Annotated in this window: 46 protein-coding genes and 1 pseudogene (1 of these 47 running past the window's edge); 17 read left to right on the top strand and 30 right to left on the bottom strand. The window is 69.9% G+C overall.

Translation table 11 applies throughout. The features are described 5' to 3' along the window. Both OG878_RS11175 and OG878_RS11180 read right to left on the bottom strand, forming a co-directional pair. A protein-coding gene (locus OG878_RS11175) for a CobW family GTP-binding protein (RefSeq protein ID WP_328886640.1) crosses the window boundary here: on the bottom strand, positions 1-849 show its 5' portion. 264 nt of this gene lie to the left of the window's left edge; 849 of the gene's 1113 nt are visible here — the first part of the coding sequence; the start codon lies at positions 847-849; its stop codon lies beyond the left edge, outside the window. A 22-nt stretch (positions 850-871) separates the two neighbouring features. Next, positions 872-2020, bottom strand: a complete 1149-nt coding sequence (locus OG878_RS11180) for a citrate synthase/methylcitrate synthase (RefSeq protein ID WP_328886641.1) — start codon at positions 2018-2020, stop codon at positions 872-874. A 109-nt stretch (positions 2021-2129) separates the two neighbouring features. Between OG878_RS11180 and OG878_RS11185 the strand changes: the two genes are divergently transcribed. After that, positions 2130-3452, top strand: a complete 1323-nt coding sequence (locus OG878_RS11185; RefSeq protein ID WP_328886642.1) for a citrate synthase — start codon at positions 2130-2132, stop codon at positions 3450-3452. Positions 3453-3481: 29 nt separating this feature from the next. Here OG878_RS11185 and OG878_RS11190 read toward each other — a convergent pair whose 3' ends face one another. Next, positions 3482-4501, bottom strand: coding sequence for a LacI family DNA-binding transcriptional regulator (locus tag OG878_RS11190; protein WP_277328793.1), 1020 nt, complete (start codon positions 4499-4501; stop codon positions 3482-3484). Positions 4502-4597: 96 nt separating this feature from the next. On the opposite strand from OG878_RS11190, the gene OG878_RS11195 reads away from it, so the two are divergent. Both OG878_RS11195 and OG878_RS11200 read left to right on the top strand, forming a co-directional pair. Further along, complete coding sequence (locus tag OG878_RS11195; RefSeq protein ID WP_328886643.1) at positions 4598-6268, top strand: sensor histidine kinase; 1671 nt, start codon at positions 4598-4600, stop codon at positions 6266-6268. Then, on the top strand, positions 6265-6942 hold the full coding sequence (locus tag OG878_RS11200; protein ID WP_328886644.1) for a DUF7342 family protein: 678 nt from the start codon (positions 6265-6267) through the stop codon (positions 6940-6942). Before OG878_RS11195 ends, OG878_RS11200 begins: the two co-directional genes overlap by 4 nt. Before the next feature lie 49 nt (positions 6943-6991). Here OG878_RS11200 and OG878_RS11205 read toward each other — a convergent pair whose 3' ends face one another. The 6 genes from OG878_RS11205 to OG878_RS11230 all read right to left on the bottom strand — a co-directional run bounded on the left by OG878_RS11205 (position 6992) and on the right by OG878_RS11230 (position 13758). Beyond that, complete coding sequence (locus tag OG878_RS11205) at positions 6992-8584, bottom strand: solute symporter family protein (RefSeq protein WP_328886645.1); 1593 nt, start codon at positions 8582-8584, stop codon at positions 6992-6994. Beyond that, a complete protein-coding gene (locus OG878_RS11210) occupies positions 8581-9057 on the bottom strand; it encodes a DUF485 domain-containing protein (protein WP_328886646.1) in 477 nt (158 codons plus the stop codon). The genes OG878_RS11205 and OG878_RS11210 overlap by 4 nt, the downstream gene beginning before the upstream one ends. A 98-nt stretch (positions 9058-9155) precedes the next feature. Then, positions 9156-9836: a response regulator transcription factor gene (locus tag OG878_RS11215; RefSeq protein WP_328886647.1), complete on the bottom strand. Its 681-nt coding sequence runs from the start codon at positions 9834-9836 to the stop codon at positions 9156-9158. After that, positions 9833-10996, bottom strand: coding sequence for a sensor histidine kinase (locus OG878_RS11220; protein WP_328886648.1), 1164 nt, complete (start codon positions 10994-10996; stop codon positions 9833-9835). Before OG878_RS11220 ends, OG878_RS11215 begins: the two co-directional genes overlap by 4 nt. Next, positions 10993-11505 (bottom strand): DUF1453 domain-containing protein, encoded by a 513-nt coding sequence (locus OG878_RS11225; protein ID WP_328886649.1) that lies wholly within the window; start codon positions 11503-11505, stop codon positions 10993-10995. Before OG878_RS11225 ends, OG878_RS11220 begins: the two co-directional genes overlap by 4 nt. A 132-nt stretch (positions 11506-11637) precedes the next feature. Continuing rightward, positions 11638-13758 (bottom strand): DNA gyrase/topoisomerase IV subunit B, encoded by a 2121-nt coding sequence (locus OG878_RS11230; protein WP_328886650.1) that lies wholly within the window; start codon positions 13756-13758, stop codon positions 11638-11640. A gap of 435 nt (positions 13759-14193) precedes the next feature. On the opposite strand from OG878_RS11230, the gene OG878_RS11235 reads away from it, so the two are divergent. Further along, positions 14194-14427: a DUF7455 domain-containing protein gene (locus OG878_RS11235; RefSeq protein ID WP_328886651.1), complete on the top strand. Its 234-nt coding sequence runs from the start codon at positions 14194-14196 to the stop codon at positions 14425-14427. A gap of 108 nt (positions 14428-14535) precedes the next feature. Here OG878_RS11235 and OG878_RS11240 read toward each other — a convergent pair whose 3' ends face one another. The 6 genes from OG878_RS11240 to OG878_RS11265 all read right to left on the bottom strand — a co-directional run bounded on the left by OG878_RS11240 (position 14536) and on the right by OG878_RS11265 (position 22726). Continuing rightward, on the bottom strand, positions 14536-15366 hold the full coding sequence (locus tag OG878_RS11240; RefSeq protein ID WP_328886652.1) for a S1 family peptidase: 831 nt from the start codon (positions 15364-15366) through the stop codon (positions 14536-14538). Between the two features lie 130 nt (positions 15367-15496). Next, entirely contained in the window at positions 15497-17047 is a 1551-nt protein-coding gene (locus OG878_RS11245) for an RNA polymerase sigma factor (RefSeq protein ID WP_328886653.1), read from the bottom strand. 323 nt (positions 17048-17370) lie between these two features. Beyond that, entirely contained in the window at positions 17371-18237 is an 867-nt protein-coding gene (locus OG878_RS11250; RefSeq protein ID WP_328891206.1) for a FadR/GntR family transcriptional regulator, read from the bottom strand. A 179-nt stretch (positions 18238-18416) separates the two neighbouring features. Then, positions 18417-20213 (bottom strand): ABC transporter ATP-binding protein, encoded by a 1797-nt coding sequence (locus tag OG878_RS11255; RefSeq protein ID WP_328886654.1) that lies wholly within the window; start codon positions 20211-20213, stop codon positions 18417-18419. A gap of 111 nt (positions 20214-20324) precedes the next feature. After that, a complete protein-coding gene (locus OG878_RS11260) occupies positions 20325-21089 on the bottom strand; it encodes an NUDIX hydrolase (protein WP_328886655.1) in 765 nt (254 codons plus the stop codon). Between the two features lie 335 nt (positions 21090-21424). Continuing rightward, entirely contained in the window at positions 21425-22726 is a 1302-nt protein-coding gene (locus OG878_RS11265; RefSeq protein ID WP_328886656.1) for a DUF4192 domain-containing protein, read from the bottom strand. 483 nt (positions 22727-23209) lie between these two features. On the opposite strand from OG878_RS11265, the gene OG878_RS11270 reads away from it, so the two are divergent. From OG878_RS11270 to OG878_RS11300, 7 genes are all read left to right on the top strand, one after another. Then, positions 23210-24385, top strand: a complete 1176-nt coding sequence (locus OG878_RS11270) for an NAD(P)/FAD-dependent oxidoreductase (RefSeq protein ID WP_328886657.1) — start codon at positions 23210-23212, stop codon at positions 24383-24385. Next, positions 24382-24681: a (2Fe-2S)-binding protein gene (locus OG878_RS11275; protein ID WP_328886658.1), complete on the top strand. Its 300-nt coding sequence runs from the start codon at positions 24382-24384 to the stop codon at positions 24679-24681. Before OG878_RS11270 ends, OG878_RS11275 begins: the two co-directional genes overlap by 4 nt. Then, positions 24674-26095 (top strand): NAD(P)/FAD-dependent oxidoreductase, encoded by a 1422-nt coding sequence (locus OG878_RS11280; protein WP_328886659.1) that lies wholly within the window; start codon positions 24674-24676, stop codon positions 26093-26095. Before OG878_RS11275 ends, OG878_RS11280 begins: the two co-directional genes overlap by 8 nt. 102 nt (positions 26096-26197) lie before the next feature. Continuing rightward, on the top strand, positions 26198-27097 hold the full coding sequence (locus OG878_RS11285; protein WP_328886660.1) for a dihydrodipicolinate synthase family protein: 900 nt from the start codon (positions 26198-26200) through the stop codon (positions 27095-27097). Between the two features lie 179 nt (positions 27098-27276). After that, complete coding sequence (locus OG878_RS11290) at positions 27277-28278, top strand: proline racemase family protein (protein WP_328886661.1); 1002 nt, start codon at positions 27277-27279, stop codon at positions 28276-28278. Positions 28279-28347: 69 nt separating this feature from the next. Beyond that, entirely contained in the window at positions 28348-28902 is a 555-nt protein-coding gene (locus OG878_RS11295; RefSeq protein WP_328886662.1) for an aldehyde dehydrogenase family protein, read from the top strand. A gap of 76 nt (positions 28903-28978) precedes the next feature. Continuing rightward, entirely contained in the window at positions 28979-29698 is a 720-nt protein-coding gene (locus OG878_RS11300; protein WP_328886663.1) for a GntR family transcriptional regulator, read from the top strand. Positions 29699-29835: 137 nt separating this feature from the next. Here OG878_RS11300 and OG878_RS11305 read toward each other — a convergent pair whose 3' ends face one another. Continuing rightward, positions 29836-31995, bottom strand: coding sequence for a RecQ family ATP-dependent DNA helicase (locus OG878_RS11305; RefSeq protein WP_328886664.1), 2160 nt, complete (start codon positions 31993-31995; stop codon positions 29836-29838). A gap of 214 nt (positions 31996-32209) precedes the next feature. On the opposite strand from OG878_RS11305, the pseudogene OG878_RS11310 reads away from it, so the two are divergent. Both OG878_RS11310 and OG878_RS11315 read left to right on the top strand, forming a co-directional pair. Next, positions 32210-32428 (top strand): annotated as a pseudogene (locus OG878_RS11310) (hypothetical protein); the annotation flags it as partial. 217 nt (positions 32429-32645) lie between these two features. After that, positions 32646-33281: a hypothetical protein gene (locus tag OG878_RS11315; protein ID WP_328886665.1), complete on the top strand. Its 636-nt coding sequence runs from the start codon at positions 32646-32648 to the stop codon at positions 33279-33281. Positions 33282-33347: 66 nt separating this feature from the next. Here the strand turns inward: OG878_RS11315 and OG878_RS11320 are convergent, their stop codons facing one another. From OG878_RS11320 to OG878_RS11330, 3 genes are all read right to left on the bottom strand, one after another. Next, positions 33348-33968 carry a hypothetical protein gene (locus OG878_RS11320; protein WP_328886666.1) on the bottom strand — a complete coding sequence of 207 codons (621 nt, stop codon included), beginning with the start codon at positions 33966-33968 and terminating at the stop codon, positions 33348-33350. A 60-nt stretch (positions 33969-34028) separates the two neighbouring features. Continuing rightward, positions 34029-34739: a ribonuclease HII gene (locus tag OG878_RS11325; RefSeq protein WP_328886667.1), complete on the bottom strand. Its 711-nt coding sequence runs from the start codon at positions 34737-34739 to the stop codon at positions 34029-34031. A 116-nt stretch (positions 34740-34855) separates the two neighbouring features. Further along, positions 34856-35482, bottom strand: a complete 627-nt coding sequence (locus tag OG878_RS11330) for a TetR/AcrR family transcriptional regulator (RefSeq protein WP_328886668.1) — start codon at positions 35480-35482, stop codon at positions 34856-34858. 234 nt (positions 35483-35716) lie between these two features. On the opposite strand from OG878_RS11330, the gene OG878_RS11335 reads away from it, so the two are divergent. After that, positions 35717-37270 carry an MFS transporter gene (locus tag OG878_RS11335; protein WP_328886669.1) on the top strand — a complete coding sequence of 518 codons (1554 nt, stop codon included), beginning with the start codon at positions 35717-35719 and terminating at the stop codon, positions 37268-37270. 126 nt (positions 37271-37396) lie between these two features. On the opposite strand, the gene OG878_RS11340 is transcribed toward OG878_RS11335, so the two are convergent. The 4 genes from OG878_RS11340 to OG878_RS11355 form a co-directional block, all read right to left on the bottom strand. Further along, positions 37397-39067: a DUF4153 domain-containing protein gene (locus OG878_RS11340; protein WP_328886670.1), complete on the bottom strand. Its 1671-nt coding sequence runs from the start codon at positions 39065-39067 to the stop codon at positions 37397-37399. Between the two features lie 181 nt (positions 39068-39248). Next, positions 39249-40160 (bottom strand): ADP-ribosylglycohydrolase family protein, encoded by a 912-nt coding sequence (locus OG878_RS11345; protein WP_328886671.1) that lies wholly within the window; start codon positions 40158-40160, stop codon positions 39249-39251. A 12-nt stretch (positions 40161-40172) separates the two neighbouring features. Further along, a complete protein-coding gene (locus OG878_RS11350) occupies positions 40173-40832 on the bottom strand; it encodes a histidine phosphatase family protein (protein ID WP_328886672.1) in 660 nt (219 codons plus the stop codon). A gap of 114 nt (positions 40833-40946) precedes the next feature. Further along, a complete protein-coding gene (locus OG878_RS11355) occupies positions 40947-41552 on the bottom strand; it encodes a YdbC family protein (protein ID WP_328886673.1) in 606 nt (201 codons plus the stop codon). Between the two features lie 441 nt (positions 41553-41993). Here OG878_RS11355 and OG878_RS11360 point away from each other — a divergent pair, with 441 nt between their 5' ends. After that, entirely contained in the window at positions 41994-42530 is a 537-nt protein-coding gene (locus OG878_RS11360; RefSeq protein WP_328886674.1) for a TerD family protein, read from the top strand. Positions 42531-42693: 163 nt separating this feature from the next. On the opposite strand, the gene OG878_RS11365 is transcribed toward OG878_RS11360, so the two are convergent. Next, the gene (locus OG878_RS11365; RefSeq protein ID WP_328886675.1) at positions 42694-45597 is read right to left on the bottom strand and encodes a vitamin B12-dependent ribonucleotide reductase; all 2904 of its coding nucleotides are present in this window, start codon (positions 45595-45597) and stop codon (positions 42694-42696) included. A gap of 160 nt (positions 45598-45757) precedes the next feature. Then, complete coding sequence (nrdR, locus tag OG878_RS11370; protein ID WP_277328761.1) at positions 45758-46270, bottom strand: transcriptional regulator NrdR; 513 nt, start codon at positions 46268-46270, stop codon at positions 45758-45760. 542 nt (positions 46271-46812) lie between these two features. Between nrdR and lexA the strand changes: the two genes are divergently transcribed. Then, positions 46813-47607 carry a transcriptional repressor LexA gene (gene lexA, locus OG878_RS11375; protein ID WP_093898912.1) on the top strand — a complete coding sequence of 265 codons (795 nt, stop codon included), beginning with the start codon at positions 46813-46815 and terminating at the stop codon, positions 47605-47607. Between the two features lie 137 nt (positions 47608-47744). Here the strand turns inward: lexA and OG878_RS11380 are convergent, their stop codons facing one another. The 5 genes from OG878_RS11380 to OG878_RS11400 are packed head-to-tail and all read right to left on the bottom strand — an operon-like array spanning position 47745 to position 55973. Next, positions 47745-49715, bottom strand: coding sequence for an ATP-dependent DNA helicase (locus OG878_RS11380; RefSeq protein WP_328886676.1), 1971 nt, complete (start codon positions 49713-49715; stop codon positions 47745-47747). Positions 49716-49753: 38 nt separating this feature from the next. Continuing rightward, positions 49754-51685 (bottom strand): IucA/IucC family protein, encoded by a 1932-nt coding sequence (locus tag OG878_RS11385; RefSeq protein WP_328886677.1) that lies wholly within the window; start codon positions 51683-51685, stop codon positions 49754-49756. A 60-nt stretch (positions 51686-51745) separates the two neighbouring features. Continuing rightward, positions 51746-52618, bottom strand: coding sequence for a GNAT family N-acetyltransferase (locus tag OG878_RS11390; RefSeq protein WP_328886678.1), 873 nt, complete (start codon positions 52616-52618; stop codon positions 51746-51748). A gap of 45 nt (positions 52619-52663) precedes the next feature. Further along, positions 52664-54553, bottom strand: a complete 1890-nt coding sequence (locus OG878_RS11395) for an IucA/IucC family protein (RefSeq protein ID WP_328886679.1) — start codon at positions 54551-54553, stop codon at positions 52664-52666. 28 nt (positions 54554-54581) lie between these two features. Further along, positions 54582-55973, bottom strand: a complete 1392-nt coding sequence (locus OG878_RS11400; RefSeq protein ID WP_328886680.1) for a diaminobutyrate--2-oxoglutarate transaminase family protein — start codon at positions 55971-55973, stop codon at positions 54582-54584. A 330-nt stretch (positions 55974-56303) separates the two neighbouring features. Here OG878_RS11400 and OG878_RS11405 point away from each other — a divergent pair, with 330 nt between their 5' ends. Continuing rightward, positions 56304-57527 carry a trypsin-like serine peptidase gene (locus OG878_RS11405; protein ID WP_328886681.1) on the top strand — a complete coding sequence of 408 codons (1224 nt, stop codon included), beginning with the start codon at positions 56304-56306 and terminating at the stop codon, positions 57525-57527. Positions 57528-57671 lie beyond the last annotated feature (144 nt).

Here is a 57671-nt window from a genome sequence, read left to right on the forward strand (position 1 = left end):
GCGGTCGCCCGCACCGAAGTCGACGAACCCCTTGATCCGGTAGAGGCCCTCGGGCCGGGAGTCGAGGAAGTCCATCAGCCGACGGGGGTCCATGGGCACGTCGGAGGTGAAGGAGACACTCTCGTACGCCGCGTGCAGATGGCCCCCGTGCGCCTCGGCGCCCTCCTCCGCCCCCTCCTCCAGCAGGAGGTCCTCGAAGGTGAGCTGGCGCATCCGTTCGTCGCCGTCGGGCCGCAGCGCCGGATCGAAGAGCAGCTCCGGGTCGATGCGCCCGTACGTGGCGGAGATGACGGCCGCCCCGCTGCCGGTTGCCGCGACGGCCTTCCGGATGCGGCTGTGTTCCTCGTCGTCGATGCGGTCGGTCTTGTTCAGCACGACGAGATCGGCGACACCGAGATGGCGGTCGGTCTCGGGATGACGCTCCCGGGTGGCGTCGAACTCGGCGGCGTCGACGACCTCGACCAGTCCCCCGTACACGATGTGCGGATTGTCGCTGGCCAGCAGCATCCGTACGAGCTCCTGGGGTTCGGCGAGTCCACTCGCCTCGATGACGATCACATCGAGGCGGGCGGCCGGCCGGGTCAGCGTCTCCAGGAAGGTGTCGAGTTCACTCGCGTCGACGGCGCAGCACAGGCATCCGTTGCCCAGCGAGACGGTCGAGCCGACCTGCCCCGAGACCGTCATGGCGTCGATCTCGATGGAGCCGAAATCGTTGACGATCACGCCGATCCTGTTCCCCGCACGGTGGCGCAGGAGGTGGTTGAGCAGCGTCGTCTTGCCGGATCCCAGGAACCCCGCCAGGACGATGACGGGGATCCGCTGCCTGCGGGGCGGGGACGACGGGTTCAACGGGGGTCCTCCTCGGGGGACGTCAGGGCGCCGGGACCGGCTGCGGCGTGGGCGGACCGACGTACCGGGCCGCCGGGCGGATGATCTTGGAGTCGTCCGCCTGCTCCAGGATATTGGCGCTCCAGCCGACCACCCGCGCCGCACAGAAGGTCGGGGTGAACATCTCCCGCGGCAGCCCGCACAGCTCCATGACGACCCCGGCGTAGAACTCCACGTTGGTGTGCAGCTCACGACCCGGCTTGAGCTCGGCGAGGATCGCCTCCACCCGGCGTTCCACCTCGACGGCGAAGTCGACGAGCGGACCACCGAAGCTCTGGGCGATCCCGCGCAGCATGCGCGAGCGCGGGTCCTCGGTGCGGTAGACGGGGTGACCGAAGCCCATGATCCGCTCGCCCGCCAGCACCCGCCCGCGGATCCAGCCGTCGATGCGGTCGGGGGTGCCGATCGCGTCCAGGGTGTCGAGCGCCCGGCTGGGCGCTCCGCCGTGCAACGGCCCGGAGAGTGCGCCGACGGACGCCACCAGGCAGGCGGCGATGTCCGCGCCGGTGGAGGCGACGACCCGGCCGGTGAAGGTCGAGGCGTTGAAGCCGTGGTCGACGGTGGAGATCAGATACTGCTCGACGGCCCTGACGCGCGCGGGGTCCGCCTCCGAACCGGTGAGCATGTAGAGGTAGTTGGCGGCGTACGGCAGATCGTCGCGCGGCTCGACCGGCTCGAGACCCCGGCCGAGCCGGTACAGGGCGGTCAGCACGGTGGGGACGGCGGCGCAGGCGGCCAGCGCGTCGCCGCGGCGCCGGTCGCCGTCGATGTCGTACACCGGGCGGAATCCGAGCAGCGACAGGGCGGTGCGCAGCCCGGCGAGGGGGCCGGAGACGGCGCCCGCACGGGCTATGGCCGGCAGGGCGTCCCTCACCTCCGGGGGCAGTCGGCGCAGGGCGGCGGTGCGGGCGGCGAAGTCGGCACGGGCGGCCGGGCCGGGCAGTTCGCCACGGAACATCAGGTACCAGACGTCCTCGAAGCTGCGGGTCTGCGCAAGATCGATCGCCGAGTACTGCCGGTAGTGGTAGAAACCCTCGCGCCCTCGGACGTCGCCGAGGGCGGTGTCCGTGACGACGACACCGGCGAGGCCTCGGGGCACCTCGAGCGGGGTTCCGCTGGTCAGGGTCGGCATGTCTTCCTCCGCGAATTTCTGTTCAACCGAATCAGCATTGATTTGAATGTCTATGATTGACTTCAATCCTGTCAATGTTGATTGAATCAATATGGATACGGTGAGCAGCATGAAGGATCAAGCAGCACCCGACGACCGCGCCGGAGCGAGTGCCGAGCGGCTCACCACGCGCGAGACGGCCGAGCGCCTCGGGGTGAAGCCGGAGACGGTGTACGCGTACGTCAGCCGGGGTCAGCTGAGCAGCCGGCGCGCTCCCGGCGGCCGCGGCAGTACGTTCGACGCCGCCGAGGTCGATGCGCTGGTCCGGCGTACGGGACGCAGAGATCCCTCCCCCGCCACCGGTGACCTGGTATTCCGTACCGGCATCACGCTGATCGAGAGCGACCGGTACTACTTCCGCGGGGTCGACGCGACCGAACTGGCCACCCACTTCGCCTACGAGGAGGTCGCCGAATGGCTGTGGACCGGCGAGCTCCGCCCCGGCCTGCGCTTCACCGCGCCCGCCGAGGCGCTGGCCGCGGCGCGCCGGGCCGTCGGGGCACTGCCCGCACACAGCGGGTCGACGGACCGGCTGCGGGTCGCACTCGTCGCCGCGGCGGCCGCCGATCCGCTGCGCTTCGACCTCTCGCGCGAGACCGTGCTCGGCAGTGCACGAAGCCTGATCCCGACCCTGGTCGGCGCGCTGCCGACGGTTGCCGGTGCGCCCCCGGCGGCCGATGGCGAGGCCGCTTCGCACCCGGCCGGACTCGCGCACCGGCTGTGGCCGAAACTCGCCGCGCGACCGGCCGACGAGGCCTCGCTCGCCGTGCTGGACACGGCTCTCGGTCTGCTGATCGACCACGATCTGGCCGCGTCGACCCTGGCCGCTCGGGTCGCCGCATCCGCCCGCGCCCATCCGTACGCGGTGATCTCCGCAGGCCTCGGCGTCCTGGAGGGCCCCCTGCACGGCGCCGCGAGCAGCCTGGCCCACCGGATGCTGACCGACGTCCTGGAGCGGGGCGGTGCGGCCCCGGTGGTCGCGGACCACCTCCGCACCGGCCGCCAGGTGCCGGGGCTCGGGCACCGGCTCTACACCGCCGAGGACCCACGCGCCCGCACACTGTTCGCCCTGCTCGCGGAGGTCCCGCAGGCGGCGCCCGCACTCGCCGCGGCACGGGACGTGGTCGCCACGGCCGCCCGCCACACCCCGTTGCACGCCAACGTCGACCTGGCGCTGGCCGTGCTCTCCGTCGCCTCCGGCATGGACGCGGAGGCGGGTGAAACGGTGTTCGCGGTGTCCCGTACGGCGGGCTGGATCGCCCATGCGCTGGAGGAGTACGACGAACGTCCGCTGCGGATGCGTCCCAGTGGCCAGTACGGGGGCCCGCGCCCGCCTCAGCCGTTGCCCACCCCGGGATCAGCCACCACCACACACGGACAGGGGCTGCAATAGGCGGATCATGAGACGCAAAATATCGACGTTCAGGGGGAAACGTCTCTCGGGGGCTGCGCGGTGGACCCCCGCACCACCAGTTCCGGCTCGAAGAGCAGCTCGTCCGACGGCACGGTACGGCCCCCGATCTGCAGGGAGAGCAGCTCGACGGCGGCGCGCCCCATGGCCTCGATCGGCTGGCGGACCGTGGTCAGCGGCGGCTCGGTGCAGTTCATGAAGGCCGAGTCGTCGTAACCGACGACCGAGACGTCGGCCGGCACGGAGAGCCCACGGCGGCGGGCCGCGCGCACGGCTCCCAGAGCGAGCGGGTCACTGGCGCAGATGATGCCGGTGACACCCCGGTCCAGCAGACGCATGGCGGCGGCCTGTCCCCCCTCCAGCGAGAACATGGCCCGCGCCACCCACTCCTCCGGCACGGTAGTGCCGGCCTCCTTGGCCAGCGCGCGGGCGGCGGCCAGCTTGCGCTGCGAGGGCACATGGTCGGAGGGGCCGAGCACCAGGCCGATGCGCTCGTGGCCGAGCGAGACGAGATGGCGCCAGGCCTGCTCGACGGCGACGGAGTCGTCGCAGGAGACACCGGGGAAGCCGAGGTGGGCAATGGCCGCGTTGATCAGGACCACCGGGATCTTGCGGTCGGCCAGCACCTGGTAGTGGTCATGTGCGGCGTCGGCCTGGTGGTAGAGCCCGCCCGCGAAGACCACACCCGACACCTGCTGCTGCAGAAGCAGCTCCACATAGTCGGCCTCGGAGACGCCGCCCTTGGTCTGGGTGCACAGCACGGAGGTCAGTCCCTGCTGCGCCAGCGCACCACCGACGACCTCGGCGAAGGCCGGGAAGATCGGGTTCTGCAGCTCGGGCAGGACCAGACCGACCAGTCGCGCCCGCTCGCCCCGCAGCTGGGTCGGCCGCTCGTAACCGAGGACGTCGAGCGCGGACAGCACAGCCTTCCGGGTGGCGTCGGAGACGCCGGGCTTGCCGTTGAGCACCCGGCTGACCGTGGCCTCGCTGACTCCCACCTTCCGGGCCACCTGAGCAAGTCGTCGCGTCATGAGCGCAAGATTAGCGCAAAAAACGCAAGTGGATTGCGTGGAGGGGGAAACAGGAAGAATTTCGGAAAGCACCGGTATGCGCTCTACCTTCATACGATGAGCGCCCCACCGCCCACCCCCCGGAGGCCGCGACGGCTCGGCTGGCCGCAGCGGGTCTTCTCCCAGGTGCTGCTGATCCAGCTCGCCATCGCCACCGGCGTCACCGTACTCGCCACCGGCCTGTTTCTGGCACCCCTCAGCGCACAACTCGACGACGAGGCGATGCACCGTGCACTCGCCATCGCACAGAGCGCGGCGGCCCAGCCTCAGATCACCGCGTCACTGCTCACCACCGCTCCCGCCGCCGGCGGGCCCGTGCAGTCGGCCGCCGAGCGGATCCGGCGGTCCACCGGTGCGGAGTACGTCGTCGTCATGGACCGGCGTGGGGTCCGCTGGTCGCACCCCGACACCGGGCGGATCGGCAAGGTCGTCTCCACCGACCCCAGTGAGGCGCTCGCGGGTGACGAGGTCGTGGAGATCGACAGCGGCACGCTCGGCCGCTCGGCCCGCGGCAAGGTACCGCTCCGCGACGGGTCGGGCCACATCGTCGGCGCGGTCTCGGTCGGTATCGCGTACGACAGTGTCCGCGCCCGGCTCCTCGCGGCGATCCCCGGACTGCTCGCCTACGCGGGCGGGGCGCTGGCGGTCGGGGCACTCGCCGCCTGGCTGATCTCCCGCCGTATCCAGCGGCAGACTCATGACCTGGCCTTCTCCGACATCTCGGCGCTGCTGGCCGAGCGCGAGGCGATGCTGCACAGCATCCGGGAAGGGGTCGTCGCCCTCGACCGGACGGGACGCATCCGGCTCCTCAACGACGAGGCGCAGCGACTGCTCGGGCTCGGCCCCGATGCCGCGGGCCGACCGCTCGACGAGGTCCTCGGCCCGGGCCGGACCACGGATGTGCTGACGGGCCGGGTGGTGGGCGACGACCTGCTCACCGTACGGGGCAGCCGCGTGCTGCTGGCCAACCGGATGCCGACCGCCGACGGCGGTGCGGTCGCCACTCTCCGCGACCGCACCGAACTGGAGCACCTCGGCCGCGAACTCGACTCCACCCGTGGTCTGATCGACGCCCTGCGCGCCCAGGACCACGAACACGCCAACCGGCTGCACACCCTCCTGGGACTGCTGGATCTGGAGATGCACGAGGACGCGATGGAGTTCGTCACGGAGGTGGTAGGCGGCCACCGGGCCACCGCCGAGCAGGTCACCGAGAAGGTCCATGACCCGCTGCTCGCAGCCCTGCTGGTGGGCAAGGCGACGGTCGCGGCGGAGCGCGGCGTCGCACTGCGCATGGCGTCCGGCACACTCCTCCCGGACCGGCTGGTGGACGCACGCGGGCTCGTCACGGTCGTCGGCAATCTCGTCGACAACGCCCTGGACGCGGCGGCCGGATCGAACGGCGCCGTGATCGAGGTGGAGCTGCGGACGGACGGCCGTACGGTGGTGCTGCGGGTCCGCGACAGCGGCCCCGGTGTCCCTCCCGAACAGCACGAATCGATCTTCACGGAGGGCTGGTCGACCAAGGAGCTCCCGGCGCACGGCAAACGTGGTCTGGGACTCGCCCTGGTGCGGCGGCTGGCCGAACGGCAGGGCGGCAGCGCCACGGTCGACTCGGCTCCGGAGGGCGGCGCCGAATTCACCGTCGTACTGCCGGAGGCCCTCACCGAACCGAATCCGACGGCAGCAGCCCGTCCGGAGCCGAGCATCGTGGGAGAAGTCCAGTGATCGACGTCCTGGTCGTCGACGACGACATCCGGGTCGCGCGGGTCAACGCGGCCTACGTCGCCAGGGTGCCCGGCTTCCAGGTGGCCGCGCAGGCGCACAGCGCCGCCGAGGCCCTCTCCGCGGTCGAGTCACAGCACGTCGACCTCATCCTGCTGGACCACTACATGCCCGACCGCAACGGCCTGGCCGTGGTCCGTGAACTGCGCAGGCTCGGCCACCGTACCGACGTGATCATGGTGACGGCGGCGCGCGACGTCGCCACCGTCCAGGAGGCCATGCGTCACGGCGCACTCCAGTACGTGGTGAAGCCGTTCAGGTACGCCGGGCTGCGTACCAAGCTGGAGGCGTACGCGGCGCTGCACCGCACCCTGTCGGGCGGCGGCGAGGCCGAACAGGGTGACGTCGACCGGCTCTTCGGCGCCCTGTGGGCAGCGGACGAACCCGGTCTGCCCAAGGGCCACTCGCCGACCACGGCGGAGCTGGTCCGCCGGGCGCTCCGCGACGCCGAGGGGCCACTCTCCGCGCAGGAGATCGCGGAGAGCGCCGGAATGAGCCGGCAGACGGCCCAGCGCTATCTGAAGCTGCTGGAGCGGACCGGCCGGGTGCGGCTGACGCTGCGGTACGGCGAGACAGGCCGCCCGGAACACCGGTACACCTGGGCCGCCGGCGCGTAAGACACGTCCCGCCGCACCCGGGGCCATCGAAGACCCGGGACACGTCCCGCTACACAGCACCGGCCCCGGTGAGCGCCCGGACCTCGGTCTCCGCGTGTTTGGCGGCGTCCGGTGGTTCGGCCGTGGTGACCGTGCCGATCCAGCCGGCCAGGAAGCCGAGCGGGATGGAGACCAGGCCCGGGTTCTCCAGCGGGAAGACCTGGAGGTCCACACCCGGAAAGAGCGAGCTCGGGCTGCCGGAGACGACCGGTGAGAGCAGCACCAGCAGCACGGCGGGGATCAGCCCGCCGTAGACCGACCAGACCGCGCCGCGCGTGGTGAAGTCCCGCCAGAACAGCGAGTAGAGCAGCACCGGCAGATTGGCCGAGGCGGCGACGGCGAAGGCGAGTCCCACCAGGAACGCCACGTTCAGGTTCTGGGCGACGAGGCCGAGCGCGATGGCGGCCACCCCGATCGCGGCCGCGGCGACCCGGGCCACGGCGACCTCGCTGTGCTGCTTGCGCCCCGGACGTCTGAGCGAGGCGTAGAGATCGTGGGCCACGGATGCGGACGAGGCGAGCGTGATCCCGGCGACGACGGCAAGGATGGTCGCGAAGGCCACGGCGGCGACCACGGCGAACAGGATCGTCCCTCCGGTGGAGCCTTCGCCGCCGCCGAGCACCATCGCCAGCAGCGGAACGGCCGTGTTCCCGGCCGGGCTCGACGCGCGTACGTCAGCCGACCCGACCAGAGCCGCCGCTCCGAAGCCGAGCACGATCGTCATCAGGTAGAAGCCGCCGATGAGTCCGATGGACCAGACGACCGAGCGGCGGGCGGCGCGGGCGGTGGGCACGGTGTAGAAGCGGGACAGGATGTGCGGCAGGCCCGCCGTGCCGAGCACCAGGGCGAGACCCAGGCTGATGAAGTCGAAGCGCGCGGTCCAGCTCCCGCCGTATCTGAGACCGGGCGCGAGGAACTTCGCCCCGTGACCGCTCCGTTCGGCCGCGGAGTTGAGCAGAGCGTTGACGTTGCCGTGGAAGTGGACCAGGACGAGCACGGTGAGCACGGTCGCGCCCGCCATCAGCAGGACTGCCTTGACGATCTGGATCCAGGTCGTGGCGCGCATCCCGCCGAGGGACACGTAGATCACCATGAGCGCACCGACCCCGATGACGGTCCAGGAGCGGGCGGCCCCGCTCGTACCACCGAGAAGCAGGGCGACCAGGCTGCCCGCGCCCACCATCTGCGCGACCAGATAGAGCACCGAGACGGTGACCGAGGAGGTGCCCGCCGCGATCCGCACCGGGCGTTCCGCCATCCGCGCCGCCACCACATCGGCGAGGGTGAACCGGCCGCAGTTGCGGACGAGTTCGGCGACGAGCAGCAGGACGACGAGCCAGGCGACCAGGAAGCCGACCGAATAGAGCATGCCGTCGTAGCCGAAGAGGGCGATCAGGCCGGAGATGCCGAGGAAGGATGCGGCCGACATGTAGTCGCCGGCGATAGCGAATCCGTTCTCCATGGGGGAGAAGAGCCGGCCGCCCGCGTAGAACTCCTCCGCCGAGCCGTGCCGGTTGCGGCTCACCCAGGTGGTGATGGCGAGCGTCACGACGATGAACGCGCTGAACAGCAGCATGGCCAGGGTCTGGTGGTTCCCGTTCAACGCACGATCCCCCGCGTCTTTTCCTGAGTGTCCCAGCGCAGATCGAGCGCGGCCCGGTCCCTGCGCAGCCGTGCATGTCGTGCGTACGCCCCGGTGAGCAGGAACGTCGTGAGGAACTGTCCGAGCCCCGCGACCATCGCCACATTGACGGCACCGGCCACCGGACGGCCCATCAGCCCGGGTGCGGTGATCGCCGCGACGACATAGGCGAGGTACCAGACGAGGAAGGCGAGGGTGGCGGGCACGACGAACCGCCGGTACCGGCGGCGCACTTCCTGGAAGGCATCGCTGCGCTGCACCTCCAGATAGACGTCGGCTGCGCTGTGGCCGCGCGGCGGGGCCGCCGGGCCGGGCGGCCCGGCGGGAACGAAGCCCCCCGTACCGTCCAGCTCGCCCCATCCGGAGGCCAGCGCGTCGTACCACGGGTCGTCGAGTCGCGTCGCCGCGGCCTCGCGCCCTGCTTCCTTCTCCACCGAACAACTCCCCTGGTCCACGGACCACTTCGGCCGCGTACTCAAGAATGGGCAGATCGGGAAGATCCCGGGCACTTCATTTGGCCCACTTCACCTCATCAGGTGAAGGATGTCCCGGGCGGGTGTGCGAGACCCCGAACGTACGCATAGCGCACAGCTTGTGCCCTGTCGCGCAGTCCGGCCTTGGCGAAGAGATTGTTGATGTGGCTTTTCACGGTGGCCTGCGAGATGTGCAGCGCGCGGGCGATCTCCGGATTCGACAGTCCGTCGGCGATCAGGACGAGCACTTCCGCCTCACGCGGCGTGAGGCCGTCGGGCAGCAGGGGCTCGCCGGCCCGCGGTCCGGCCGGCGCGGGTGCCGTGGTGACCCGCTCCAGCAACCGCCGCTGCACCGTGGGCGAGAATCCGGCCTCGCCCGACAGCACCGCCTGGATCGCCCGCGCGATCTCCTCGCCCCCGGCGTCCTTGGTGAGATATCCGCGGGCACCCGCCTGCAGCGCGGGGAAGAGCGAGTCGTCCTCCGCGAACGTCGTGAGAACCACCACCTGGGTGTTCGGATACTCCGCGCGGATCCGCCGCGTCGCCTCCACTCCGTCGCAGCGCGGCATGCGGAGGTCCATCAGGACCACGTCCGGGGCCTTCTCGGCGACGAGCGCAACGGCCTCTTCCCCGTCCTTCGCCGATCCCACCACCTCGATTCCGGGCAGCAGTCCCAACAGCATCACGATTCCCTCGCGCACCACCGACTGATCGTCGGCGACCACGACCCGCGCGCTCACGCGGGTACCCGCAGACTCACCACGAAGCCCTCCTCACCCGGTCCGGCCTCCAGCGTCCCGCCGAGCAGTTCGGCGCGTTCCCGCATCCCCAGCAGACCGTAGCCGGAGCCACTGACAGCGAGCTCGTCCACGGACCGGCAGCCACCGCGGTCCCTGACCTCCAGGGCTACCTCGTCCGGCAGATACTCGAGCCGCACGAGGACAGCGGCACCCGGCGCGTGCTTGCGCACATTGGTCAGCGCTTCCTGCGCCACCCGCCGGACCGCCTGCGAGGCCTCGGCCGTCAGCGGGCGCTGCTTCCCGGTGACGGTCACCTCCCCCGGCTCCGCAGTCACCAGCTGTCTCAGGTACTCCTCCACCGGGGTGACCTCCCCGCGCAGGGCGGAGAGCGCCTGCCGCGTCTCTGCGAGCCCCTCGCGCGCCATGGAACGTGCCGCCACCACCCGCTCCAGCACCTGGTCCCGGAACTCCCCCGAAGGTTCCCTCTCGATGAGCAGACGGGCCGCCTCCAGATGCACCAACTGCGCGGAGAGGCTGTGCGCGAGCACGTCATGGATCTCGCGGGCGATCCTGGAGCGCTCGCCCAGCGCCGCCGATTCCGCTTCGGCCACCCTGGCGGCCCGCTCCTGCGCAAGGAGCCGCTGGGCGCTGCCGCGGGCCTCGGCATCCAGCCGGAGCACGTACCCCGCAAGGCAGAGCCCCGCCGTGGTCACCGCCGTCGTCACCCACCCCTCGGTGTTGACCGCGGCGTACGCGGCGAGCGCGACGGCGGTGGCGGGAACACCCGCCGAGAGCGGCAGGCGCTCCATGGCCGTGACCGCACAGCCGCACCACAGAACCACGGCGGGCACATAGGCACCGGCCTCCTGCGCCCCGAAGGCCGCCGCCATCAGCAGCGCCAGGAGCCCCAGCGACGGCCACAGCCGGTGCTCCAGGCTGGTCCGGAAGAACGCCCACCCCGCGCAGGCGCATGCGGCCACGCCCAGCAGGCCGACCGCAATCTCCCACGGGCCGAACCTGCCGCTGGAGAAGGTGCCCCAGAGCATGAGAGTCAGCAGGCCGACGCGGACGGACCAGGCGACGGCCGCCCGGGGCCGGGTACGGCCACGGGCCGAGAGAGCCTCCCGGGACGGCCAGCTCGTCCAGGCAGCGCGTGTCACACACGTTCCTTCCACGGCGACGACGGCATGCCGTCGGCAGCACCACCGTACGCGGGAGCCACCTGCCGGGCCCGCCAGGTCGTCACGCCACCGCGCACCAGCAGGGTCAGCGCAAGAGCGGCCATCAGGGCGCCGGGGCCCTGATGTATGCCCATCAGGCGAGCCGCCCCGTACAAGGAGGCTCGCAGCACCAGACCCCCCGTCCAGACGAGGACCGTCGCCTTGGTGCCCCTGCTCCACAGCGAGCCGTCCGGCTCGCGCCACAGCCGGACCGTCCAGCCCCAGCCGGCGCCGGTGACCAGCCCCACCACCAGTTCGACGCCGAGGGCCGCGGCGGACAGTGCCTCGCGGTGCGGGTCGGTCAGTCCGGGCTCGCGCAGGGACATGAAAAGCAGGATCCCCGGCAGAATCCACCAGCGCCGGTCGTCGGAGAGCCGCCGTGCCGAACACTGACGGACCACGACGAAAACGACGACAGCAACGATCACCAGGGCGTTGAGCCCGGACATGGGTGCCTCCGAAGTGCGGGAAGGATCATCGCCTTCGACGCTACGGAGCGGGCCGGGCCAGGGGATCGGCTCAGGGGTTGATCCCGGGTGGAGCCGCTGTCTGCACCCACGGGTGGAGACAGCGGCTGCCGGTCATGCGTCGATGCGGGAGCGGTCCAGCGTGGCCGCCGAACTGGTGATGAACTCCTTGCGGGGTGCCACCTCGTTGCCCATCAGCAGATCGAAGACCTGCTCGGACGATTCCAGGTCGCCGATGTTGATCCGCCGCAACGTGCGGTGGCGCGGATCCATCGTGGTCTCGGCCAGCTGATCGGCGTCCATCTCACCGAGGCCCTTGTAGCGCTGGATCGAGTCCTTGTACCGGACGTTCTTGCGCTGCAGCTCCAGCAGCGTCTGGCGCAGCTCGCCGTCCGAGTACGTGTAGATGTACTTGTCCTGGCCCTTCTTGGGCTGGACCAGCTCGATCCGGTGCAACGGGGGCACCGCGGCGAAGACGCGTCCCGCCTCGACCATGGGCCGCATGTACCGCTGGAAGAGCGTGAGCAGCAGAATGCGGATGTGCGCGCCGTCGACATCGGCGTCCACCAGCAGGACGATCTTGCCGTAGCGGGCGGCGTCGATGTCGAAGGTCCGCCCGGACCCGGCCCCTATGACCTGGATGATCGCGCCGCACTCGGCGTTCTTCAGCATGTCCGAGACGGATGCCTTCTGGACATTGAGGATCTTGCCCCGGATCGGCAGCAGTGCCTGGAACTCGCTGTTCCGCGCCAGCTTCGCCGTGCCGAGCGCGGAGTCTCCCTCCACGATGAAGAGCTCACTGCGCTCGACGTCGTCGCTGCGGCAGTCCGCGAGCTTGGCAGGCAGCGAGGAGGACTCCAGCGCTGTCTTGCGGCGCTGTGCGTCCTTGTGCTGACGGGCCGCGATACGGGTCCGCGCGGCTGCCACCGCCTTGTCCAGGACCGCTCTGGCCTGCGCCTTGGCATCACGCTTGGTGGAGGTCAGGAAGGCCTTGAGCTCCTTGGCCACGACATTTGCGACGATCCGGTTGGCCGCCGAGGTGCCCAGCACCTCCTTGGTCTGGCCCTCGAACTGCGGTTCCGCCAGCCGTACGGTGACGACCGCGGTGAGTCCCTCGAGGGCGTCGTCCTTGACGATGTCGTCCTCTGCGACGCGCAGCAGTTTCGCGGAACGCAGCACCTCGTTGACCGTCCTGGTCACGGATCGTTCGAATCCGGTCACATGGGTGCCGCCCTTGGGGGTGGCGATGATGTTGACGAACGACTTGAGGTTGGTGTCGTACCCGGTGCCCCATCGCATGGCGATGTCGACGACGAGCTCACGGGTGACCTCGGTCGCCGTCATGTGACCGCGCTCGTCCAGGACCGGCACGGTCTCCTTGAAAGTGCCCTGCCCGGACAGCCTCAGCACGTCGCACACGGCCTTGTCCTGCGCCAGGTAATCGCAGAACTCGCTGATCCCGCCGTCGAAGCGGAACGTCTCCTCGGTCTTGCCCTCACCCTCGAGACCGCGCTCGTCGCGAACGACGATCGTGAGGCCGGGGACGAGGAACGCCGTCTGCCGCGCCCGCTGGTAGAGCGTCTCGAGGCTGAGCTTGGCGTCCTTGAGGAAGATCTGCCGGTCCGCCCAGTACCGCACCCGGGTGCCGGTGCGCACCTTCGGCACCCGCTTCCCCTTGCGCAGGCCATTGGCCGGGTCGAACGGGCTATCCGGCCCCTGTTCGGTGAAAATGCCCGGAACGCCGCGCCGGAAGCTGATCGAGTGGGTCGCACTGTTGCGGTCGACCTCGACGTCGAGCCGGGCCGAGAGCGCGTTGACGACGGAGGCGCCGACGCCGTGCAGACCGCCGGACGCGGCGTACGAGCCACCGCCGAACTTGCCGCCGGCGTGCAGCTTGGTCATCACGACTTCGACGCCGGACAGGCCGGTCTTGGGCTCCACGTCGACAGGGATGCCGCGGCCGTTGTCCCGGACCTCGACGGAGTTGTCGTCGTGGAGGATGACCTCGATGTGATCGCAGTAGCCGCCGAGAGCCTCGTCGACCGAGTTGTCGATGATCTCCCAGAGGCAGTGCATGAGGCCGCGGCTGTCGGTCGACCCGATGTACATACCGGGGCGCTTGCGCACCGCTTCGAGCCCCTCGAGTACGAGAAGGTGCCGCGCGGTGTAGTTGGAGCCGTCCCGGTCTGCTCCGGTCAGCAGCGCAGTGGACGGCACGGACGTATCGGCGGTCACGCGGTTCGCTCCTCGCTGAATTTCACATGGGGCCCGAGTGGGTAGCGGGCTCGGCTTCGGTAGCCGCTGAGAGCCTACCGAGGCCTGGTAGAGCGGTTGTAACGCCACCCTCGGGGAATGCTTACAGTAGTCCAGCCTCGCATACGCGTTCGATCCCTCGATGGAGTGACGCGCACATCACGTTCCCTTCGAGGCATGAACCATTTAGGCTCCGGGCACGTCCTCATGAACAAACCGGCAAGCCGGCCGGAGGGACCGACCAAGACAAGCAACGCGAAACCGTAGCGCTCCGCAATACGGCACATTCGCCGCCAACCGGCAACAGACAGCCATTTTGAGAAGAAGTTTCGAAGAAAAGCCACGAGCGGGAACGTTTTCGGCCTGGTTGGATGTTGACCCTGGTACGACAGCTCGTCGAGCTAGAGAAGAGGCGACGTGACTACTGTTCTGACCCCCGCGAGCCCGCTGACCGCAGCAGACCGCTGTGACCGTTGCGGCGCCCAGGCCTATCTGCGCGTCGTCCTGATCAGCGGCGGTGAACTGCTCTTCTGCGCCCACCACGGGCGCAAGTTCGAGCCGGAACTCAAGAAGATCGCCGCGGAAATACAGGATGAGTCGGACCGGCTGACGGCCGTACAGGCCCATGCCGCCGAAGAGGAACAACACTGATACCTCACATCCACGACGAGCCGAGGGCCGGTTCCTGAGCGGCCGACGGGCGGCTTCCCCTTTGCGAAGGGGAAGCCGCCCGTTCTCGTACCTACGGAGCGGTTCCGGTCAGTCACTGCCTGCCATCCATCCGATGGCGGCGGCGATCCTCGTGTAGACACCGGGACTGCCCGCGGCCCCGCAGCCGTGGCCCCAGGACACCAGCCCGATGAGCCGCCCCCGAGCCACCAGCGGGCCTCCGCTGTCGCCCTGGCACGCGTCGTGCCCGCCCTGCGATTCACCGGCGCAGAGCATCGACGAGGCGTCGTACGTGCCGTCCGCGCCTCCCGGGTAGGCCAGCTCGCACGTACGGTCCGGCAGTACGCTCACCTGGGTGGATCGCAGTGACGTCGCGTAGTCGCCGTTTCCCGTGACATCCCCCCATCCGTAGACCACCGCCCGGGCACCTGGCTCGTAGCCCGGGTCGTCCGTCGTGGCCATCGGAATCACGCTCCGGTCGGGGAGCGCGTCGGCCAGCGTGAGCACCGCCAGATCGCCGACATTGGTCGTGGGGTCGTACGCCGGGTTGGTCCATGTCCCCTTCACCGTGATCTCACGGCCTCCGGTCCCGGTCAGCTTGTCCCGTCCGGCGATGATCCGCAGATCGCGCATCTGGCTCGAGTCGGCGCCGAGCGCCTCCGGAGTCAGGCAGTGCGCGGCAGTCAGCGCCTTCGTCGGCGCCACCATCACGGCGCCGCAGAATTGACCCGCACGGGTACCCCCGAAACGGTCACGGCTGGACAGCGCCACGACCCAGGGGCTGTCCTTGACATGGGCGGGCTGCCCGCCGATGACAATGCTGTCCGCCGCCGCCGGAACCGGGTCTCCGAGCGGTATCGAGACCGCAGCGGCGGCAAGGGCAAGCGCCCCGGTCACGGCGCGGACGACAGTACGGGACATGCGCACTCCTGACTCTGTGATGGATCATGCCCACTCAGAGTCATCCAGCCTGCGGGCGGCCGCACCCGCACGCAGACCGAGGGCCCGGCTCCTCCCGGAACCGGGCCCTCGGTCTGTGTACTCCGGCGACCTAGTCGAGGTAGTCGCGCAGCACCTGCGAACGCGACGGGTGACGCAGCTTCGACATGGTCTTCGACTCGATCTGACGGATGCGCTCGCGCGTGACGCCGTAGACCTTGCCGATCTCGTCGAGGGTCTTCGGCTGGCCGTCGGTGAGACCGAAGCGCATCGACACCACGCCCGCCTCACGCTCGGAGAGGGTGTCGAGCACCGAGTGCAGCTGCTCCTGGAGGAGCGTGAAGCTGACCGCGTCGGCCGGCACGACCGCCTCGGAGTCCTCGATCAGGTCACCGAACTCGCTGTCCCCGTCCTCACCCAGCGGGGTGTGGAGGGAGATCGGCTCACGGCCGTACTTCTGGACCTCGATGACCTTCTCGGGGGTCATGTCGAGTTCCTTGGCCAGCTCCTCCGGGGTGGGCTCGCGGCCCAGGTCCTGGAGCATCTGGCGCTGCACGCGCGCAAGCTTGTTGATGACCTCGACCATGTGCACCGGGATACGGATGGTGCGGGCCTGGTCGGCCATGGCGCGGGTGATCGCCTGACGGATCCACCAGGTGGCATACGTGGAGAACTTGTAGCCCTTGGTGTAGTCGAACTTCTCGACCGCGCGGATCAGACCGAGGTTGCCCTCCTGGATCAGGTCCAGGAAGAGCATGCCGCGACCGGTGTAGCGCTTGGCGAGGGAGACCACGAGGCGGAGGTTGGCCTCCAGCAGGTGGTTCTTGGCGCGGCGGCCGTCCTCGGCGATGATCTCCAGCTCACGCTTGAGCTTCGGCGCGAGCTTGTCGGAGTTCGCCAGCTTGTCCTCGGCGAACAGACCCGCCTCGATGCGCTTGGCGAGCTCGACCTCCTGCTCGGCGTTGAGGAGGGGAACCTTGCCGATCTGCTTCAGGTAGTCCTTGACCGGGTCGGCCGTGGCACCGGCGACGGCGACCTGCTGCGCGGGCGCGTCGTCCTCGTCGTCGTCGGAGAGGACGAAGCCCTTGTTCTCGCCCTCGCCCTCCTCTTCGTCGCCCTTGCCGACCTGTACTTCCTCGGTCGCCTCGTCGCCGTCGAGCAGCTCGTCGGCGTCCTTCTTGCCGGACTTCTTCGTTGCAGTCTTCTTGGCCGCCGTCTTCTTCACGGCGGTCTTCTTGGCAGCCGTCTTCTTGGCTGCCGCCTTCTTCGCAGGGCTGGCCGCGGCAGCGTCGTCGGCCACCACGTCCACGGTCTCGGCCGACGGGGCGGCGGTGGCCGCGACGGTCCTCGTCACGGTCGTCTTGGCCGCGACGGTCTTGGTGGCGGTGCGCTTGACCGGGCTCTTCGCTGCGACGCTCTTGCGGGCGCGCTTAGGCGACTCCGCGGCACTGACCATCAGCGTCACACCCTCTTCCTCGAGGATCTGGTTGAGGCTGCGCAGAACATTCTTCCACTGGGTTGGCGGAATCTGGTCAGCCTCGAAGGCCCGACGCACGTCATCGCCGGCGATCTGCCCATCAGCCTTTCCCCGCTCGATGAGCGCCATCACAGACTCTGACTCGGCGATCTCCGGCGGGAGCGTACGGGATGTGCTGGCCGACACGAACAACCTCTCGGAACGATGGAAACGGCTTCCGGCCCGGCCCCGAAAGGGGCTGGACCGACGACCGTCGGGCTGGGAATGTACCGACGGCGCGGGCTTCGCCTCAGAACTGCACAGCGTGCCTCATGGCTGCTGTATTCCTTCCGCTGCGGTCACCTCTTAGGTCATCGCACTGTCTCGAGGAGTGTTACGCCCAATCCGCGTGGCCCGAGTCACACCTCATTTGCGACGAACATGACCAGGAACGACATCTCTCCACAATTGTGCCGCCGGACCGCGAGGGTCCGGCGACACGTGGTCCGTACACCCTGGCTGCGTCGCGCTCAGTGCTCGCGCGGCGCGGGAACCACTCGCTCCACGTCCGGGTGGACGACGAGAAGTTGACGCATGGCCGCCTCGGCCCCTGTCGCGTCGCCGCTCGCGAGAGCCTCGACGATCCGTGCGTGGTGGCCGATGGACACATCATTGGGTCGGTCGCAGGCCGTGATCGGCCCACCCGAGACCTGCAGTGCAGCGGAAACAATTCCGGAGAGATGTTCAAGCATGCGATTGCCGGCGGCCTGGATGAGCAGTGAGTGGAACTCCGCATCGGCCCGCGAGCACGTGGTCCCGTCACCCTGGGCGACCGCGTGCCCCATGATCTCGACCATGTCAGCAAGGCGCTGCTGGATGTCCTCACGGCCGTGACCGGCGGCCAGGCGCACAGCGAGCGGTTCGATCGTCCAGCGGAGCTCCCCCAGCTCGCGGCGCTGGTCCTCGCGCTGCGGTCCGAAGGCCCGCCATTCGATGATGTCGGGATCCAGCAGATTCCAGTCACTGACCGGGCGGACCCGGGTACCCACATTCGGCCGGGCGCTGACCAGGCCTTTGGCTTCAAGAACGCGCAGCGACTCGCGGACAACGGTGCGGGAGACCTCGAAACGCTGGCCGATCTCCTCCGGCACGAGCGGACGGTCCGCGCCCAGGTCGCCGGAGACGATCATCTGACCGAGCTGCTGAACGAGTTGGCCATGGAGGCCTCGGCCCCGGCTGGCCGAGCCCCGTCGGCTCACCCGGCCGAGTTCGGCATCGGTGCCGCCCCAGGAACGAACGGCGGCACGCTCGCCGGCCGGCGCCTCCGTATAGGGGTAGCGGTCGAGTTCACCCGAGCCGGCGAGGCCGGTGTCGACGGAGCGGGCGGCGGTCATCATGGTGTGCGCAAGGGTACTCACGCATCCTTTGTCGGCGCGGCCCAGTCGGCCCTTGAGGTCTTTGGTGAAAAGCACACGAAAGGGTGATCGGCGTCAGCCCCCCAATTGACGCCTTATCTATACAAAACGGGCACCTCTGGGGATGCGTACCCCTTCGGCACGACCGCCACGATCCGTGATCACCAACGGACCCTTCCGCGAAGGCTGGTGAACACATACGCGCAGATCAGGACCGAGAGCGACAACGACAGCGCCGCCCCCACCGGGTTCGCCACCAGGCGCACGACCGCCATCACCAACCGATCCACCACGTCGGGCCACTGCACCCAGGCCAGTTCGCGGAGTCTGGCCGGAAGTCCGAGCATCGAACGGGCGGTCGACTCCGCCGGCACCCTCTCGACGAGCGGGACGACGAGCGCAGGAACGGCGAGCACCGCGGCGACTCCGGCGGCCGCGACCCTGAAGATCCCGGCGGCCAGCAGACCCGCCCAGGCACAGCCCATGGTGAGGCCCGCCCAACTCGCCCCAAGAGAAGCCGCATTCGCCGGAACCCGGAACAAGTCGCGTCCGTACACGAGATGGAGGGCCTCCTCCGATGCCAGTACGGTCAGCGTCGCGAGCAGCAGCGCGACTCCCGCCGAGACGAGCAGCTTGGCCACCAGCAGGCCGAGGCGGCGCGGAACGGTTCCGCGGCCCGCCGCCAGCGCGGGATAGCGGAACTCGTCACCGAACGAGAGCGCCCCGATCAGCCCGGCGCCGAGTGCGGCGGGCGGCAGCGGCAGCAGGGACGGCCAGCCGGCGAGCACGCGGGGAACCGGCGCACTGCCGGTGCGGGCGAGCAGGACGGAGAGGCCGACGGAGGCGACCAGGACAGCGGCCATGATCAACGTCGTTGCTCTGACGCCGAAGAGGCGGCGCAGTTCGTAGCGCACCGGCTGGAGCGGGCCACGGGCCGGGCGTCGTCGGATCTCAGGCGGAAGTTCCGGTTCCGGCTCGGGATCGGAGGTCGCGAGTGGTACAAGCCGCGGTGCGTCCTCCGGATCGGTTGCGGACGATTCCGCAGCAGGTGCAGCCTCCGGCCCGGCAGGGTCCGCTGCCAGCGGGCCGGTGTCACCGACCTCGTCGGCGAGTTGATGAACGGGTACACCGTGGCGGAATGCCGCGTCACCGATCTCCGCGCACGTGCTCCCGTAGACCGAGAGTCGGCTGCCCGCTTCGGTGACCACCTCCACGGAGCGCTGCGCCTCACGCGCCTCGCGGCTGACGACCGCGGCGAGCCGGGCAGCCTGCGGGCTGCGGACCGCGACGCGGCAGCGCAGCCGGGTGCGGGAGAAGTCGGCGTTGCCCTGGTCCGCGACGAGCCGCCCGGCGTCGATGGTGACCACATGGTCGGCCGCACGCGCCGCCTCCTTGGGGTCACGGGTGGTGTACAGAACCGTGCCGCCTTGGGCGGCATGGGCACGCAACAGCCCGTGCAGCCAGCTCTTCTCGCGCGGCGAGAGCCCCTCTCCGGGGTCGTCGAGGATCAGCGCATGGGGGTCGCCGAGCAGTGCCGACGCGAGGCCGAGCCGACGGTCCATGCCGACCGACATCGTGCGGATGCGCTGGTCCCCCAGCCCGTTGAGCCCGACGGTCTCGAGAAGCTCGTCGGCCCGGGAGGCCGGTACCCCCGCGGCGGCGCAGAGCATACGGAGCTGACCACGGGCGGTACGGGCCGGATGACCGGGCACGTCCCCGAGCAGCACGCCGACTTCTCGGGCCGGATGCGGGATGCGGTGCAGCGGTCTGCCGCGGAAGTAGGTGATCCCCCGCCCCGGTTCGATGTCGAGCATCAGGCGAAGGGCCGTGGTCTTGCCGGAGCCGGAAGCACCGAGGAGTGCGGTGACGGCGCCTGGCCTGGCATCGAAGGTGAGGTCATCCACCGCGGGAGGAAGGCCGCGGTAGGGGGCGCTGGTGAGTCCGATGGCCTGGAGCATCGCTTCTCTCGCGGAAGGTGAGACCGCTCGGCGGCAGGGTGCGTACCGCAGCAAGATAACGCGACATTTCCGACTTTTGGTGCAGCACCGGACTGGTGGGTGTTCCGCGGATCAGACTTCGGGCCTCAGCATCGGCGGATTGAGCACCGTGGCCGAACCGGCCCGGAAGAGCTGGGCCGGGCGCCCTCCCTGGCGCGTGGTGGTCCCACCGGCCGGCACGAGGAATCCGGGGGTGCCCGTCACCTTGCGGTGGAAATTCCGCGGGTCCAGAACCACCCCCCATACCGCTTCGTACACCCGGCGGAGCTCACCCACCGTGAACGCCGGCGGACAGAAGGCGGTGGCCAGCGAGGAGTACTCGATCTTGGATCGGGCACGCTCGACGCCGTCGGCGAGGATCTGCGCATGGTCGAACGCCAGCGGGGCCTGCAGTTCACCCTCGCGACCGAAACCGCCCTCCGGTCCGAGCAGGTCGTCGACCGGCGCCCAGCGCGCGCTGTTCGCATCGCCGCCCGCACGAGGAGCAGGCAGGTCGGGGGCCAGAGCGAGATGGGCGACGCTGACGACGCGCATCCTCGGGTCCCGCTTGGGATCACCGTAGGTCGCGAGCTGTTCGAGATGCGCGCCGTTGCCGACCGACGGGGCGGCCGGATCGTGCGCGCACAGACCGGTTTCCTCGACGAGCTCGCGCGCTGCTGCGGCTCCGAGATCCTCATCGGCCTTGACGAAACCGCCGGGGAGCGCCCACCGGCCCTGGAACGGTTCCTCACCACGGCGAACCACCAGCGCACAGAGCGCGTGACGGCGCACAGTGAGCACAACGAGGTCGACGGTGACAGCGAAGGGCGGGAAGGTCGACGGGTCGTAGGGCGGCATGCCGTGATCATAGTCGTCTGCCTGACGATAAACACTCCCTTCGTCATGGTCTTCGTCCGCCCCGGCTCAGGTCTCCCTCGGTCCGGTCGTCCTTCTCCTCGCGTCCGGCGCCACTCCGCGGGCAGAGTCACGCCCGGGGTGTGGCGCTGGGTACGCGGCACCACTGCGGTCCAACCGCCGGTCGCGTGTCCTCGGGGCCCCTCCGGGGGATCGACAGCGCTCAGGGGCCCCTGGGTCCCCACGCTCAGAATCGGCTCCACCTGCCGGGACCTCGCACCGGAGTGCCCCGCGCCGGATCCCCCATGAACGCGGGTGCGCACCGACGGGTCACCACGTCATCGACCGCTCCTGGACCCGCCCCGGCCGTGCGCCCGCGAACCCCGGGCACGCCGTCGGGCAACAGCCGAGCCTGGACGGGACCGGACGGACTGCGCGGCCTTCCGCCGCACCGCCGGTGGACGCACCGCGCGGCGCCGGCGGCTCCGCTCCACGCGCCGGCTGCCTCGGCCCTTCCGATCACTGCGCTCCCCACGCAGACAGCGGCGCAGCGTTTCAGGGTCGAGCCCTTCGTTGCAGGCCTGATGGAGAAGTTGAGCAAAGGTGTAGTCGGGGTCCGCGCGCAGGGCCAGGCCCAGCGCGACCCGTGCACCCGGTTCGTCGCCGGTGGACCAGGAGACCCACCCCGCCAGGGTGAGCGGCGCCGCGGCATGCTCCCCGTACGGTCCGACGCACCGACGCGCGAGCGCCCGCCACAGACGCAATGCGGATTCTGCCTCCGGCCCCTCCATCCAGGCGGCGGCCTTGTCCCGGGTCCCCCGGTCCTGGAGGCCGAGGATCACCGCGGCGGCCTCTTCATGGCTGATCAGGGAGTCGTCCCGGCTGTCTGCCGCGGAGGGCGGGGTCGCGGGTGCCTCCCGGAGACGCTTCATCAGCGCTCGGGCGAGCCCCAGTGTCTCGCGCGCCACCTCCTTGCGTCCCTCCTCGTCGAGGATCCTCGGCACGAGGGCGGCGCCCGCCGAGTCCAGAGCCCGCGGCTGCTCTGCCACGGCCGGGGTCCGCAGCGGCGCGAGCCTGACTTCCATCTCCCGCAGGGATCCCCTTACTTGAATGCCCGCATAGGTGGCGGCCGCCGCCATGACCGAGGTGCCGGGCAGGGACAGGGCGCTCCCCTCGGCCGGACAGCAGCGCGCGTCGGGGCAGCAGTAGGACCAGTACCGGCGGGCGGAGATGCAGAGCGCTTCGAGTACGGGTACGTCGAGAGCGCCACAGGCCGTGCGCAGACGCTGGGCCAGTGGCCGCAGCCGCTCCATCACCTGGCCGGGGGACTCCCCGTCGCCGGGATCCTGGCAGAGGAAGATGACGATCGCCTCAGGACGCTCCCCACGCCGCTCGCTCCCCTTGACCAGACACTCGGCGAGCTGCTCGGCGGTGGACGGCCATTCTTGCGGAGACTGCGGGATTCCGAGCCTGAGCCGCCCACCGAAGCGTCCGCGGCCGCCGTGCAGAGCGACCATGACCACGCTGTCGTTCGGATAGAACCCCATGAGATACGGGAGGGCGTCGGCGAGTTCGGCAGGCCCGCGCAGAGTGATCTGCTGCTCGTCGGCCGGCCCGGTGGATTCGTGGTGCTTGTTCATGGCACGACCGTCCCGCGAGCGGCAGAATTCCGCGACCCCCTGTGGATAAGTTGTCCACAGGGGCGCGGGGCCGTTCGCGGTTTGTCGCAGCCACCGGATTGCATAGGGGCATGACCAACGCAGACCGCGCAGCGCGCAAGGCTTCGGCATCCAGATGCGTGATGACGCAGTCATGGACTGCGCCACGCAGCCGATCAGCCTCCCACGCCGATCCGTTGAGCAGCCACGGCATCCGGCTCACGGTCACATGCCCAGCACGCCCCGACAGCGTCCAACCGTTCTCTTCGGCAGCCCCGCGGGGCCCGTCCGGAGGGTGGGAGATCGCGTTGTTTCGGTGTCGGCCCAGCCTCTTGTCGTCAGGGCGGACAGTTCGTCGGAGACTCCCCCGCAGAGGCCGTCCTTTCTGCCCCTGGCCACGGCGGGCACCTTTTCTGTGCGTCGTCGGGTGTTCCCCCGAACAGGAGCATGTGACATATTACTAGCGTGAGCAAGCGACTGACCTGCGATGTCTTAGTCGTCGGGGCGGGAATGGTGGGTGCGGCGTGCGCCCTGTACGCGTCCCGGGCAGGCCTGGATGTCACCGTGGTGGACCGCGGCCCGCTGGCCGGCGGTACGACCGGCACCGGCGAGGGCAACCTTCTGGTCTCGGACAAGGAGCCGGGCCCGGAACTCGAACTCGCCCTGCTGTCAGGCCGGTTGTGGGCCGAGCTGGCCGAAGAGCCGGGGCTCGGGTCCGCGTTCGAGTACGAGCCCAAAGGTGGTCTCGTTGTCGCCTCCTCGGCGGACGGACTGTCGGCGCTGGGCACGTTCGCGGCGGGGCAGCGCATCGCCGGCGTCGAGGCGAACACCGTCCGGTCCGATCAACTCCACGAGGTGGAGCCACACCTGGCACCCGGCATGGCAGGCGGCGTGTTCTATCCGCAGGACGCCCAGGTGATGCCCGCACTCGCCGCCGCGCATCTCGTGCGGGCCTCGACCGCTCGCCTCGAAACCGGCCTGACCGTGACCGAGGTGCTGCGCGGCGCCGACGGTGCCGTACGCGGAGTACGCACCGACCGGGGCGAGATCCACGCACCGGCCGTCGTGAACGCGGCCGGGACCTGGGGCGCCGATCTGGCCGCACTCGCGGGCGTACACCTTCCCGTCCTCCCCCGGCGCGGCTTCGTGCTGGTCACCGAGCCGCTGCCCCGCCTGGTACGGCACAAGGTGTACGCCGCCGACTACGTCGCCGACGTGGCCAGCGACTCGGCGGCCCTGCAGACCTCGCCGGTCGTGGAGGGAACCGCGGCGGGGCCGGTACTGATCGGCGCGAGCCGCGAGCGGGTCGGCTTCGACCGCTCCTTCTCAGTACCGGTCGTACGGGCCCTGGCGGCGGGCGCGACCCGGCTGTTCCCGTTCCTGTCGGACGTGCGGGCCATGCGCGCGTACCTGGGCTTCCGCCCGTACATGCCGGACCACCTGCCCGCGATCGGCCCCGATCCACGCGTACCCGGCCTCTTCCACGCCTGCGGGCACGAGGGCGCAGGCATCGGACTCGCCACCGGCACCGGGCACCTCATCGCGCGGGTGCTGAGCGACAAGATGCCGGACCTGGATCTCGCGCCGTTCCGTCCCGACCGCTTTCCCTCGCCCTCACCCTCGTCGGAGGAAGCTTCGTGAATCCCCTGCAGCTGGCCCAGGCCCGCCCAGGCCCCGCATTCACCGTCACCTTCGACGGCCAGGAGATCGAGGCGCTGCCCGGCCAGACCGTCGCGGCCACGTTGTGGACGGTGGGAGTGACCGCGTGGCGCACCACGCGGGGTGAGGGCCGGCCTCGCGGGGTCTTCTGCGGGATCGGCGTCTGCTTCGACTGCCTGATCACCATCAACGACCGCCCCGGCCAAAGGGCTTGTCTGGTCCCGGTCCGCCCGGGCGATGTGATCCGTACGCAGGAGGGGACGGGCCACGATGACTGAGCGACCCCATCTCGCCGTGATCGGCGCGGGCCCTGCGGGCCTCGCCGCCACCCTGGCCGCCGCCCGGCACGGCGTGCGCGTCACACTGATCGACTCAGCGCCCGGGGCAGGTGGTCAGTTCTACCGACAGCCCGCCGACGGGCTCGGGGCGCGGCGCCCCGAGGCTCTCCACCATCAGTGGCGTACCTGGGAGCGGCTGCGCGACGGGCTCGACCGGCATATCACGGCCGGGCACGTGGCTCACTTCCGGGACCATCACGTGTGGTTCGTGGAGCGGCGACCGGTGGGCTTCACCGTGCACGCGTTGCTCGGCCCGGAGCAGGAGAGACCCGCCGAGGTGCGCGCTGACGCGGTACTGCTGGCGACCGGTGGCTACGAGAAGGTGCTGCCCTTCCCCGGCTGGACCCTCCCCGGTGTCGTCACCGCGGGCGGCGCGCAGGCCATGCTCAAGGGCGGGCTCGTGCTGCCCGGCCGTACGGCCGTCGTCGCCGGAACCGGACCACTACTGCTTCCCGTCGCGACCGGGCTCGCGGCGGCGGGCGCTCACGTGGCGGCACTGGTGGAGTCCGCCCACCCCAGGGCCTTCGTACGGCGGTCCCGGGCATTGGCCGCCCAGCCCGCCAAGCTCGCCGAGGGCGCCCGGTACGCGGCTCAGCTGCTGCGGCACCGGGTGCGCACCCTGGTCCACCACACCGTGGTCCAGGCGCACGGCGACGAGCGGCTTCAGGCCGTGACCGTTGCCGCGCTCGACGCCGAGGGCAAGGTACGGCCGGGCACCCGGCGGCGCATCGCCTGCGACACCCTGGCTGTCGGACACGGCATGCTCCCGCACACCGATCTCGCCCAGGGCCTGGGCTGCCGCACGGACGGCGTCGCGGTGCACGTGGACGACGAGCAGCGCACGGACGTGCCGGGTGTATGGGCGGCGGGTGAGGCCACCGGCATCGGCGGCGCGGCCCTCTCCCTCGCCGAGGGGCACATCGCCGGACGGTCGGTCGCCGCACGACTGACCGGAGCCGAGCCGGACCCGCGCGTGTGGGCGGGAGCCGCCAGGACCCGTGCGGCGCTGCGGAGGTTCTTCGCCGCGATCGACGACGCCTACGCGCCGCCCGCGCACTGGACCGAGCAGATCACCGACGACACGGTGGTGTGCCGTTGCGAGGAGGTCACCGGCGGTGCAATCCGGCAGGCCATGACCGAGCTGGGCGCCGGTGACGTGCGGACCGTCAAGCTGCTGACCCGGGCCGGGATGGGCTGGTGCCAGGGGCGAATGTGCGGGACCGCGGTCGCCGGGCTCTCAGGCTGCCCGGAGACGACTTCACGTAGGCCGTTCGCCCGACCGGTACCGCTCGGCGTGCTCGCGCGGGCCGGGGAAGCCGAAGTCTCGAAGACCCCGGTGCCACGACAGACGTGAGGTGCCCGAGGGCGGAGAGGGAGCCGCGAGGCTCCACTCCCGTTCTCTTCGGCGCCGGCTCGGCGATCAGTGACATGTCACACGCTATCTGGAGGAGTTCTGATGACCACCACGCCGCACCGCCGCCCCTGGCACGGTGTCCTCGTCGCCACCGCGCTCCCGCTCAACGACGACCTCTCCGTCAACTACGACAAGTACGCCGAGCACTGTGCCTGGCTGGTCGAGAGCGGCTGCGACGGCGTCGTACCGAACGGCTCGCTCGGCGAATACCAGGTACTCACCCCCGAGGAGCGCGCCAAGGTCGTCGAAACCGCCGTGGCCACCATCGGTGGCGCGCGCGTCATGCCCGGCGTCGCCGCCTACGGCTCCGCCGAGGCCCGCCGCTGGGCCGAGCAGGCCCGGGACGCCGGTTGTGAGTCCGTGATGCTGCTGCCGCCCAACGCCTACCGCGCCGACGCGCGTTCGGTCATCGCCCACTACGCCGAGGTCGCCAAGGCGGGCGTGCCGGTCGTGGCGTACAACAACCCGATCGACACCAAGGTCGACCTCGTGCCCGAACTGCTGGCGAAGCTGCACGGCGAGGGATACATCCACGGGGTCAAGGAGTTCTCCGGTGACGTCCGCCGCGCCTATCGGATCACCGAACTCGCCCCCGAACTCGACCTGTTGGTCGGCGCCGACGACGTGTTGCTGGAGCTCGCGATCGCGGGCGCCAAGGGCTGGGTGGCCGGCTACCCGAATGCCCTGCCGACCGCCACCGTCGGGCTGTACCGCGCGGCGGTCGGCGGGGACCTGGCCACCGCCAGGAGGCTGTACGAACAGTTGCACTCGCTGCTGCGCTGGGACTCCAAGGTCGAATTCGTGCAGGCCATCAAGCTGTCCATGGACATCGTCGGCCGCCACGGTGGCGCATGTCGCCCGCCGCGCGTCCCGCTGCTGCCTGAGCAGGAGGACGCCATCCGCGCGGCCACCGAGAAGGCCGTCGCGGACGGTCTCGCCTGAACCGCGCGCCGGCCGTCACCACGGTCGGCGCCCCGGGCCGTGTGCGGACGGCCCGACAACCAGGTGGCCGCGCGGCGCCCCTCACGGCCTTGTCGCCCCGTGGCCACCCCGGCTCACCCACGGTTCCCCCGCAACGCCATTCACCGCAGCAGCACCGACACAAGGGAGACGCTCCGGCCATGCGCAGCAAACTCGTCCTGCACGCCGTCGACTCGCACACCGAGGGCATGCCGACCCGCGTGATCACCGGCGGAATCGGGGCCATTCCCGGCGCGACCATGAACGAGCGGCGGCTGTACTTCCGTGAGCACCGCGACGACATCAAGCAGTTCCTGATGAACGAACCGCGTGGCCACTCCGCGATGAGCGGCGCCATCCTCCAGCCGCCCACCCGCCCCGACTGCGACTGGGGTGTCGTCTACATCGAGGTCTCCGGCTATCTACCGATGTGCGGGCACGGCACGATCGGCGTGGCGACCGTGCTCGTCGAGACCGGCATGGTCGAGGTCGTCGAGCCGGTCACCACGATCAGGCTCGACACCCCGGCCGGCCTCGTCGTCGCCGAGGTCGCAGTGGAGGACGGGAAGGCAATCAACGTCACCCTCAAGAACGTGCCGTCCTTTTCCATCGCTCTCGATCGCAAAATCACCCTCGCCGACGGGCGGACGGTGACATACGACCTCGCATATGGCGGCAACTTCTACGCCATCCTGCCGCTGGAGGAGTTCGGGCTGCCCTTCGACCGCCTCCGCAAGGACGACATCCTCAAGGCCGGCCTGTCCCTCATGGAGGCGATCAACGCCGAGGAGGAGCCCGTCCACCCCGAGGACCCGTCCATCCGCGGCTGTCATCACGTCCACCTGGTCGCCCCCGGCGCAACGGTCCTCCACTCCCGGCACGCAATGGCGATCCACCCGGGCTGGTTCGACCGCTCGCCCTGCGGCACCGGCACAAGCGCGCGCATGGCCCAACTGCACGCGCGCGGCGAACTCCCCCTGAACACCGAGTTCGTGAACGAGTCCTTCATCGGGACCCGGTTCACCGGCCGCCTCCTCGGCACCACCGAGGTCGCGGGCATCCCCGCCGTGCTGCCCAGCTTCACCGGCCGCGCCTGGATCACCGGCACCGCCCAGTACCTGCTCGACCCCACCGACCCCTTCCCTGCCGGATTCATCCTCTGAATCCCGGGAGCCCGGCTCCGCGACCGCCGCCGGCCCCGGGCTCGTCCCCACGGGCTCCTGAAGGACACCATGACCCCCGTCGTCGTCCACGACCTCGCCCACCCCGACGAGATCCTCCCCGATAACCGCACGGTCGCGCACCGCGACGTACTCGCCACCGTCGACCGCGCCCGTGCCGCCTCCCGCCTGTGGGCGCAGAGCGGCGCGACCCGTCCGGCCCGCCGCCCTGCACGCCGCGGCCGGACGGGTGGAGCGGGCCGGGAGCGCGCTCGCTGCCCTCGTCATGCGCGGGGCCGGCGAACCTGCGACCGCGCGATCTCGCCGCGCGCCTCGGTGCAAGCGCAGCAGCCGTACGACCCGGTCGCCTCCGTCCACGAGCCGGCCGCCGGAGCCGGGCTGCTGTTCACCCGCCGCGCCCCGCACGGCATCGCCGGACTGATCACCCCGTGGAATTTCCCGCTCAGTGTCCCCGCCCGGAAGGCCGCGCCCGCCCTCGCCTTCCGCCCGCCTTTCGGCGGCGCGAAGGCGTCCAGCCACGGCCCGCACAACAGGACAGGGCAACCCTGGACTTCTGCACCCGGCCCCGGACGGCAACGATCCTCTCCGCTGCATAGATACTGGTGATACGTGACATTGCATATGCCGCCTCAGGCTTGCGGACTGCGTTGTCCACACCCCGCCCGTACGAGGAGTCTCCACCATGGCCGCCGCCCAGCCCAGCCGCTCGCCCTCCCCCGCTCCCGCCCTGCCCACACTCGGCGGCAAGAAGAGCAGCTACCGCGAGCGGGTCGCCGACGCACTGCGGGCAGCGCTGATCGCCGGTGAACTGCTCCCCGGCGAGGTGTACTCCGCGCCGACACTCGCCGCCCGCTTCGGCGTCTCGGCGACCCCGGTACGCGAGGCCATGCTGGACCTGGCCAAAGAGGGCCTGGTCGACACCGTCCCCAACAAGGGCTTCCGGGTCACCGCGGTCTCCGACCAGCAGCTCGACGAATACACCCACATCCGCGCCCTCATCGAGATCCCCACCGTGGTGGCCCTGGCCCGGACCGCCGACCTGGTCTCGCTGGAGGCGCTGCGCCCGGCCGCCCGCGAGATCGTCACCGCCGCGGCAGCCGGCGACCTCGTCGCCTACGTCGAGGCCGACACACGCTTCCATCTGAGCCTGCTCGCCCTCGCGGGCAACGCCCACCTGGTCGCCGTCGTCGGCGACCTCCGCAAACGCGCCCGCCTCTACGGCCTCACCGCCCTCGTCGAGGCGGGCCGCCTGCTTGCCTCGGCCCAGGAGCACCTCGAACTCCTCGACGCCCTGATCGCCCGCGACGAGAAGGCCGTGCGCGAGGTCATGACCCGCCATATCGGCCACGTGCGCGGCCTGTGGGCGGCGCGACAGCCCGACCGGCAAGCCACGGACGGCTGACACCCCACGCCAGCTCTCACCCGTGCCGAGGCCGAGCACAGTAACCCGCTGCTGACCGTCCACCGGCACATGCTCGACCTCGACACGCCATCACCGACGGACCATCGAACAAGAAACGTTCGCAGAACCGCGAAGGCTCAACCTGCTGCTGCGAGGACCATGGGAAGCACCTGTTCGCTGCCTGCCTGGCGGAGCAGGCGGGCAGCAACTGCGAGAGTCCAGCCGGAGTCTGTGTAATCGTCCACGAGCAGCACGGGTCCAGGAGAACCGGCCAGGGCACCGGCCAGCTCTCCGGAGACAGTGAAGGAGCCGGAAAGCGCCCTGAGGCGTTGGGCCGAATTGCTGCGACGCACCGCGTGCGCGCCGCTCAGCCCGGTGTACGTCAGGCTGCCCAGGAAGGGGAGCCGGCCGACGGTCGCGATTCCCTCGGCGAGGGAGCCGACCAGCTGCGGACGGCTCAGGGATGGCACAGCGACGATTCCCACCGGCCGCGCAGAGGCTTCCGCGGCGTGGGACGCCCAGCCACCCCGAGAGCGCGCCCAGTCGGCAAGGACGGCCACCGCGGCCCGCAGGACATCGTCCGGGACCGGCCCGTCGGGCGCGTTCTCAGCCAGCAGCGGACGCAGGCGGTTACCCCAGCCGATGTCCGACAGCCGGCCCAGGGCGCGCCCGGTGGAGCACTGCTCGCCGGCCGGAATCCGGCCCTTGAGGTCGATGCCCAGGGCGGGCATCCCCGTCGGCCACATGCGGCGCGGCTCAACCTCGACACCCGGGCGATCCAGTTCCTTTGCCGCCCCCGTCAGCGCCTCGACAGAAACCGAGAATTCGATCCAGGCACCCGCGCAGTTGTCGCAGCGGCCGCACGGGGCCGCCCCCTCGTCGTCCAGCTGCTGACGCAGGAACTTCATCCGGCACCCGGACGTGCTCACGTATTCGCGCATGGCCTGTTGCTCGGCCGTCCGCTGCTGGGCCACCCACGTGTACCGCTCCGTGTCGTACACCCAGGGCTGCCCCGTGCTCGTCCAGCCACCCTTCACCCGCTTGACCGCCCCGTCCACGTCAAGAACCTTCAGCATCGTCTCCAGCCGGGTGCGCCGAAGATCCACCACCGCCTCCAGGGCCGGCACGGACAGCGGCCGTCCCGCATCGGCGAGAGCCGAGAGGGTCTGACGAACCTGTGCCTCGGGCGGGAAGGCAGTATCGGCGAAGTAGCGCCAGATCGCCTCGTCCTCCTTGCCGGGCAGCAACAGCACATCGGCGTGGTCCACCCCGCGTCCTGCCCGCCCCACCTGCTGGTAGTACGCGATCGGCGAGGACGGCGAGCCGAGATGAACCACGAAGCCCAGGTCCGGCTTGTCGAAGCCCATGCCCAGAGCCGACGTCGCTACCAGCGCCTTGACCCGGTTCTCCTGCAGGTCGACCTCGGCCTGCAGCCTGTCGGCGTTCTCCGTGCGCCCCGTGTAGGAGGCCACCGTGAAGCCGCGCTGCCGCAGGAAGGCGGTGGCCTCCTCGGCTGCCGCGACGGTGAGGGCGTAGATGATCCCGGAGCCCGGCAGCTCGTCCAGGTGCTCGGCGAGCCAGGCCAGGCGGTGCGCGGCGTCCGGCAGCTGGACCACGCCCAGGCGCAGGCTTTCCCTTTCCAGCGGGCCGCGCAGCACCAGGGCCTCGCCGGCACCGGTACCCAGTTGCTCGGCCACGTCCGCGGTGACCCGCGCGTTGGCGGTCGCGGTGGTGGCCAGCACCGGCACACCGGGAGCAAGCTCGGCGAGCATCGCCCGCAGCCGGCGGTAGTCGGGGCGGAAGTCGTGGCCCCAGTCGGAGATGCAGTGCGCCTCGTCGACCACCAGCAGGCCGGTCGTGGCCGCGAGCTTGGGCAGCACCTGCTCGCGGAAGTCCACAGAATTGAGGCGTTCCGGACTTACGAGGAGAACGTCGGTCTCGCCGCGCTCGACCTCCCCGTAGATGGTGTCCCACTCCTCCGGGTTGGCAGAGTTGATGGTGCGCGCCTGGATGCCGGCCCGCGCCGCCGACTCGACCTGGTTGCGCATCAGCGCCAGCAGCGGCGAGATGATCACCGTCGGGCCTGCGCCACGCCGACGCAGCAGAGCGGTGGCGACGAAGTACACCGCCGACTTGCCCCAGCCGGTGCGCTGCACCACCAGCGCACGCCGGCGCTCCTCCACCAACGCCGCCACCGCCTGCCACTGGTCCTCCCGCAGCCGAGCCGAACCACCGGGGTCACCGACCAGCTCGGCAAGGATGGCGTCGGCTTCGGTGCGGAGCTCCAGGTTGTCCATGCCCCCATGGAACCCGATGGCAAGGACAATCAGCCAACTCACCCAGCGTGACAACCGGCTCGCAAGCCGTCCACCGGCACCACACCGATCGAGGACGGCCGGAACGGAGTGCTCGGCCACGACCGTCCCCGATCGACACGTTCGGACAGGCCAGGGCCCCGATGTGGCCCGGGATGTGCATGCCTTCCCGGTTCGGTGCCCCCGATCGGCCGAGGTGCGGATCTCGCAGACCAGCAGCGCCCGGCGGGTACGGGCTCTGCACGAGGCGCTCGTCGTGGAGCGCGAGCCGGCCGAGGCGTTGGCGGCGGCAAGGGGCCCGCTGCTCGTGGACGATCTCCCGGACACCGGCTGGACGCCGGCCGTGGCATCCCTGCTGCTGCGCCGGGCAGGGGCGGAGGGGGTGTTTCCGCTGGTCCTCGCTGTTCAGGCGTGACAGGGAGCGTCACCCGTCCAGGATGTGGGCAGGGATATCCGTGTCATTCCGGCTGATTCCCGTCAGCCTCGCCAATTGCTCGTTGCCGCCTGCCGATACGCCAGGGAGAATTGAACTCGCTCCCCGCACGGTCCCTTCGCGGCCCGGAAGGGCTGTGCCGCGGTGCGCCCCCACCCAACCCTGCCCGCATCGTGGGCGCGTATGCGAAGGGAGGACCGTGACCTTCGGATTCGCTCCGTCCGCAGCCACTTCGATGGCGTCGTCGGTGTCCGCCGACTCCGCCAACCGCCTTGCCAGAATGCTGGAACCGGCCGAGTGGGCCGCTGCGGGCATACCCTTGCTGCGCAGCCCCCGCGAAGTCGTCAGCGGACTGCACGCCCGGCACCGGCCGACCCCGGCGACCGCTGTCGTCGCCGTGCTCGACCATGAGGAACGCCTGACGGCCAGTGCGTCGTTCGCCCGTCGCTCCGTCGCCGCGGACGGCTGGGAGTTCCGCAACGCACTGCTGTCGAATCTGCGCCGGGTCATCCCGCACGATCTGCGTCGCCGCACACCCGTCCGGACCGCGGTACTGCTCTACTGCCGTGACGGGGACGAGCGGTGGACGGAGGAGGACGGGGCCTGGATGTGGGGTCTGCGAGACGCTTGCACGCTGCACGGCCTGCGGTGCGGCGCGTACATCACGCTGACCCATGGCGGATGGCAGGTGCTGGGCGAGGGCCGCGGTGGCCGTCGGCCCAGCTCCACGTCTGCGCCCTCCGCACTCGCCGACACGGTTGTGGAGCACGATCCGTACCCCCTGCGCACCGCCGGCGGCACCGTGGAGCCGCTGCGACGTACCGCGGCCCGCTGATCCGGGGCGTGGGCCCGGCCGCCCTGTCGGGCAGCCGGGTCACCACGGCCGTGCGTGCCGTCCGGCTCAGACGCCGACGCCGAGCACGGTGTTGATCCGCTGCGGGTCACCGCAGACGATCAACAGCGCTCCGGCGCGCTCCAGCGCGAGGGGCAGCGCACGGGCTGCGGCGTCATCGGCGTCGCCGTTGAGCGCGACGATCACCACGGGACGGGCCTTCACCCGGTCGCCGGCCGCGGCGCCGGCGAAGAAGACGTCGTCGCCGGCGTCGTGCTGGGCCCAGTAGGCGGCCTCTCCGAAGGAGAGTTCGTGGGTCGCCCACGGGTGGTGCTCACCGGTGGTGAGCACCAGGATGTCGCCCGGTGCACGTCCGGAGTCCAGCAGCAGGTCCACCGCCTCGTCCGCGGCGTCGAGTGCACCGCCGGCCGAGGCCGGGATCAGCTGGATCTGCGGCGTGGAACGCTCGTGCGAGCGGACCGCAGGAGCCTGACCGGACGTGGTGTGCGGACGCTGCGCCGGGGGCGCGGGCCGTGCGGGACCGGGGCCCGGACGACCGGGGCGCGGTGTGGCCGCGGAACGCGGACCGGGTACGGGACGGGGGGTCGGCGCGGTGCGGCCGGCGGCCGGCGTGACGCGAGGACCCTGGGCGCTCTCGTGAATCTGAGGCTCCTCGGGGATGAGAGGCATGAGTGGTTGTCTATCAAACGCCGGCGCCGTGAGCGTCAGCGGGTGGGTACAAATGCGCGATCAGAAGTCGAAGCCGAGCTGGCCCCCGCTTTCCAGTGCAGCCGCCTCGGCGGAGATGCGAACCCTCTTCAAGTGCTGCCACCGGGGCAGCGCGTCGAGGTAGGACCACGAGAGGCGGTGGTAGGGCGTGGGCCCCAGTGCCTCCAGCGCAGCCTTGTGCACGGGGGACGGGTAGCCGGCGTTGGCGTCGAAGGCGAAGTCTGCGTACTCCCCCGATTCCGCACCCAGTTCGGCCATCCTCGCGTCTCTGCGGACCTTCGCAATCACCGAGGCGGCCGCGACCGCGATACAGGACTGGTCGCCCTTGATGACGGTCCTGACCGTCCAGGGCTCTCCCAGGTAGTCGTGTTTGCCGTCGAGTATCACCGCGTCGGGGCGCACGGGCAGCGCTTCGAGGGCGCGCACAGCCGCGAGGCGCAGGGCCGCGGTCATCCCCAGGTCGTCGATCTCCTGCGGCGAGGCGTCTCCGAGACCGAAGGCGGTGACCCAGTCCTCGAGCAGCGGCGCCAGTTCGGCGCGGCGCTTGGGGCTGATCAGCTTGGAGTCGGTGAGCCCGGCGGGAGGTTTGCGGAGGCCGGTGACGGCCGCACACACGGTGACCGGTCCCGCCCACGCTCCGCGACCGACCTCGTCGACACCGGCGACGGTCTTGGCACCAGTGGTAGCGCGCAGTGAGCGCTCGACGGTGTGCGTGGGTGGTTCGTACGGCATGGCGCCAGCCAGGGTACGCCGACGGGAACGCCGAGAACACCCCGGGGCGCCGGACGCTTTCCGCCGGTGACGCTGCGCCGACGAAGCGTCCACGGACCGGCCGCCGGCCGTGGCACTCAGGTGCCGGAGGTACGGAACAGCGGCACCGCGACCCGATCGATCATTTCGGCGATCTCCCCATCCGGCCATTCGCTGCCGCACACCTTGCTGCGGTACATCATCATCGCGGGAATCACTTCGAGGGTCAGCGCGTCCGTCGCATCGGTGCGGACATCGCCCCGCCCGATTCCCCGGTCGACGACCTCCCGGAAGAGCGCGGTGGACGGCTGGATCACTCCTTTGAGGATCACCGACTGGAACCGCTCTGCGGTGTGTGCGTCGCATTCGTGAAGTACGGAGCGCAGCGCACATCCGGGCTTCGAGAACATCGCGTCGCGCAGCCTCCGGCAGAGCTGGTAGAGATCCTCGCGCACGCTGCCGAAGTCGGGCGCCTCGGCGAGCGGCGGCAGTGCCGCCTGCAACGCGTCGACCACCAGATCCTCCTTCGAGGGCCATCGCCGGTAGACCGCGGCCTTCCCTGTCTGGGCCCCGGCGGCGACGCCCTCCATGGTCAGCCCGTTCCAGCCCACCGTGCTCAGCTGTTCCAGGGCGGCATCGAGGATCGCGCGTTCCAGTACGGGCCCGCGGCGGCGCAGCGACGCCATCGGCGGCCGGGCGGCGGCCTCCGAGTGCGAGGTAACCATCAGCTTCTCTCCATCGGGACGGGCCAGGACGTCAAGGCGAACTCAGAACATCCGGGCGGAACGTGACATATCGAAACCGATCGGTGCCGGACCGGGCGGACCCGCCCGGGCGATTCCGTCGGCAGCCCGGCGGCGGCAGCTTCAGTGAACGCTTGCGTTCACTGACGGGGACTCACTACCGTTGCCAAGACAGTGAACGCTTCCGTTCACTAATTCACTTGTGGGGGATCCATAGTGACAACCTCTCAGTTAGAAGCACAGACTCCGCCGGGCGCGGCCCGACGGCAGGGGCGACGGGGGATCGCTCTCACGGTCATCGCCGCATGTCAGTTGATGGTTGTGCTGGACGCCACGATCGTCAACATCGCGCTGCCGCATATCCAGGACGCGCTCAGTTTCTCCACCACCGATCTGTCCTGGGTGCTCAGCGCCTACACGCTGACCTTCGGCGGCCTGCTCCTGCTCGGCGGCCGGGCCGGTGACATCCTCGGCCGCCGCCGGATCTTCATCACCGGAATCCTGGTCTTCACCCTTGCTTCCCTGCTGGGCGGACTGGCCCAGGAGCCCTGGCAGTTGCTCGCCGCCCGGGCCCTCCAGGGCGTCGGCGGGGCCATCGCCTCACCGACATCACTGGCCCTCATCACCACCACGTTCCCCGAAGGCCCCGAGCGGAACCGCGCGTTCGGAGTCTTTGCCGCCGTCTCGGCAGGCGGCGGCGCCATCGGCCTGCTGGCCGGCGGAATGCTCACCGAATGGCTCGACTGGCGTTGGGTCTTCTTCGTCAACGTACCGATCGGTGTGCTGATCGCGGTACTGGCCCCCCTCTACATAACCGAGTCCCAGAGACATCCCGGCCGCTTCGACGTCTCGGGCGCGCTGGCCTCGACCCTCGGCATGGCCTCACTGGTGTACGGATTCATCCGGGCCTCCGAGGAGGGCTGGCGGGACTCCCTCACTCTGGGGTCCTTCGCCGCCGCGGTGATACTCCTCGCCGCATTCGTACTCATCGAGATGCGTGCGAAGGAACCGATCACCCCTCTGCGGCTGTTCGCCGACCGCAACCGGTCGGGGACGTACCTCGTCATGCTCAGCCTGGCCGCCGCCATGCTCGGCATGTTCTTCTTCATCGTGCTGTTCGTGCAGAACGTCCTGGGCTACAGCCCGATCGCAGCAGGTCTGGCCTTCCTGCCCGTGACGGTCGCGATCATCGCGGGCGCGGGGCTGTCGCAGCGGCTGCTGCCGGTGCTGGGCCCCAAGCCGTTCATGATCACCGGCTCGGCACTCACCGGAACCGGCCTCTTCTGGCAGACGTTCATCTCGCCCGACAGCTCCTATGTGAGCGGGGTGCTGGGCCCGATGCTCCTGTTCGGCTTCGGCATGGGTCTGAACTTCGTCACGCTGACGCTGACCGCCGTCTCCGGGGTTGCGCAGCACGAGGCCGGTGCGGCATCCGGGCTGCTCAATGCCAGCCAGCAGGTGGGCGGTTCGCTGGGGCTGTCCATTCTGGTGACCGTGTTCGGGACAGCGAGCCGGAACGAAGCGGAGAAGCAGATCCCATCGTTCATGGCACAGGCCACGCCGGAGCAGCAGGCTGCATTCGCCAAGTCGCACGAGCTGCCCGCGCCTTGGGGTCACGAGGTGCTCGTCCAGGGCATTTCGACGGCGTTCACGGCAGCGGTGGCCATGGCCGCTCTCGCCCTGCTCACCGCGGTGCTGGTGATCCGGGTGCGCAAGAGCGATCTGGACGCGCTGAGCGGCCGGGCGTCCGCGGGTGGACCCGGAGCGTAACGCCGTACGCCGGCGCAGGCGCCGGTACGCGCAGGCGGAAACACACGCACCGGCACAGGTGCAGGCCGTCCACAGGGGTACGGCCTGCACCTGCCCCGGTCGCCGGGGCCGACTCGGCGGTCTCGATCAGTACGGGTCGTAGGGGTCGTAGGGATCGTCGCCGTCATCACCTCGATCGCTGCCGTTCTCCCCCCTCCCCAGGCCTGCGCAGTCCGTGTACCGCGCGCTTGCACTCCGGCTCTCCAGGATGTCCCGCGCCCGCGCCTCGCTCCAACTGGAGGCGTACCAAGGCGCTTCGGACGCACGCAGCGTCTTCTGGATCTCGCCGAGGGCACAGGACCGCAGCGGTTCGGGCAGTGTGTCGAGAGCCGGTACGGCGTCGGCCGAGAGGCCGCGCAGGTAGTCGACGTCGATCGCGTGATCGTTGCGGAAGCGCTGAACGTTCTGTTCAGCGATCAGCCCGTCGGGCGAGACCAGGCCGAACGCGAGCACGCCGACGGCCGCGCTCGCCGCCACGGCGCGTGGCAGCAGCCGGGCGCCGAACACACCCGCAGCCATGATCAGCACCAGCACCACACCCAGCCACAGCTCCACCGCGGCCACGGATATGCGCAGCCGGGTCAGGCCGTACGCATCGACGTACAGGTCCATGCGCCGCAGCGCGGAAGCCACCACCACGAGGGTGAGCAGGCACAGCACGCCGAGAACGGACCTGACGAGAGTGCGGTCGCGGGGAGCGCCGCGCGGGGCCCAGCGAAGAGCGAGCGCTATCACCAGGAGGGTGAGCAGCGTTGCCCACAGCAGCTGCCAGAAACCCTGGCGGGCGTATGCGGAGTAGCTGAGATCGGTCTCGGCCATCACCTTGTCGTATCCGCCGAGCAGCACGGTGAGCTGGATGGCGAGGAAGACGGCGAAGAGCAGATTCAGCACGATGAGCGGAAGTGCCCATTCCAGACGGCCGCGGGCCGTGCCGGCGCGCACGGTGATGCGGTCCCAGCGCACCGGGGCTGCGGCGGTGTGGGCGGCGGCGAGCGCACCGACCAGACCGACCACGAAGAGGAAGAGTCGCCAGGGGCCGTCGCCCAGCGATACATCCGGGATCAGACTGCCGAGCACATCGGCGAACGCGGCATCCGCGCTGGCGAAGAGCGCTCCGAACACGATGAGCAGCACAACGGCCACCGCGGTGGACCGGAAGGCGACACCCCACCGGTCGCGGGACCCCGCCATACGGGCGCGAGCGCCTCGCCCGCCCCATTTCAGCCCTTCGGCGACCGAGGAGAACAGGCCCACCGAACCGAGGAACACGCCGAGCCAGCTGCGTCCGCCGTGCAGAGCGAGCGAGCCGAGTGCGACAGCCGACACCACGGCGAGGAAGGTGGGCCAACCCGCGTCCCGGAGCGCAGGGACGGCGAGAAGTGCCAGACCGCCGACCCCCCAGACGGCGGTCCAGGGCCGGAGCCGCCGGCCGGCGGCCTGAGCGGCGAAGAAGGCCGCAAGTGCCGCGGGGACCGCCACGATCAGCAGGTTCGGGCCGAGACCGTCGCCCAGCAGCAGCGCGCTGAGGAGCGCGGTGGCGACTGCCGACCAGAGCGTGGCACCGCGGATGGCGGCCGGCCCGGCCGGGCGCAGCCGCGCGACCGTACCGGCCTTCCGAGCACCGCTCTGCCAGGGATTGGGGGATTGCGGTTGTTGCCACCCCTGCTGCGCGTATGCGGGGACCTGGGGCGGCTCCGGCACGCGGGACGGCTGAGGCGCCTCCGGCTGCCGGGGTGGCTCTGACGTGTGTTCGGACATGGGACCCCTCCCACCGAGCTGTGCCCACACGACTCTGAGCAGCGTGAGCGCCTCGGCTCTCATTCGGCGCACGCCCAACGCCGTGATCATGGGCGGCGGCGTGGCCGAAAGAGTAGCCCGCTGCTTTCTGCCGCAGACGGTCGGGAAAGGGCTGTATCAGTACCGTGACAGTCGGAACGCGTCAGCCGAGACCCGGCCGGGGAAGCCACCCCGGCAGCTCTTCCGTCCGTGCCGACCAGTCGGCCGGCGGGGCACCCGCCTTGCCCGCTGCGATGACCCCGCCGACGATGGCGCAGGTCGTGTCGACATCGCCACCGGCCTGGGCGGTCAGCCAGAACGCCTGCTCGAAGTCGCCGAGGCTCCGCGCCGCGGACCAGAGGGCGAAGGGCACGGTGTCATGTGCACTCGTACGACGGCCGTTGCCGAGGACGGCCGCCACGGTCCCGGCATCGCTGTAGTCGAGCATGTCGCGCGCCCGGCGCAGCCCGGCCCCCACTGCGCTGCGCGGCACGAGAGCGACGACCCCGTCGAGGAGATCGGTCGGCGTCGGCGGCCCGCCGGGCGCGGCGGCGAGCGCGGCGGCCGCTGCCACGGCCATCGCTCCCACGACCGCCTCCCGGTGCTGATGCGTGGTGTACGAGGAGATCTCGGCCTGGTGCGTGGCCTGCTCGGGGTCGTCTGCGTACCAGGCGCCGAGGGGTGCGATGCGCATGGCCGAACCATTGCCCCAGGAGCCCTGGCCCTGGAACAGCGCGGATGCCAGCTCACGCCAGTCGCCGCCCTCCCGGACCAGCCGCAGCAGCCGGTTCACGGCAGGGCCGTATCCGCGGTCGAAGTCGTGATGATCCGCGAACGAGTGGGCGAGCGCGTCCTGGTCGATGCGGTCGTGCCCCACGAGCACGGCCAGGACCGAGCAGGCCATCTCCGTGTCATCGGTCCACTGCCAGGGTCCGGACGGCAGTGCGCGCTGCTTCAGAAGCGGATAGTTGGCGGGCACAAAGAACTGGGAGCCCAAGGCGTCCCCCACGGACAGCCCCCGCAGGCTGGCCAGGGCGCGTTCGAAGCGTTGGGCGGAAGCGGAGTCAACGGTCATCGCCTCTCCACTCTATCCGGTGATGCCGTACGGCTCAGGGGTACGCCACCGCTCGAACGGCCGGTCAAGTGTGTAGCGCCCGTCGCCGCCGAGCATCAGCGTCCGCGTCTCTCCGTTGCCCGGGTTGGACAGTGACTCGAATTCGGCGACCGACCAGTGGAACCACCGCATGCAGAACAACCGCATCGTCAGCCCGTGGGTGACCAGCAGAACATTGGGCGGGTGGTCGGGGTCCTCGAAACTCCGGTGCAGGCTCTCCAGAAATGCCCCGACCCGGTCGTACACATCGGCGCCGGACTCCCCCTGCGCGAAGCGGTAGAAGAAGTGCCCGTAGGCATCCCGATAGGCCTTCTGCAGTCTCACGTCCTCGCGGTCCTGCCAGTTCCCCCAGTCCTGCTCGCGCAACCGCGGTTCCTCGCGCACCCGCACGCGCTCCAGGTCGAGCCCGAGCGACCTGAACGTCTCGTGCGTGCGGCGGTACGGCGAGACGTACACGCTGACACGTTCCTCACCGAAGAGGTCGCGCAGCCGTACCCCCGTCTCCCTGGCCTGCCGCAACCCCGCCGAGGTGAGTCTCAATGCATGGTCGGGCTCGCGTTCGTACACCGTGTCATCGGCATTGCCCTCGGACTCGCCGTGCCGGACGAGGACAATGCGCTGCGGTCGTGCCATGTACAGACCCTAGATCGATTCCGGCCCATTCGAGCAGTTGTCCGGACCTCCGGCCGCCGTATGTCGCCGGTGAAGCGGTGCTGCAGGCCGCATTCGCGCCGGGGCTCCGGCGGATCACACCGTCCAGGACGGCTCGAGCTGCACGACGTCCCCCTCCAGTGCCGCGACATCCTCGTCGGTCTGCGCCCGCTGCGACAACCTCTCGATGCTTCCCGGCCGGTACTTGCCGCGCTCGGCGCTGGACTGCCACATCGACAGCACCAGGAACTCGTGCCCCGGCGCTTCGCCGAACACGCCTCGCAGCATGCCGGGAGATCCGGCCATCGCCGGATTCCACACCCTCTCCTGCATCAGGGCGAAATGATCGACGCGGTCCCCGTACACCCTGCTGTGCGCGACCCTGACCACATCCGCATCGGTGAAGCGCGGCTCGAAGCCCGTCTTCACATCGAATCGGTGGTCGAAGAGCTTGACCTGGATATCGCCGTACGTTCCGGACTGCGCGGCAGCCAACCCGTCGTGCGCACGCGCCATGAAGGAGTCGTAGAAGACCCGGTTCTCCCAGAACGCGAACACGTGGGCAACCTCCGGCCGCCCCCGGCTCCAGCCACCCCCCTGTCCCCTGAACCCCGGCTCACCGAGAAGCCCCGACCACTTTCGCTGCCCCCGCTCGAAACCGCGGCGGTCCACCACGGTGCAGCGAATCCACTTGACCAGCACCGCGCCATCGTACGGCGCAGAACGTGGCGTGGGTCACGCTCCGGCGGAGTACGTCCGAACGCGGGCACATCGACGTAACGGAGCACATGGTTGTCTCCATCGGCTTCGGAATCGACGCCTGCCACGAAGCACGTCACGTACGCGTCCTGGAGAACATCGCTGCCCCGGAACGCGACGGCGCCTGCCCTGGCGCCTTCTCCGTCTGCATCTCGACCGTATCGCGCACGCCTACGTCCTGCGCCGGGTCAGCAACGCGATCGAGCCGTCCCTCGAAGGGACCGGACCGCGTCCGCCGCGCCGCATCCCGCACTGAACTGCGCCGGAACCGACAGTGGCCCGATTCCGCCCCCCGTGACCAAGCCGGTTGGATCCAGGGGGCGTTGCGGACATGATCGGGTGGTACGACCGGTCCGACGGCCCAGTGGCACGGAGGGAAACCCGATGAGCACGCCCAACAAGGACATCGAGAAGGTCGAAGTCAGGCTCAAATGGGACCCGAGTCCCCCGGGTGCCCCCGCCCATGACCTGGACATCATCGCGGCCACCTACCCGGCGGACGAGCCGTACGGCGGCCCTGCGTATCTCGTGCACTTCGACAGCCGATCGCCGGACGGCACCATCATGCTGAACCGCGACAGCAGGACCGGTCAGGGCCTCGGTTTCGACGAGGTGATGACTCTGGAGCTGAACCGGCTGTCGGCCGTCTACGCCCGGGTCGTCATCGGGGTCGTCATTCAGCAGCGGAACGGCCGGAGGACCTTCGAGGACATAGCCAACGCCGGCGTGCAGATTCGTGAGGGCTACACGAATCTGGCGGAGGACGACTTCTCCGCAGTCGGTGGCGCCACGGCGGCGACGGTCGCCGAATTCGTCCGGGACGGCTCGGGCGGCTGGGAGTTCCACGAAACGGTCCGGGGCTTCGACGGTGATCCCGTTTCCTTCGCCGCAGCCATGGGAAGCCGCGCCCCCGGAGCGTGATGCTTCGGCGCGCAGCAGGGCGGAGAGCCGATCAGCCGGACGGGCGCCCGGCAAGCCGTTGCACCAGGCACGACACCGGGCACCGAAAACCGCCAGGGCGGCGGAGCCGACAATCGGCTCCGCCGCCCTGACCGGGTGACTCACTCCTGGACGGCGTCCAGGATCAGCTGCAGCCGCTGGTCGAGCCGCAGCCCTCGCAGATGTAGCAGGACCCGGCGCGCTGCATCTTCGTACCGCAGGAGAAGCACAGCGGCGCGTCCGCACTGATGCCCAGCTGCATCTCGACGAGCTCCGCCGAGGTGTGCGCCGTCCTCGGTGCGGGCTTCTCGGCCTCCACCGGGGAAGCCACGGCCTTCAGCGGCTCCGTGCGCAGCGGGACGGACTGGACCAGGCTCTCGACGTCGAGCTCCTCGTCCTCGAGGGACGGCTCGTACGAACCGGTGTCGAGGTGACGCTGACGCTCCTCGGCGGAGTGGATGCCGAGCGCCGAGCGGGTCTCGAACGGCAGGAAGTCCAGCGCCAGGCGGCGGAAGATGTAGTCGACGATCGACTGCGCCATCCGCACGTCCGGGTCGTCCGTCATGCCGGCGGGCTCGAAGCGCATGTTGGTGAACTTCGAGACGTACGTCTCCAGCGGGACGCCGTACTGCAGACCGACCGAGACGGCGATGGAGAAGGCGTCCATCATGCCCGCGAGGGTGGAGCCCTGCTTGGACATCTTCAGGAAGACCTCACCGAGACCGTCGTCCGGGTAGGAGTTGGCGGTCATGTAGCCCTCGGCGCCGCCCACCGTGAAGGAGGTGGTGATGCCGGGACGGCCCTTGGGGAGACGCTTGCGGACCGGGCGGTACTCGACGACCTTCTCGACCGCCGTACGGATGGTCTCCTCGGCCTTGGCGGTGACCTCGGCCTTCTCCTTCTCCTTGGTCTTGGCGGAGAGGGGCTGACCGACCTTGCAGTTGTCGCGGTAGATCGCGAGCGCCTTGACGCCCATCTTCCACGCCTCGAAGTAGACCTCTTCGACGTCCTCGACGGTGGCCGTCTCCGGCAGGTTCACCGTCTTGGAGAGCGCGCCGGAGATCCACGGCTGGATGGCGGCCATCATGCGCACGTGGCCCATCGCGGAGATGGAACGCTCGCCCATCGCGCAGTCGAAGACCTCGTAGTGCTCGTCCTTCAGGCCGGGGGCGTCGATCACATTGCCGTGCTCGGCGATGTGGGCGACGATCGCCTCGATCTGCTCCTCCTGGTAGCCCAGGCGGCGCAGGGCCTGCGGGACGGTGCCGTTGACGATCTGCATCGAGCCGCCGCCGACCAGCTTCTTGAACTTGACCAGGGCGAGGTCGGGCTCGAGGCCGGTGGTGTCGCAGGACATCGCGAGACCGATGGTGCCGGTGGGCGCGATGACCGAGGCCTGCGCGTTGCGGAAACCGTTCTTCGCGCCGAGGCGGATGACGTCCTGCCAGGCCTCCGTGGCGGCGGCCCAGATCGAGTTGTCCAGGTCGTCCACGTGGACGGCCGTGGCGTTGGCGTCGGCGTGCTGCTTCATGACGCGCTGGTGCGGCTCGGCGTTGCGCGCGTAGCCGTCGTACGGGCCGACGACCGCGGCGAGCTCGGCGGAGCGCTTGTACGAGGTGCCGGTCATCAGCGACGTGATCGCGCCGGCGAGGGCGCGGCCGCCGTCGCTGTCGTAGGCGTGACCGGTCGCCATCAGCAGGGCGCCGAGGTTGGCGTAACCGATGCCCAGCTGACGGAAGGCGCGGGTGTTCTCGCCGATCTTCTGGGTCGGGAAGTCCGCGAAGCAGATGGAGATGTCCATCGCGGTGATGACGAGCTCGACGACCTTGGCGAAGCGCTCGGACTCGAAGGACTGGTTGCCCTTGCCGTCGTCCTTGAGGAACTTCATCAGGTTCAGCGAGGCGAGGTTGCACGAGGTGTTGTCCAGGTGCATGTACTCGCTGCACGGGTTCGAGCCGTTGATCCGGCCGGACTCCGGGCAGGTGTGCCAGTGGTTGATCGTGTCGTCGTACTGGATGCCGGGGTCGGCGCAGGCCCAGGCGGCCTCGGCCATCTTGCGGAAGAGGGACTTGGCCTCGACCTCTTCGATGACTTCACCGGTCATCCGGGCACGCAGCCCGAACGTGCCGCCGGACTCGACGGCCTTCATGAACTCGTCGTTCACACGGACCGAGTTGTTGGCGTTCTGGTACTGGACGGACGTGATGTCGTCGCCGCCCAGGTCCATGTCGAAGCCCGCGTCGCGCAGGGCGCGGATCTTCTCCTCCTCCTTGACCTTGGTCTCGATGAAGTTCTCGATGTCGGGGTGGTCGACGTCGAGAATGACCATCTTGGCCGCGCGACGGGTGGCGCCACCGGACTTGATCGTTCCGGCGGACGCGTCGGCGCCACGCATGAAGGAGACGGGACCGGAGGCGTTGCCACCGGAGGACAGCAACTCCTTGGAGGAGCGGATGCGGGAGAGGTTCAGGCCGGCGCCGGAACCGCCCTTGAAGATCATGCCCTCTTCCTTGTACCAGTCGAGGATCGACTCCATGGAGTCGTCGACGGACAGGATGAAGCAGGCGGAGACCTGCTGCGGCTGGGGCGTACCGACGTTGAACCAGACCGGCGAGTTGAAGCTGAAGATCTGGTGCAGGAGGGCATACGCCAGCTCGTGCTCGAAGATCTCGGCGTCGGCCGGGGACGCGAAGTAGTGGTAGTCCTCGCCCGCCTTGCGGTACGTCTTCACGATCCGGTCGATCAGCTGACGCAGCCCGGTCTCGCGCTGCGGCGTGCCGACGGCCCCCCGGAAGTACTTGCTGGTGACGATGTTGACCGCGTTCACCGACCAGAAGTCGGGGAACTCGACGCCACGCTGCTCGAAGTTGATCGAGCCGTCGCGCCAGTTGGTCATGACGACGTCACGGCGCTCCCATGCCACCTCGTCGTACGGATGCACGCCAGGGGTGGTGTGGATGCGCTCGATACGCAGGCCCTGCTTGGTCGCAGTCGACTTGGATCCCTTGGCTCGGGAACCTCGTGCCGGGCCGCTCGCCGTCTCTGTCATGCCGCCTCCCATATGTGGGCAAAAACGCCCTGAAGTGCCCAGAACTTCCCGGGGCACAGTCTGTCTCTGATGCTTCGGACGCCGCGCACAGCACCCGGAGCAAGTCTCTGTAGCCGCCCTGCCGCTGATCCACTGAACCGTGTCGATCAGCCGGTGTCGCTCAGTCGGCGGCGACGGCGGGAACGGGGACCTCAAGGGTCTCGCCGGTCCCGCATCCCTCCACGGGAGGCCGCCGCTCGCGGAGTTCCGCGATGGCGGCCTCGAAGTCTTCGAGTGTGTCGAACGCCCGGTACACGGACGCGAAGCGCAGGTATGCGACGAGGTCGAGTTCCTGCAGAGGGCCGAGTATGGCCAGGCCCACGTCGTGGGTGGTCAGCTCGGCACTTCCGGTGGCGCGCACCGCTTCCTCGACCCGCTGGCCGAGCATGGCGAGGGCGTCCTCGGTGACGGGCCGCCCCTGGCACGCCTTGCGCACACCGGAGATGACCTTGGTACGACTGAAGGGTTCGGTGACTCCGCTGCGCTTCACCACCATCAGCGAGCAGGTCTCCACCGTCGTGAAACGGCGGGAGCAGTCGGGGCACTGACGGCGACGGCGGATCGACGTGCCGTCATCGGTGGTGCGACTGTCGACGACCCGGCTGTCGGGGTGCCTGCAGAAGGGGCAGTGCATGGCTCCCAACCCTCCTTCACAGCACGACTGAATAGCCTCTCCAGGTCCCGCCAGGGACCCGCGAAGCAGCCACAAGCATAAGCGATGGTCGCGGCCTCGATCGACTCAGACCACAACTTCTGGGCAGCTGGAACAATCCAACCACTAGATCTTGGGTTTCGTCGCACATTCGGCCCTGGTGCGTGTCGCGCGTCCGGGGCGGCTCACAGGCAGCGTACGACCGACAACGAGGCTACGGGACACGCGCGCCCGTCCGGATCGCGGGGCGCTGCCGTGCGGACCGGGACGGCAGCCGGAAGACCACCCCGCGCGGCGGCGGCGCGGCCGCGAACGCTACCGTAAAGGTCCGAATTGCGGGTCGCCACGGACTCACCCCGAACCCTTCCCGCGCACGGCAGAAGCCTGGCCGAGCCTTGCCCATACACCCCATGGCAAACAGGGCACAGACTTTTATTCGTTTTTCACTCGAACGTGTGTTTGGCGCAACCTTTCGAAAGCTACTACCGTTGTCCAGCTAGGGAGAACATTCGAGAGGGGCCGACGTGACCACCACCGCAGACAGTGCCACCATCACTGCCCAGGACCGCTCCCAGAGCCGACTCGAGCCGGTGCATGCCATGAATGACTCAGTCACGAACACGGAGGGACCAGAGCCGGTGCGCCCAGCGCGCTCGCTCCCTGGTCGACCTCCAGGAATCCGTGCGGACAGCTCGGGGCTCACAGACCGGCAGCGGCGAGTGATCGAGGTCATCCGGGACTCCGTGCAGCGTCGGGGATACCCGCCCTCGATGCGGGAGATCGGTCAGGCGGTGGGCCTGTCCAGTACGTCATCCGTAGCCCATCAGCTGATGGCCCTGGAGCGCAAGGGCTTCCTGCGCCGCGACCCCCACCGCCCCCGGGCGTACGAGGTCCGCGGTTCGGACCAGCCCAGCTCGCAGCCCACCGACACGACGGGCAAGCCCGCCGCTTCGTACGTGCCACTGGTCGGCCGGATCGCAGCCGGCGGCCCGATCCTCGCCGAGGAATCCGTCGAGGACGTCTTCCCTCTCCCCCGCCAGCTGGTCGGGGACGGTGAGCTGTTCGTCCTGAAGGTCGTCGGTGACTCGATGATCGAGGCGGCCATCTGTGACGGGGACTGGGTCACCGTGCGCCGTCAGCCCGTCGCGGAGAACGGTGACATCGTGGCCGCGATGCTGGACGGCGAGGCCACGGTCAAGCGCTTCAAGCGGGAGGACGGTCATGTATGGCTGCTCCCGCACAACTCCGCGTACCAGCCGATCCCCGGCGACGAGGCGACCATCCTCGGCAAGGTCGTGGCGGTGCTGCGGCGGGTGTGAAGATCGCAGGTTCGAATCGGGCCCCGGGATCCACTGCGCCGATCCCGGGGCCCCGCCTGTGCGTCCGAGCGGCCGCATCCTCCGGGGGCTTGATCGCCCTCACCCAAGAAGGGCATCGCTCCCGGGCGGAGGCGGCATCACTGCCCGTCGGCCTTGGCAGCAGCGTCGATGGCCGCAAGTGAGCGCCGCGCCTGGTTGCGGTCCGTCGTGTACCAGAAGTCCGGCAGCGAGGCCCGCAGGTAGCTCCCGTAGCGGGCATTGGCCAGCCTCGGGTCGAGCACGGCGACCACGCCTTTGTCGCCCGTGGCCCGTACGAGACGGCCGGCGCCCTGGGCCATCAGCAGCGCAGCGTGAGTCGCTGCGACAGCCATGAACCCATTGCCGCCCGCCTCCTCCACCGCCTTCTGGCGTGCACTCATCAGCGGGTCGTCGGGGCGGGGGAACGGGATCCGGTCCATGATCACCAGCTGGCAGCTCGCCCCGGGGACATCGACTCCCTGCCAGAGCGAGAGCGTGCCGAAGAGGCAGGTCTCCGGGTCGGCCGCGAAGTTCTTGATCAGCTCGCCCAACGTCTCCTCGCCCTGGAGCAGGATCGGCTTGTCGAGCCGGCCGCGCAGTTCCTCTGCGGCGGCCTGGGCGGCCCGCATCGAGGAGAACAGCCCGAGAGTGCGCCCGCCGGCGGCCTCCACCAGTTCGGCGAGCTCGTCCAGCATGTCGGTGCGGGAACCTTCCCGGCCGGGCGTGGCCAGGTGCCTGGCGACGTACAGGATGCCCTGTCTGGGGTAGTCGAAGGGCGATCCGACATCGAGGCCCTTCCACTGCGGGATGTCCTCACCCGCGGTGCCTTCGGGGGCCAGGCCCAAGGACGCCCCCACCCCGTTGAAGTCACCGCCCAGCCTGAGCGTGGCCGAAGTGAGGACGACCGAGCGCTCGGAGAACAGCTTCTCGCGCAGCAGGCCCGATACGGAGAGGGGTGCGACGCGGACGGAGGCGCCGAATCGGTCGTGGCGCTCGTACCAGACGACGTCGTACTCGGACCCCTGGGTGATCCGCTCGGCAACACCGTGGATCGTCTCCACCGAGGCGAGCGCCTGCTTGCGGACGGCGTCCTCGTCCTGGACGGATTTGTCCCGGGTGGAGCCCAGTGCCGAGATCACCGTACGCGCGGCGTCGCGGAGCGCCATCAGTGCGTAGCCGAGGTCCTCGGGGACCTCTTCCAGGCGACCGGGGAGCGCCAGCTCCATCACCCGCTCGAACCCCTCCGACGCGGTCTGCAGAGCGTCGGCGGCCTTCTCGTTGACCAGCTTCGCCGCACGGCGCACCGCCCGGTTCACCTGACCGGGGGTGAGCTCTCCGGTGGCCACTCCGGTGACCCTGGAGACCAGCTCATGGGCCTCGTCGACGATCAGCACCTCGTGCTGCGGGAGCACCGGAGCGCCCTCGATCGCATCAATGGCGAGCAGTGCGTGATTGGTGACGACGACATCGGCGAGCTTGGCGCGCTCGCGGGCCATCTCCGCGAAGCACTCCGCGCCGTACGCGCACTTGCTGGCGCCCAGGCACTCCCGGGAGGAGACGGAGACCTGCCCCCAGGCCCGGTCGGAGACGCCCGGAGTGAGGTCGTCACGGTCGCCGGTCTCGGTCTCGTCGGACCAGTCGCGCAGCCGCAGCAGGTCCTGTCCGAGCTTGCTCGACGGCGCCGCCGCTTCGAACTGGTCGAAGAGCCCTTCCTCCTCTTCCTGCGGCACCCCCTCGTGAAGCCGGTGCAGACAGAGATAGTTCGAACGCCCCTTGAGCATCGCGAACTGGGGTCTGCGGCGCAGCAGCGGGTGCAGCGCGTCGACCGTACGCGGAAGGTCGCGCTCCACGAGCTGGCGCTGCAGCGCCAGGGTCGCCGTGGCGACCACGACTCGCTCCCCGTGTGCCAGCGCGGGCACCAGGTAGCCGAGGGACTTGCCCGTGCCGGTACCTGCCTGGACGAGCAGATGGGAATGGTCGTCGACAGCCTCGGCGACGGCCTCGGCCATGGCGGCCTGGCCGGGCCGTTCCGTACCGCCGACGGCGGTCACGGCGGCGTGCAGGAGCTCGGGAAGGGATGGCTTTGTCATAGCCCGACCAGCCTACGGGGCACCACTGACAACGGAGATCACTCCAGGATTCGGGCGGCGGGGTGGAGGGGGTTGGGAACAGTACCGTGGACGGCTGCGTGCGGGCGCTCCGACCGATCGCGGTAACCATCCCGATACAGCCGGTTGCGGTTCAGGCAGAGGCGCTCGATGCGCGGCGTCAGCATGTCGAACATCTCGAACCTCTCCTTGAGCTCGGGAAAGCGGGCGTGGTACCGCAGAATTTCGGCCCGGACAAGTGACCAGAATTCGGCCTCCGGGACCCCCAGCTGTTCCTCGCAGAGGCGTGACAGGAAGCGGAAGACGCCGACGAAGAGTCCCGAGTGGATGAACTGGGTGAGGAAGCCGGGCTCCTCGGTGAGGAGGACGTCGCGTACGTCCTCCGGCATGGTCGCGTGCTCGGGCAGCGGCTGGGCGCTGATGTTCACATCGTCGACGAAGTCCTTGATCGCCAGCCGTACGGGCACGTCCTGGCCGTCGAAGACGACGATGGCGTTCTCGCCGTGCGGGGAGAAGACCGTTCCGTACTGGTAGAGGAAGTGCAGCAGGGGCGGGAGCAGCGCCGCGAAGAGCCGGGTCAGCCAGGCAGTGGGGGTCAGACCCGAACGGGTCACGAGTTCGGCGGTGAAGCCGCGGCCCTGCGGATCCGTGTGGAGCAGCGAGGCGAGGGTACGGGCACGCTCGCCGGGCGCGAGCCGGGGTTCGAGCGGCTCGCGCCAGATCGCGCCGAGGATCTCCTTGAACTGGTAGGGCGTCTCGGGGAGATGGTTGTACAGGGGGTGCTCGACCGTTACGGAGGCCACCTCGCCGAGCAGAATGACGCCGCACGTGTCGCGCAGAAACGGGTCGCGATCGCGCAGGCCCTGGACCCAGGTGGTGACCGCCGGAGCCGCGAAGGTGCGCTCGGTCGGGAGCCCCCGCCAGACCAGGGTGTTGAGGATCGACAGCGGCAGCTTGACGGTGCGCCGCTCGGGCCGTCCCAGGTTGGTGAACGTACGGATGGACTGCTGCGGCAACCGGAGATCACCGTCGGTGTGCAGCGCAACGATGTCGCTGGAGGCGATGGCCGGCGCGAACAGCGGAACGATCCATTCGTCCCACTGCCAGGGGTGCACGGGAAGAAAGAGGTAGGCACCGGGATCGAGACCTCGGGCGCGGAGCTCGGCGGCGAAGGACGCGAGGACCGGGGCGTCGAGTTCCTGTGCATAGAGCTGCTCGGGGCTGGCAAGGCCGGTCACACCGCGGTATCCACCGATCCGGGTGCTGACGGCGATCCACGGCAGCCTGACCGGTCGGCGGGCTTCGGGCGTGAAGCGGGAGGCGTCGGTGGCGGAGAAGCCCAGGCGTCCCTTGTTCGCGACGAGCCAGGGGTGGCCGGTCTGGTGTCCTTCGAGTTCCGCGTAATCGAGCTCGGCGAGTTGCGCGGCAGTCAGCGCGGTGTGATCCAGCCGGGCATCCGCGGCAAGCGTCGTGGTGATCTCGCGGATGAGGTGGCCGAGGGTGGCACCGTCGAGACGGAGCAGGTGCCGGGCCCGGGCGAGGAACTGCAGCGGATCGCGGAAGGGAGCGGTCCGGGCGCTGCCTTCCTGGGGGGCCTGCTCAGGGGGGTTACGGTCCTGGGCGGTCCGTGCAGAGGTGTGCCGGTCATGGGCGGTCCGCGCAGGGACGTTCCCCTCGGTGACGCGAATCGAGCCGGGGGCGACGTGCCAGCTGCCGTAGACACCGCGTCCGGCGCGGAAGCTCAGGGTTCCGCCGTTGTCGAGCGCCAGGGTGTAGGTGTCGTTCCCGCCGGGCTGAACGGCCGGCTCGATGACTTCCTCGTACGCAAACTCTCCGAGCATTTTCGCGAGCAGCCGGGTGGCCGCCCGGTCCCACACCGTCCGGTCCAGCTCCGGGGTGCTGAGCAGCTCGGGCGACTCCACTGATTCATGGTTCGCGGGATATTGCGGCACGGGGACTCCTCGGGACGGAACCGATGGGATGCGAGCGGTGTATGTAATGCAGCAGGTCGTTCACAGCTGGGCTCGGTGGGCTCGGTCGCGGATCATCAGCGCGGCTTGCTTGTCGGGGAGTTCGACTTCCGCGGAAAGCCGGAAGCCGGCGCTCAGGAAGGCGGAGACGGAGGGGGTGTTGCGCAGGTCGGGTTCCGCAATGACGCGGGCGCATTGCCGACGGTTGTCGAGTACGAGGTCGGAGACGGCCCGGAGCAGAGTGGTGCCGACGCCGCGCCCGCGGTCGGTCACGCCGCCGATGAGGAGGTGGATTCCGGTGTCATGCGGTCGGGCGGGGTAGTGACGCGCCACCGGGTCGAGGTCCGCGCGGTAGATCTCCCAATAGCTCATGGGAACGCCGGACAGGACGCCCAGGCAGGGAACGCTGCGTCCGTCGCCTTCGAGTTGGGGGCGCAGGTGCGCGGCGGTGACGGCTTCCGCACCGGCGAGTGCCCAGAACGCGGCGACTGCAGGGTCGTTCATCCAGCGGCTGATCACCGCCAGATCGCGTTCCAGGCGTACAGGGACCAGCTGGAAGACTCCAGCCGGTGTGGTGACCGGTCCCCACTCGGCCGGACTGTCGAGCAGGTCGGGATTCTCCAGCATGCCCATGGCACCACGCGTGCCTGCGCTCGGGCGCGCGCCGGTGGGCGTGCCTGCGCTCACATCCTCCCCCTCGGTCGGCCCGGATCCGCCCTGGGCGAGGTCCCCCTCCAGATGCAGGGGTCCGTTGAGCTGCGGGGCGGATGACGGCGTTGCCGTTGCCGGTGTGTCTTCCCCGAACAGGGCGAGGAATTCGTCGGGGAGTTGCAGGTCCAGGGTGTCCTCGGCACCCGTACCGGATGGGGAGGCAGGTCCGGTTCCGGCGCCGGGGTACGCATCGGCGGGAGGCACGGTGTCGCCTCTCCTCTCGGCAGTTCAGACGGTGGTCGTGTTCCTTCAGGCGAAAAGGGGGTTGGCGATGGTGACATAGACGGACTGGGTGTCGACCGGCCCGACGAGTTCGTCGAGGCCGTGCAGCCGGGTCAGCAGGTTGGCCTTGCACCGCAGTTGTGGGCTCTCCAGCAGATGCGCGGGGAGCGGGGAGCCGAGGCCGGAGGCTGCGCCGAGGAAGCGGCGGAGCGCGGCGATCAGCACCTGCTCATCGGCGAGCTGTTGGGCGCCGAAGGCTCCGATCAGACCGAAGAGGTTGTTGATGCCCAGGTAGTAGGCGAAGCGTTCGTCGGTGACCGAGTCGGAGACGAAGGTGTCACTGAGCATTCCGATGCCAGGGAGCCTGCGCTCCAGGGCTGCCCGGTGGGACTCGCGGAAGTAGTAGCCCTGATTGTCCCGGTAGCGGCCGCCGACGGGCCAGCCGTCGGCGTCGAGTAGCACCAGCGTGTTCTGCTGGTGGGCTTCGAGGGCGACGCCCGCTGTGGCATCGAGCCAGAGCACGGGGCGTACGACACGGTCTAGGTAGCGCAGGAACCACTCGGCGGCAACGGCTCCCTTGGTCCTGCCCGTGGCGGCGGCGAGACGCAGGATGACATCTGCGAGGCGCGAGTGCATGCCCAGCCGGCCGGGCCAGGGGCGCGGGGCCGTGAGGCCGGCGATGCACACCGCGTCGTCGAGCGGGTGGAACGGATTGTGGCGGAGCATGACATCGAGTCCGGGGACGGGCCCGCCCTCCGGAGCGTCGACGGCGAGCCAGGCAGGGTCGCGGACGATGTCGAAGCCGGGATGGGCGGCGTGCCACTGCGTGGCGAGTCCGCTGCGGAGCAGCCGGTGCACCTCCACTCCACGGTGGAGTTCCTTGCGGAGGTTCTCACGACGGGAGTTGGTGATGCGTACGCCGAGGGAGAGCTTGAGCATGACGTCGGCGCCGGGCTGATGAACGGTCCGGACGGAGGACGTGGGGTGCCAGTGCTTGCCGTGTGGACCGAGGTCGTGGAGGAGGTTCTGATCGAGCAGGGTGGCGACTTCGGGCCGGTGGCTCAGTTCGCGTGCCTGCCAGGGGTGGAGCGGAATCGGTGCGGTGTTCCGGGGCAGGTGCAGTCCCTCCGCGTGCCGCGCGACCAGATCCTCGGCCGGTACGGGCCGGCCGCCTTCCGTCCAGGAGGACTCCGTGGCCAGCACGGACCGGTCGACGGCCATCCAGTGCAACGGGAAGGAGCCGTGCAACTCGGGTGAGTAGAGGAGGGATTCGGATTCGGAGAGGCCCTCGCGGCTCTTGGGCGTCGGGTGCAGGGGGTGTCCGAGCAGGAGTGACTGCTCGGCGGTGAGGAAGAGGTCTGCCTCGGCGGCAGCGATGGGTGTACGGCGCCGCTCGGCGATGAACCCGGCGGTGCGGCGTACCGAGTCGGCGACCCTGGCCACCATGTCGGCGCCTTCGTTGCGGCCTGCCTCCCGGCCCAGCAGGGCCGCAACGGTGACGGCATCGGTGGCGGGCGCGCCGTCGGGTGCGTCCTCCAGAGTGGGCAGGCCGAAGCGGTGCCATCCCGTGGCGGACCAGTAGACGACGGGGGCGAGCAGGGCGGTGCCGCTGGCGGGCAGCGGGATCCGGAGGGTGTCCCGGTCCGGTCGGGGCAGGTCGTTCTCCCGGACCCAGCAGCGCAGCAGGTTCTCGACACCTGCGGTGTCTGCTGCCACGAGTGGGTCCGGGTGGTCTAGCAGATCGGCTGTTCCTGTGCCGGCCGATGGTGCCTGGGGGGTGCGCCAGGTGCCTCGAAGCGCGGCCTTCTGTCGGGGCACGATCGTCTGCTCGACTGCGAGTCGGCCGACGAGCCCGGCCTGTCCTCGCTGCTGGCCGGCGGGAGGCCCGTCGGCCTCGGGCGCGGGGGTGGGGTTCACGGCGGTCTTCCTTGTGAGGTGTCCGGGGTCAGCGGGCCGACCCGGTCGTGGTTCGGCGGTCCGGCGAGCGCTCGGCAGCTGCCAGGGCGTCGGCGAGGCGGTCGATGACCGCTGTTGCCTGTTCGTCGGTGAGCGTGAGGGGTGGGAGCAGGCGTACGACGGTGGAGTGGCGTCCGCCGAGTTCGACGATGAGGCCGCGGCGCAGGCATTCCTGCTGCACTGCGGAGGCGAGGACCGGATCGGGCGGTGCCTCGGAGCCGGCTCCGGTGGCGCCGGCATCTGCACGGGCCTCGGGGTCGACGAGTTCCACTCCGATCATCAGTCCCCGCCCGCGGACGTCACCGATGCACGGATGGTCGATGGCCAGGGCCTGGAGGCGGGCGAGCATACGGGCGCCGAGCGTCGCGGCTCGCTCGGCGAGCCGGTTCTCACGTACGTAGGCGAGCGTGGCCGTGCCGGCCGCCATCGCGAGTTGGTTGCCGCGGAATGTGCCGGCGTGCGCCCCCGGCTGCCAGGTGTCGAGTTCGGCGCGGTAGACGATCACAGCGAGCGGAAGGGAGCCGCCGATGGCCTTGGAGAGCACCATCACGTCGGGGACGATCCCGCTGTGCTCGACCGCCCAGAAGGCGCCGGTGCGCCCGACGCCGGTCTGGACCTCGTCGGCGATCAGGGGGATGGAGCGGGCCCTGGTGATCTCGCGCATCCGGCGCATCCAGCTGTCGGGAGCGGGGTTCACGCCGCCTTCGCCCTGCACCGGTTCCAGGATCATTCCGGCCGGCGCGGGTGCTCCGCCCTTGGGGTCGTCGAGGAGGTTCTCGGTCCACCGCGCGGCGATGTCCGCCCCGCGCTCGCCTCCGATACCGAAGGGGCAGCGGTAGTTCTGCGGGAAGGGCAGCCGGGTCACTCGGACGTCATCGGCGCCGCCGGAGGCCGCGAGGGCTCCTGCCGTCATACCGTGGTACGCCCCGGTGAAGGCCAGGAGTCCGCTGCGCCCCGTGGCGGCGCGGACCAGTTTGAAGGCCGCTTCGACTGCGTCCGTGCCGGCCGGTCCGCAGAACTGGATCCGGGCGTTGTCGGCGAACTGCCGCGGGAGTGTGGCAAACAGCTCCGTGGTGAAGGCGTCCTTGACCGGGGTTGCCAGGTCGAGCACGTGGAGGGGCGCACCGGAGTCGATGACCTTCTTGATCGCTTCCAGAACCACGGGATGGTTGTGACCGAGGGCCAGCGTGCCCGCTCCGGAGAGACAGTCGAGATAGCGTCGTCCGTCCGCGCCTTCGATGGTCAGCCCTCGGGCCCGAACCGGCACGATCGGCAGTGACCGCGCGTAGGTACGGGCCGCCGATTCGCGCAGCGCCTGCCGGCGGAGGATTCCCTCATGCGCCGCGGGTGGGGCCAATGGTGCTGGTTCGGTCACGGCCACGGCTGTTGGTCCTCCTGCTGTAACAGTTGCGTTGCGCGTCAGTACGTTTCCGCAAGGACGGACTGCTGGGCTGAACGCTGTCCGCATGTCCCTCGTACGTACCAACGACGCCGGGCGCAGAGGATCACGGGTAAATCTGAAGATCCCTGCGGGGGCGGAACCGTGGCCCTGCCGCGCACCGTCCCCACCGGCACCGGCATAGTGGGGGACCGTGCCGGAGCTTCGGCCAACACCGCCGGAGTTCCCGGTGCGTTGGCGTCGAAGTGTTCAGAGCCGCGTCCGACTGCATTACAGAAGTGTTGAGTTACGAAGTCCCAGGGGGATCACCACATGCGAGCCATTCGACCAGTTCTCACGGCGCGCCGGAGCAGGAGGGCGCGCCGCGCGCCCTCCGCCGTACTCGCCGTGGCCGCGGTCACGGCCGTTCTCGCGCTCACCGCAACCGCCTGCGGGCCGAGCGAGGACAAGGCCGATGCCGAGCCGAGCAGCTCTTCCGCCCAGTCTTCCGACGGAAAGATCACCATTCCGGACGATCTGAAGGACCGGCTCAAGGAGCACGGGATCGACCTCGACCAGTGGAAGAACGGCGAGTGGAAGAACTGGGACAAGGACAAGTGGCTGCGTGAGGCCCAGGACTTCGTCAACCCGATCATCGAGGGCCTCTGGGACCCGGACCGCATGCGCGATGCGGACAAGGCACCCGAGCAGCCGGTCGACAACGACATCTCGGGCGATGCGGGTGTGACGGACCCGACGCCCGCGCCGGTGCGGGCGGCGCATGTGCGGACTCCCTTCCACGACAGCGCGGCGGAGTCCGGAAAGCTCTTCTTCGACGGCCCCGAGGGCTCCATGGTCTGCTCCGCAACCGTGGTGAAGGACCCGGCGAACCCCGGCAGGTCCAACATGGTGTGGACTGCGGGGCACTGTGTGCACGCGGGCAGGAACGGCGGCTGGTACCGCAACATCGCCTTCGTGCCGTCCTACAACAACAGTGGCCTTTCGCTCGCCGAGCTGCGGAACGCGCCCAAGGAGAAGGTCGCCCCCTACGGCGTGTGGTGGGGCCAGTGGGCGCAGACGTCCGACCAGTGGATCGCCGAGGGCGGACCCACCGGTGGCCAGGGCGCTCCGTACGACTTCGCGGTGCTGCGTGTCGCCCCTGAGAAGGGGGCGACCGGGAAGTCGCTGGAGGAGACGGTCGGTTCGGCTCTGCCCGTCGACTTCAACGCTCCGGCCGTACCCGAGATCGCCAGCATGACGGCGACCGGATTCCCGGCGGCTCCGCCGTACGACGGCCAGCAGCTGCTGCAGTGCAAGGACAAGCCGGGCCGGCTCTCGCTCGCCAAGGAGGACCCGACGATGTACCGCGTCGGGTGCAGCATGACCGGCGGTTCCTCCGGTGGCGGCTGGGTCGCGACGGGTCAGGACGGCAAGCCCGCCCTCGTGTCGAACACGTCCATCGGCCCGGTGACGGCCGGCTGGCTGGCCGGACCGCGCCTCGGCAAGGAGGCGAAGGGCGTCTACGACGCGGTCAGCAGGAAGTACGCCGGGCAGTAGCGCGTGCGGACGGTCGCCTCGGGACTCCCGGTTGACGGCTGTTCACAGGCCTCCGGTGCGACAGTCGTCCCGGAGGCCGTTGCGGGCCGGTGCGCACTCCGGTCGGCAGGCGCCCCTCAGGCCGCATGACCCAGCGTCGGGGGC

Source organism: Streptomyces sp. NBC_00316 (assembly GCF_036158715.1).
Classification (GTDB): domain Bacteria; phylum Actinomycetota; class Actinomycetes; order Streptomycetales; family Streptomycetaceae; genus Streptomyces.

Bases quoted from the DNA above. Each gene is read 5' to 3' on its own strand.
- OG878_RS11260 (WP_328886655.1), bottom strand. From the start codon at position 21,089: ATGCCGCCCTACGACCCGTCGACCTTCCCGCCCTTCGCTGTCACCGTC.
- OG878_RS11290 (WP_328886661.1), top strand. From the start codon at position 27,277: ATGCGCAGCAAACTCGTCCTGCACGCCGTCGACTCGCACACCGAGGGC.
- OG878_RS11225 (WP_328886649.1), bottom strand. From the start codon at position 11,505: ATGTCCGGGCTCAACGCCCTGGTGATCGTTGCTGTCGTCGTTTTCGTC.
- OG878_RS11320 (WP_328886666.1), bottom strand. From the start codon at position 33,968: ATGCCTCTCATCCCCGAGGAGCCTCAGATTCACGAGAGCGCCCAGGGT.
- OG878_RS11255 (WP_328886654.1), bottom strand. From the start codon at position 20,213: ATGCTCCAGGCCATCGGACTCACCAGCGCCCCCTACCGCGGCCTTCCT.
- OG878_RS11325 (WP_328886667.1), bottom strand. From the start codon at position 34,739: ATGCCGTACGAACCACCCACGCACACCGTCGAGCGCTCACTGCGCGCT.
- OG878_RS11330 (WP_328886668.1), bottom strand. From the start codon at position 35,482: ATGGTTACCTCGCACTCGGAGGCCGCCGCCCGGCCGCCGATGGCGTCG.
- OG878_RS11345 (WP_328886671.1), bottom strand. From the start codon at position 40,160: ATGACCGTTGACTCCGCTTCCGCCCAACGCTTCGAACGCGCCCTGGCC.
- OG878_RS11405 (WP_328886681.1), top strand. From the start codon at position 56,304: ATGCGAGCCATTCGACCAGTTCTCACGGCGCGCCGGAGCAGGAGGGCG.
- OG878_RS11305 (WP_328886664.1), bottom strand. From the start codon at position 31,995: ATGGACAACCTGGAGCTCCGCACCGAAGCCGACGCCATCCTTGCCGAG.
- OG878_RS11240 (WP_328886652.1), bottom strand. From the start codon at position 15,366: ATGTCCCGTACTGTCGTCCGCGCCGTGACCGGGGCGCTTGCCCTTGCC.
- OG878_RS11380 (WP_328886676.1), bottom strand. From the start codon at position 49,715: ATGACAAAGCCATCCCTTCCCGAGCTCCTGCACGCCGCCGTGACCGCC.
- OG878_RS11265 (WP_328886656.1), bottom strand. From the start codon at position 22,726: ATGAACAAGCACCACGAATCCACCGGGCCGGCCGACGAGCAGCAGATC.
- OG878_RS11360 (WP_328886674.1), top strand. From the start codon at position 41,994: ATGAGCACGCCCAACAAGGACATCGAGAAGGTCGAAGTCAGGCTCAAA.
- OG878_RS11250 (WP_328891206.1), bottom strand. From the start codon at position 18,237: ATGATGACCGCCGCCCGCTCCGTCGACACCGGCCTCGCCGGCTCGGGT.
- OG878_RS11365 (WP_328886675.1), bottom strand. From the start codon at position 45,597: ATGACAGAGACGGCGAGCGGCCCGGCACGAGGTTCCCGAGCCAAGGGA.
- OG878_RS11295 (WP_328886662.1), top strand. From the start codon at position 28,348: ATGACCCCCGTCGTCGTCCACGACCTCGCCCACCCCGACGAGATCCTC.
- OG878_RS11180 (WP_328886641.1), bottom strand. From the start codon at position 2,020: ATGCCGACCCTGACCAGCGGAACCCCGCTCGAGGTGCCCCGAGGCCTC.
- OG878_RS11195 (WP_328886643.1), top strand. From the start codon at position 4,598: ATGAGCGCCCCACCGCCCACCCCCCGGAGGCCGCGACGGCTCGGCTGG.
- OG878_RS11185 (WP_328886642.1), top strand. From the start codon at position 2,130: ATGAAGGATCAAGCAGCACCCGACGACCGCGCCGGAGCGAGTGCCGAG.
- nrdR (WP_277328761.1), bottom strand. From the start codon at position 46,270: ATGCACTGCCCCTTCTGCAGGCACCCCGACAGCCGGGTCGTCGACAGT.
- OG878_RS11190 (WP_277328793.1), bottom strand. From the start codon at position 4,501: ATGACGCGACGACTTGCTCAGGTGGCCCGGAAGGTGGGAGTCAGCGAG.
- OG878_RS11340 (WP_328886670.1), bottom strand. From the start codon at position 39,067: ATGTCCGAACACACGTCAGAGCCACCCCGGCAGCCGGAGGCGCCTCAG.
- OG878_RS11300 (WP_328886663.1), top strand. From the start codon at position 28,979: ATGGCCGCCGCCCAGCCCAGCCGCTCGCCCTCCCCCGCTCCCGCCCTG.
- OG878_RS11280 (WP_328886659.1), top strand. From the start codon at position 24,674: ATGACTGAGCGACCCCATCTCGCCGTGATCGGCGCGGGCCCTGCGGGC.
- OG878_RS11350 (WP_328886672.1), bottom strand. From the start codon at position 40,832: ATGGCACGACCGCAGCGCATTGTCCTCGTCCGGCACGGCGAGTCCGAG.
- OG878_RS11285 (WP_328886660.1), top strand. From the start codon at position 26,198: ATGACCACCACGCCGCACCGCCGCCCCTGGCACGGTGTCCTCGTCGCC.